We start from the raw sequence: 48,730 nt of genomic DNA on the forward strand, positions 1-48,730 counted from the left end.
GGCTGTGGGGCGGTTGTCCCGGGGGGGGGGTTCGGTCGTTGGGGGGGCGTTCTTCAGCGGCCGTGGTCGGCCGGTCGACCTGCCGACCTACGCGTTCCAGCGCGAGCGGTACTGGCTGCGCGAGCAGCGGTCCGGCGTTGACGCGGCGTCCATGGGCCTCGGGCAGGTCGAGCACCCGTTGCTCTCGGCGGTCGTGCCGTCGCCCGCGTCCGACGGCGTGGTGCTGACCGGCAGGCTGTCGGTCGGCGCGCTGCCGTGGCTGGCGGATCACGACGTGTTCGGCAGCGTGCTGCTGCCCGGGACGGCGTTCGTGGAGCTCGCGGTCGAAGCGGGTGACGAGGTGGGGTGCGGCACGCTCGAAGAGCTGATGCTGACCGCGCCCCTGGTGCTGCCGACGACCGGTGGTGTGGCGGTGCAGGTGGTCGTGGACGCGCCGGACGGCGCCGGGCGACGCGCGGTCTCGGTGTACTCGCGGGCGGGCGGCTCGGACGCCCCGTGGGCGCTGCACGCCGAAGGTGTGCTCTCGGCGCGGACCCCGGCTCCTGCGTTCGACCTGGGGCAGTGGCCGCCGGCGGGTGCGGAGCCGGTGGACGTCGACGGCCTCTACGACGCGTTGGCCGACGCGGGACTGAACTACGGGCCGGTGTTCCAAGGGCTGAAGTCCGCCTGGCGGCACGGCGACGACGTGTTCGCCGACGTGGCCCTGCCGGAGGACGTGGACGGCTCGGCGTTCGGGATCCACCCCGCGCTGCTGGACTCGTGCCTGCACGCGATCGGTCTCGCCGGTCGGGGCGGTGGGCGGACCGTGCTCCCGTTCTCCTGGTCCGGGGTCACGCTGCACGCCGTCGCCGCCGGTCGGGTGCGCGTCCGGATCAGCCCGGCCGGCGAGGGCGCGGTGACGTTGCAGCTCGCGGACGCCGATGGCGCGCCGGTCGCGTCGGTGGCGTCGTTGGCATTGCGCCCGGTGTCGGCGGACCAGCTGGCTTCGTCGGCCGCGGAGTCGTTGTTCCGGGTGGAGTGGTCCCCGGTGTCGGCGTCCCCGGTATCGACGTCCCTGGTGTCGGTGGATGCCGTGGTGCTGGAGGCCGGTGCGCCGGGGGCTGACGCTGCGGGGGTGCGGGCTGAGGTGGCGCGGGTCCTGGCCGAGGTGCAGGACTGGTTGGCGCGGGGCGACGACTCGTCGTTGGTCGTCGTGACCCGAGGTGCGGTGGCGTTCGGTGACGTCACGGATCTGGCCGGTGCCGCGGTGTGGGGTCTGGTGCGGTCCGCGCAGTCGGAGAACCCGGATCGGGTCGTCCTGGTGGACACCGACGCCGATCTCGACGCGGCCGCCGTTCTCGGCACCGGCGAGCCGCAGGTGGTCGTGCGGGACGGCGTCATGCACGGTGCCCGGTTGGCGCGGGTGGCGGAAGCCGGGTCCGAGGCGCGGTTCTCGGGTCGCGTCCTGGTGACGGGTGCGACGGGTTCGCTCGGCAAGCTCGTCGCCCGGCACCTGGTCACCGCGCACGGCGTGACCGACCTGCTGTTGACGAGTCGACGCGGCCTGGCTGCCCCGGGGGCACCCGAGCTGGTGGCCGAGTTGGCCGAGGCCGGCGCCGAGGTCGAGCTGGTGGCCTGCGACGTGGCCGACCGGGAGGCACTGGCCGGGCTGCTGGCCGGGCGTCCCGTCGATGGCGTCGTGCATGTCGCCGGTGTGTTGGACGACGGGGTGATCGCCTCGTTGACGCCCGCACGGGTGGACGGGGTGTTGCGTCCGAAGGTGGACGCGGCCTGGAACCTGCACGAGCTCGTGGGTGACGTGTCGGCGTTCGTGCTGTTCTCCTCGGCCGCGGGCGTGTTCGGCAACCCGGGTCAGGCCAGTTATGCGGCGGGCAACGCGTACCTGGACGCGTTGGCGGCCCACCGCCGGGCGAACGGGCTAGCGGCGCAGTCGCTCGCCTGGGGCCTGTGGGCGGACGAGGCCGGCATGGGCGGTGCGGCGGAGGTCGAGCGGATCCGGCGGACCGGTGTGCTCGCCCTGTCCGCGGCACGTGGTCTGGCGTTGTTCGACGCCGGAACCGCCGTGGACGCGCCCGCGCTGGTGGTGATCGACCTCGACCTGTCCGGCGCCGGTGACGACGTGCCGCCGTTGCTGCGCGGCCTGGTTCGTCGCCGTGCCCGCCGAGTGGCCGGCGGTTCGTCGGTGTGGCGTGAGCGGTTGGCGGGGTTGGCGCAGGAGCAGCGGCTCCCGGTGTTGGTGGAGTTGGTCCGGACGCAGGCCGCGGCGACCTTGGGGCACGCGGGTCCGGAGGCGATCGACCCGGAGCAGGCGTTCAACGACCTGGGCTTCGACTCGTTGTCGGCGGTCGAGTTCCGCAACGGCCTGAGCGCCGCGGTGGACATGGTGCTGCCCGCGACCCTGGTCTTCGACTACCCGACGCCGTTCGCGCTGGCGGAGCACCTGCTCGGCGAGATGTCCGGCACGGGTGAGCGCGCGCGGGCGGTCGTGGCGACGACGTCGGTGACGGACGAGCCGATCGCGATCGTCGGCATGGCCTGCCGCTACCCGGGCGGTGTGTCGTCGCCGGAGGACCTGTGGCGGTTGGTGGCGGACGGTGTGGACGCGGTGGGCGGGTTCCCGACGGATCGTGGTTGGGACGTCGAAGGCGTGTACGACCCGGAGCCCGGTGTCACGGGCAAGACGTACACCCGTGAGGGTGGCTTCCTGTACGGGGCGGCGGAGTTCGACCCGGCGTTCTTCGGGATCAGCCCGAACGAGGCGTTGGTGATGGATCCGCAGCAGCGGTTGTTGCTGGAGGCGTCGTGGGAGGCGGTCGAACGGGCGGGTATCGACCCGGTTTCCTTGCGTGGCAGTGACACCGGTGTGTTCGCGGGGATGATGTACCACGACTACCCGGCCAACAACAGCACGGGCGCGGTCGCCTCCGGCCGCGTCTCCTACACGCTGGGGCTGGAAGGGCCCGCGGTCACGGTGGACACGGCGTGCTCGTCGTCGCTGGTGGCGCTGCACTGGGCCGTCCAGGCGCTGCGGTCCGGTGAGTCTTCGCTCGCCCTCGTCGGCGGTGTGGCCGTGATGGCGACGCCCGAGGTGTTCGTGGAGTTCAGCCGTCAGCGCGGGCTGTCGCCGGACGGTCGGTGCAAGTCGTTCGCCGGTGCGGCGGACGGCACCGCCTGGGCCGAAGGCGTCGGCGTGCTGCTCGTCGAGCGGCTGTCGGACGCCCGCCGCAACGGGCACCGCGTGCTGGCGGTCGTCCGTGGCACGGCGATCAACCAGGACGGCGCGTCGAACGGGTTCACCGCCCCGAACGGCCCGTCCCAGCGCCGGGTGATCCGGCAGGCGTTGGCGAACGCCGGGCTGATGACCGCCGACGTCGACTTGGTGGAGGCGCACGGCACCGGCACGACGCTGGGTGACCCGATCGAGGCGCAGGCGTTGTTGGCCACCTACGGTCAGGACCGCGCCGAGGACGCGCCGTTGTGGTTGGGGTCGATCAAGTCGAACATCGGTCACACGCAGGCCGCGGCCGGTGTCGCCGGGATCATCAAGATGGTCGAGGCCATCCGGAATGGCGTGATGCCGAAGACGCTGCACGTTGACGAGCCTTCGCCGCACGTGGACTGGGCGGCGGGCAACGTGCGGTTGCTGACCGAGGCGCGGGAGTGGCCGTCGAACGGGCACCCGCGTCGGGCCGGAATCTCGTCGTTCGGGATCAGCGGCACGAACGCGCACGTGATCGTCGAGGAACCGGTGGCGGTGGACGCGGGCGACACCGGTGTCGAGCTGCCGGTGGTGCCGTGGGTGCTGTCGGGTCGTTCGGCCGAGGCGGTGCGTGCTCAGGCTGTGCGGTTGGCGTCGTTCGTGGGCGCTGATGTCCGGCCGGTGGACGTCGGCTTGTCGTTGGCTGGTCGTTCGGTGTTCGAGCACCGGGCGGTGGTGGTCGGTCGGGATCGGGACGAGTTGGTGCGCGGCTTGGCGGATGTCGTGCCGGTGGTGGCGCGGGCTGGTGGTGAGACCGCGTTCTTGTTCACGGGGCAGGGTTCGCAGCGGCTCGGCATGGGTCGTGAGTTGTCGGCGGCGTTCCCGGTGTTCGCGGGTGCGTTCTCTGAGGTGCTCGCGGGCTTCGACCCGGTGTTGCGGGAGGTGATGTGGGGTGAGGACGCGGGGCGGTTGGACCGCACGGAGTTCACGCAGCCTGCGTTGTTCGCGTTCGAGGTGGCGCTCTACCGCTTGTTGGAGTCGTGGGGCGTTCGACCGGACATGCTCGCAGGGCACTCGATCGGTGAGATCGCCGCCGCCCACGTGGCCGGGGTGTTGTCCCTGACGGACGCGTGCCGGTTGGTGTCGGCGCGGGCGAGCCTCATGCAGGCGTTGCCCGAGGGCGGCGCGATGGTGGCGATCAAGGCCACCGAAGCGGATGTGGTGCCGTTGTTGACGGAGGGCGTGGGCATCGCGGCGGTGAACGGGCCGGATTCCGTGGTCGTCTCGGGTGTCGAAGCCGAGGTGCTGGCAGTGGCCGCGAAGTTCGAGCGGTCGAAGCGGTTGTCGGTGTCGCACGCGTTCCACTCGGTCCTCATGGACCCGATGTTGGACGAGTTCCGCGCCGTCGTGGGCGAGCTGACCTTCCGCGCACCGGCCATCCCGATCGCCACGACCGGCGACGTGACCGATCCCGAGTACTGGGTCCGGCACGTCCGCGACGCGGTGCGCTTCCACGACGCCGTGACACAACTGCGGGGTCGGGGCGTGAGCAGGATGGTCGAGGTCGGGCCGGACGGCGTGCTCAGCGCGCTGGTCGAGGACGGCATCGCCTTGCAGCGCAGGGGACGTGACGAGGCGGTCACCCTGGTCACCGGCCTGGGCCGGCTGCACACCGCCGGTGGGGCGGTCGACTGGTCGGCGTTCTTCAGGGGCAGCAACGCCCGCAAGGTGGACCTGCCGACCTACGCGTTCCAGCGCGAGCGGTACTGGCTGGACACGGTGGACTACCTGGCCGAGTCCTGGATCGCCGACGAGATCGGCAACGTGAAGTCGGCCGGACTGGTGGTGTCCGAGCACCCGCTGCTGGGTGCGGTGATCGAGTCGCCCGACTCCGAACGGGTGGTGTTGACGGGGCGGCTCGGCGTCGACCGGCAGCCCTGGCTGGCGGATCACGAAGTGCACGGCACGGTGCTGCTGCCCGGCACGGCCTTCGTGGAACTCGCCGTCCGGGCCGGTGACCACGTCGGGTGCGGTGTGTTGGAGGAGATGACGCTGACCGCGCCGTTGGTGCTGCCGGCGAACGGCGGAGTCGCGTTGCAGGTCGTGGTGGACGCGCCGGACGGCGCCGGCCGGCGTGCCGTGTCGGTGTACTCGCGTCCCGAAGAGGCCGACGTGCCGTGGGTGCTGCACGCGGTGGGCGAGCTGGCCGAGGAGGACGTCACGCCGGCGTTCGACCTGGCGCAGTGGCCGCCGGCCGGCGCGCGGCCGGTCGACCTCGACGGCGCGTACGAGCAGCTGGCCGATCAGGGCTACGGCTACGGGCCGGTGTTCCGAGGGCTCAAGGCGGCCTGGAAGGTCGGGGACGACGTGTACGCCGAGGTCGCGTTGCCGGACGGCGCGGACGCCGCGCGGTTCGGCCTGCACCCGGCGCTGCTCGACTCGGCGCTGCACGCGCTCCGGGTGGCGGCCGGTGACGGTGACGACAGCGGGACCGCGCCGCCCGCGATGCTGCCGTTCTCCTGGTCCGGGGTGTCGTTGTTCGCGGCCGGGGCGTCGCGGCTGCGGGTCCGGTTGGCCCCGGTGGGCGAGGGCGCGGTCGCGCTGCTGGTCGCGGACGGCACGGGTGCGCCGGTCGCCCGGGTCGGCACGCTGGCGATGCGTCCCGTGTCGGCCGAACAGCTCGCGGCCGGTGCGGGGACGTACGAGTCGCTGTTCCGGCTGGAGTGGGCTCCGGTCACGGCGTCGGGGCCGGTGGTCGCGGACGCCGTCGTGCTGGAGGCCGGCGCGGCGGGTGCGGACCCGGCGGGGGTGCGGGCCGAGGTGTCCCGCGTCCTGGCCGAGGTGCAGGACTGGCTGGCGCGGGGCGACGGCTCCTCGCTCGTCGTGGTGACGCGGGGTGCGGTGGCGTTCGGCGAGGTCACGGACCTCGCCGGCGCCGCGGTCTGGGGCCTGGTGCGGTCGGCCCAGTCGGAGAACCCGGGTCGGGTCGTCTTGGTGGACACCGACGCCGATCTCGACCTGCCGGCCGTCCTCGGGACCGGTGAGCCGCAGGTGGTCGTTCGTGACGGCGTCATGCACGCGGCCCGGTTGGCGCGGGTCTCCCGTGGGTCGGAGTCGGACGGCCAGGCGTTCTCGGGTCGGGTCCTGGTGACGGGCGCGACGGGTTCGCTCGGCAAGCTCGTCGCCCGGCACCTGGTCACCGCGCACGGCGTCACTGAGCTGCTGTTGACGAGTCGGCGCGGCCTGGACGCGCCGGGCGCGCACGACCTCGTGGCCGAGTTGGCGGAGGCCGGGGCCAAGGCGGAACTGGTGGCCTGCGACGTCGCCGACCGGGAGGCCTTGGCGGAGCTGGTGGCCGCCTACCCGGTGGACGGCGTGGTGCACGTCGCGGGCGTCCTCGACGACGGTGTGATCGCCTCGTTGACGCCCGAACGGGTGGACGGGGTGCTGCGCCCGAAGGTCGACGCCGCGTGGAACCTGCACGAGGTGGTCGGGGACGTGTCGGCGTTCGTGCTGTTCTCCTCGGCCGCGGGTGTCTTCGGCAACCCCGGTCAGGGCAGCTACGCGGCGGGCAACGCCTACCTGGACGCGTTGGCGGCCCACCGCCGGGCCAACGGCCGGGTGGCGCACTCGTTGGCGTGGGGCCTCTGGGCCGACGACTCCGGCATGACCGGTCAAGCCGACGTGCAGCGGATGCGGCGGTCGGGCGTGCACGCCCTGTCGACCGACGACGGCCTGGCGCTGTTCGACACCGCCGTGTCGCTCGACCTCCCGGCGCTGGTGCCGATCGGGTTGGACCTGTCCGGCGCCGGTGGGGACGACGTGCCGCCGCTGCTGCGCGGCCTGGTTCGTCGCCGTGCCCGCCGGGTGACCGGTGACGCGGCGGGGTCCGGGTGGCGGGACCGGCTGACAGGCCTGAACGACGACGGCGAGCGGCTCGCGGTGTTGGTGGAGCTGGTGCGGACGCAGGCCGCGGCGACCCTGGGCCACGCGGGTCCGGAGGCGATCGACCCGGAGCAGGCGTTCAACGACCTGGGCTTCGACTCGCTGTCGGCGGTCGAGTTCCGCAACGGCCTGAGCGCCGCGGCGGACCTGCGGCTCCCGGCGACGCTGGTGTTCGACTACCCCACGCCGCGGGCGCTGGCGGAATTCCTGCGCGCCGAGCTGGCGCCCGAGGCCGCCGACGAGGCGCGGGCGCACGAGGAGCAGGTCCGGCGCATCCTGCAAGCCATCCCGCTCACCCGGCTGCGCGACGCGGGGCTGCTCGACAGCCTGCTCGAACTGGGCGGGGCGGGCGATCGGCAGGTCCAGGCCGGTCCGGGGGCGGCCGCAGACTCGATCGACGAGATGGACACGGAAAGCCTCATCAGCATGGCGTTCGAGGGCATCGACCTCGACGACGCGACTCAGGGAGCGTGAACGGGAATGACCGGCCCGAACGACAAACTCGTCGAAGCGCTCCGCGCGTCGTTGAAGGAGACCAAACTCCTGCGCGAGCAGAACCAGAAGCTCACCGCCACCCAGCGCGAACCGATCGCCATCGTCGGCATGAGCTGCCGCTACCCGGGCGGTGTCTCGTCGCCGGAGGACCTGTGGCGGCTCGTCGCGGACGGTGTGGACGCCGTGGGCGGGTTCCCGACGGATCGTGGTTGGGACGTCGAAGGCGTGTACGACCCGGAGCCCGGCGCGGTCGGCAAGACCTACGCCCGTGAGGGTGCGTTCCTGCACAACGCCGCCGACTTCGACCCCGCGTTCTTCGGGATCAGCCCGAACGAGGCGTTGGTGATGGATCCGCAGCAGCGGTTGTTGCTGGAGGCGTCGTGGGAGGCGGTCGAACGGGCGGGTATCGACCCGGTTTCCTTGCGGGGCAGCGATACCGGTGTGTTCGCGGGGATGATGTACCACGACTACCCGGCCAACAACAGCACGGGCGCGGTCGCCTCCGGCCGCGTCTCCTACACGCTGGGGCTGGAAGGGCCCGCGGTCACGGTGGACACGGCGTGCTCGTCGTCGCTGGTGGCGCTGCACTGGGCCGTCCAGGCGCTGCGTGCGGGGGAGTGCTCGCTGGCGCTCGTCGGCGGTGTCGCGGTCATGGCGACGCCGGAGACCTTCGTGGAGTTCAGCCGCCAGCGCGGACTGGCGAAGGACGGTCGGTGCAAGTCGTTCGCGGGCGCGGCGGACGGCACCGGCTGGGGCGAGGGCGTCGGCGTGGTGCTGGTGGAGCGGTTGTCGGACGCCCGCCGCAACGGCCACCGCGTGCTCGCCGTGGTCCGCGGGTCCGCGATCAACCAGGACGGCGCGTCCAACGGTCTCACCGCGCCCAACGGCCCGTCGCAGCGCCGCGTGATCCGGGCGGCCCTCGCCAACGCCCGCGTATCTGTGGATCAGGTCGACGTGGTGGAGGGTCACGGCACCGGCACGACGTTGGGCGACCCGATCGAGGCCCAGGCGTTGTTGGCCACCTACGGCCAGGACCGGGTCGAGGACGCGCCGTTGTGGTTGGGGTCGATCAAGTCGAACATCGGCCACACCCAGGCCGCCGCCGGCGTGGCCGCCATCATCAAGATGGTCCACGCGATCCAGCACGGTGTGATGCCGAAGACGCTGCACGTGGACGAGCCTTCCCCGCACGTGGACTGGGCGGCGGGCAACGTGAAGCTGCTGACCGAGGCCCGGGAGTGGCCGTCGAACGGGCACCCGCGTCGGGCCGGCATCTCGTCGTTCGGGATCAGCGGCACGAACGCCCACGTGATCATCGAGCAGGCGCCCGAGGAGGAGGCCGAGCAGGCGACGGCGGAGCTGCCGGTCGTGCCGTTGCTGGTGTCCGGGCACGACGCCGAGGGTGTGGCCGCACAGGCGCGCAAGCTGCACGACTGGTTGCTGGACCACCCGTCCGTGCGGCCGACCGACGTGGCCTTCTCGCTGGTGACCACGCGTGCGGCGTTGTCGCACCGGTCGGTGGTGGCCGGTCGGGACCGCGACGAGCTGGTGCGTGCGCTGGCCGGGCTGGTGCCGGCGTTCACCCGGTCCACGGGCTCGACGGCGTTCTTGTTCACGGGGCAGGGTTCGCAGCGGCTCGGCATGGGTCGTGAGCTGTCGGCGGCGTTCCCGGTGTTCGCGGGTGCGTTCACGGAGGTGCTCGCGGGCTTCGACCCCGTGCTGCGGGACGTGATGTGGGGTGAGGACACCGAGCGGTTGGACCGCACGGAGTTCACGCAGCCTGCGCTGTTCGCGTTCGAGGTGGCGCTCTACCGGCTGTTGGAGTCGTGGGGTGTTCGGCCGGATCGGCTGGCGGGGCACTCGATTGGTGAGATCGCCGCCGCCCATGTCGCCGGGGTGTTGTCCCTGACGGACGCCTGCCGGTTGGTGTCGGCGCGGGCGAATCTGATGCAGGCGTTGCCCGAGGGCGGCGCGATGGTGGCGATCAAGGCTGCCGAGGCCGAGGTGGTGCCCTTGTTGACCGGCGGTGTGGGCATCGCGGCGGTGAACGGCGCGGACTCGGTCGTGGTTTCCGGGGTCGAGGCCGAGGTGCTGGCGGTGGCTGCGAAGTTCGAGCGGTCGAAGCGGTTGTCGGTGTCGCACGCGTTCCACTCCGTGCTCATGGACCCGATGCTGGACGACTTCCGCGCGGTGGTGCGGGAGTTGAGCTTCCAGGCGCCGGAGATCCCGATCGTCACGTCGGGTGATGTGACGGATCCGGAGTACTGGGTTCGGCACGTCCGGGACGCGGTGCGGTTCCACGACGCCGTGACGCGGTTGCGGGAGGAAGGCGTCGGCCGGTTCGTGGAGGTCGGCCCCGACGGCGTGCTGAGCGCGCTGGTCGAGGGCGCGATCGCGTTGCAGCGCAGGGGACGTGACGAGGCGGTCACGCTGGTCACCGGCCTCGGGCAGCTGCACGGCACCGGCGGCGCGGTCGACTGGCAGGCGTTCTTCGCCGGCCGCGGCACGCGGGTCGACCTGCCGACCTACGCGTTCCAGCGCGAGCGGTACTGGCTGGACACGATGGACTACCTGGCCGAGTCGTGGATGGCCGACGAGATCGGCAACGTGCGGTCCGCGGGGCTCGCGAAGGTCGAGCACCCGTTGTTGGGCGCGGTGGTCGAGTCGCCCGACTCGGAACGAGTGGTGTTGACCGGGCGGCTCGGCACCGACCGGCAGCCGTGGCTGGCCGACCACGACGTGCTCGGCAGCGTCCTGCTGCCCGGCACGGGCTTCGTCGAACTGGCGGTGCGCGCCGGTGACCAGGTCGGCTGCACCACGTTGGAGGAGCTGACCCTGACCGCACCCCTGGTGCTGCCGCCGGGCAAGGCGGCCGTGGTGGAGGTCGTGGTCGACGCGCCCGACGGGAACGGTCGGCGGCCGGTGTCGGTGTACTCGCGGGAGGAGGGCTCCGCCGCGCCGTGGACGCTGCACGCCCAGGGCGCGTTGTCCGAACGTGCGGTCGTGCCCTCCTTCGACCTGGCGCAGTGGCCGCCGGCCGGCGCGCAGCCGGTCGACCTCGACGGCGCGTACGAGCACCTGGCCGACCAGGGCTACGGCTACGGGCCGGTGTTCCAGGGGCTCAAGGCGGCCTGGCGGCACGGCGAGGACGTGTACGCCGAGGTCGAGCTGCCCGCGCAGAACGCCGACGCCGCGCGGTTCGGGCTGCACCCGGCGCTGCTCGACGCGTCCCTGCACGCGATCCTGGTGCACGACGACGGCAACCGCGACGGCCGGACGGTGCTGCCGTTCGTGTGGAGCGGGGTCACGCTGCACGCCGCCGCCGCGCACGCGGTCCGGGTGCGGATCACCCCGTCCGGACGGGACAGCATCGCGCTGGCCGTCGCGGACCAGACCGGCCTGCCGGTCATGTCGGTCGAGGCGCTGGTGTCCCGACCGGTGTCGGCCGCGCAGCTCGACGTGCGGCCCGACCACCGCGACGCGCTGCTGCACATCGGGTGGCAGCAGGTCCCGGTCGCCTCGGCCGAGGAGTCCGACGACGTGCTGTTCGCCGTGACCACCCCGGACGGCGCCGTCACCGACCGGGTCCGTGCCGTCACGGCCGCCGTGCTCGACCGGCTCAACGCCGAGCACGCGGGCACGCTGGTCGTGGTGACCACCCACGCCGTGGCGGTGGGCCCGGACGACGTGGTCGACCTCGCGCAGGCCCCGGTGTGGGGTCTGGTGCGGGCCGCGCAGGCGGAGAACCCCGGCCGGTTCGTGCTGGTGGACACCGACGGGTTCGACGAGTCGCTGGTCCGGGCGGCGGTGGCGACCGGTGAGCCGGAGATCGCGCTGCGCGCCGGGCAGGCGCACGTGCCCAGGCTGGCCAGGACGTCCGCGACCGGCGACCGGCCGCGGTGGCGCGAGGGCGGCACGGTGCTGGTCACGGGTGGCACCGGTGGACTGGGTGGCCTGGTGGCCCGGCACCTGGTGGTCGAGCACGGCGTGAGGCACTTGGTGTTGACGAGTCGCCGTGGCCTGGCAGCGCCGGGTGCGACCGAGCTGCGCGAAGAGCTGACCGCGCTCGGTGCGGAGGTGACGATCGCGGCGTGCGACATGGGTGATCGTGCCGCGGTGGCGGCGTTGCTGGCCGACATCCCGGCCGAGCACCCGTTGACCGGTGTCGTGCACGCCGCCGGCGTCGCGCGCAACGGCGTGGTCGGCGCGGTCACCCCGGAGCAGGTCGAGGACGTGTTCCGCCCCAAGGTGGACGCCGCCTGGCACCTGCACGAGCTGACCGCGGAGGTGGACCTGGCCGCGTTCGTGCTGTTCTCCTCGGCGGGCGGCCTGGTGCTGGCCGCCGGGCAGGCGACGTACGCGGCGGCGAACGTGTTCCTCGACGCCCTCGCGCACCACCGCCACGCCGAAGGGCTGCCCGCGACGTCCCTGGCCTACGGGCTGTGGGGCGTGGACGCGGGCCTCGGCGCGCTGCTCGGCGAGGTCGACCTGGACCGGGTGCGCCGCCAAGGGCTCCCGCCGCTGACGCTCGACGAAGGCCTCGGCCTGTTCGACGCCGCGCTGGAGACGGGCCGACCGGTGCTCGTGCCGCTGCGGGTCGACGCGGCCACGGCACGCACCCGCATCGGCGACGTGCCCGCGTTGCTGCGCGGACTGGTGCGCGCTCCCGCGCGTCAAGCGGCCCGGAGGGGTTCGAGCGAGCTGGTCAGGCAACTGGACGGCCTCGACGACGCCCGGCGCCTCGACGCGCTGCTCGACCTGGTGCGCGGCCACGTCGCCGCCGTCCTCGGGCACGCCTCCGCCGACGCGATCGAGCCCGACCGGGCGTTCCAGGAGCTGGGCTTCGACTCGCTGTCGGCGGTCGAGCTGCGCAACGCCCTCAACACCGTGACCGGCCTCGACCTCCCGGCGACCCTGGTGTTCGACCAGCCGTCCGCGCGGGCGGTGGCGCTGCACATCGAGGAGACGCTGGCCGGCGCCGCCGCCGCGACCGCCGCGGTCGTCACCAGGGTGGCGGTCGACGAACCGATCGCCATCGTCGCGATGGGCTGCCGCTACCCCGGCGGCGTCACCACGCCGGAAGACCTGTGGCGGGTCGTGCTGGACGGCGTCGACACGGTGACCGGGTTCCCGGACAACCGCGGCTGGGACGAGGTCTACGACCCCGAACCCGGCAAGCGCGGCAAGAGCTACACCCGCGAGGGCTGCTTCCTGCACGACGCGACCATGTTCGACCCCGGGTTCTTCGGGATCAGCCCGAACGAGGCCGTCGCCATGGACCCGCAGCAGCGGCTGCTGCTGGAGATCGCCTGGGAGGCCCTGGAACGCGCCGGGATCGACCCGGTCTCGCTGCGCGGCAGCGCCACCGGCGTGTTCGCGGGCCTGATGTACCACGACTACGGGCAGGGCTCGGACCGCGCGCACTCCAGCGGTGGCAGCCTCGTGTCCGGCCGCGTCTCCTACACCCTCGGGTTGGAGGGACCCGCGGTCACCGTCGACACCGCGTGCTCGTCGTCGCTGGTCGCGCTGCACCTGGCGATCCAGGCGCTGCGCTCCGGCGAGTGCTCGCTGGCGCTCGCCGGTGGCGTGACGGTGATGTCCACGCCGGACATGTTCGTCGACTTCAGCCGCCAGCGCGGGCTCTCCGCCGACGGCCGGTGCAAGTCGTACGCGGGCGCGGCGGACGGCACCGGCTGGGGCGAGGGCGCCGGTCTGCTGCTGGTCGAACGGCTGTCGGACGCGCGCCGCAACGGGCACCCGGTGCTCGCCGTCGTGCGCGGGACCGCGCTCAACCAGGACGGCGCGTCGAACGGCTTCTCCGCGCCGAACGGGCCGTCCCAGCAGCGGCTCATCCGGCAGGCCCTCGGCGTCGCCGGACTGTCCACTTCGGACGTGGACGTGGTCGAGGGCCACGGCACCGGCACGACGTTGGGCGACCCGATCGAGGCGCAGGCGCTGCTGGCCACCTACGGCCAGGACCGGACCGACGACGCCCCGCTGTGGTTGGGGTCGATCAAGTCGAACATCGGCCACACGCAGGCCGCCTCGGGCGTGGCCGGGGTGATCAAGATGGTGGAGGCCGTCCGGCGCGGTGTGATGCCGAAGACCCTGCACGTGGACGAGCCGTCGCCGCACGTGGACTGGGCGGCGGGCGGCGTGCGGCTGCTCACCGAGGCGCGCGAGTGGCCCGCGGTGGACCGGCCGCGGCGGGCGGCGGTCTCGTCGTTCGGCATCAGCGGCACCAACGCGCACGTGATCATCGAGCAGGCCGACCCGGTGCAACCCCGGCCCGAGACGCCGACCGTGACCGGTTCGGTCGTGCCGTGGCTGCTGTCCGCCCGGACGGCGGAAGGTCTCCTCGCGCAGGCCGCGTCGTTGCGGTCGCACCTGGTGGACCGGCCGGACCTGCGCGGTGTCGACGTCGGCTTCTCGCTGGCCACGGGCCGTTCCCGGTTCGAGCACCGGGCCGTGCTGGTCGGCGAGCACCGGGGCGAGCTGATGCGGGAGCTGACCGCGCTGGCCGAGGGCCGGGGCGCGTCCGGCGTGGCGCGGTCGACCGGCTCGACCGCGTTCCTGTTCACCGGTCAGGGCTCGCAGCGGGTCGGCATGGGCCGTGAGCTGTACGGGGAGTTCCCGGTGTTCGCGCGGGCGTTGGAGGAGGCGGCGGCCGGGTTCGCGCCGGAGCTGCTGGACGTGATGTGGGGCTGGGACGAGAAGGCGGTCAACCGCACGGAGTTCACGCAGCCTGCGCTGTTCGTGTTCGAGGTGGCGCTCTACCGCTTGGTGGAGTCGTGGGGCGTGCGGCCGGATCGGGTGGCGGGTCACTCCATCGGTGAGATCGCGGCGGCCCACGTGGCCGGGGTGCTCTCCTTGGACGACGCGTGCCGGTTGGTGTCGGCCCGGGCGAGCCTGATGCAGGCGTTGCCCGAGGGCGGGGCGATGGTGGCGGTCAAGGCCACCGAGGCCGAGGTGCTGCCGCTGTTGACCGAGGGTGTGAGCATCGCGGCGGTCAACGGGCCGGATTCGGTGGTGGTTTCCGGGGTCGAGGCCGAGGTGCTGGCGGTGGCCGCGAAGTTCGAGCGGTCGAAGCGGCTGGCGGTGTCGCACGCGTTCCACTCGGTGTTGATGGACCCGATGCTGGACGACTTCCGCGCGGTGGTGCGGGAGTTGAGCTTCCGTGAGCCGACGATCCCGATCGTCGCGGCCGGCGACGTGACGGATCCGGAGTACTGGGTGCGGCACGTCCGCGACGCCGTCCGGTTCCACGACGTCGTGGTGCGGCTGAGTGAGCAGGGTGTCGTGCGCTTCGTGGAGGTCGGCCCGGACGGGGTGCTCAGCGCCCTGGTCGAGGACGGCATCCCGTTGCAGCGCAAGGGCCGTGACGAGGCCGTCACGCTGGTGACCGGCATCGGTCGGCTGCACACCGCCGGCGGGACCGTGGACTGGCGGGCCTTCTTCGCGGGCCGCGCCGCCCGGCGGGTCGACCTGCCGACCTACCCCTTCCAGCGCCAGGAGTACTGGCCGGACGAGCAGCTGCTGCTCACCCCGGACATCGCGGCCACCGGCCTGGCGACGGTCGAACACCCCCTGCTGGGTGCGGCGGTGCCGCTGGCCGACTCCGGCGAGCTGCTCCTCACCGGACGCCTCGCCGCCCACGCGCAGCGCTGGCTGGCCGACCACCGCGTGTTCGACAACGTCCTGGTCCCCGGCTCCGCGCTGGTCGAGCTGGCGGTCCAGGCCGGTGACCGGGTCGGCTGCGACGTGCTGGCGGAGCTGACCCTCGGCGCACCGCTCGTGCCCGCCGAGAAGGGCTCGCAGGTGCAGGTGCGCGTCGGCGCGGCCGACGACGGCGGGCGACGTCGGATCACCATCCACTCCCGCCCCCAGGACGCGGAGCCGGACGAGCCGTGGACGGCGCACGCCGACGGCGTGCTCGCCGCCGGGACCGGGGCGCCCGGCGCCCGGCTGGACGAGTGGCCACCGCCCGGCGCCGAGCCCGTCGACCTCGACGGCGCGTACGAGTTCCTCCAGGACCGCGGTTACGGGTACGGCCCGGCGTTCCAGGGCCTGCGGGCCGCGTGGCGGCGCGGTGACGACGTCTACGCCGAGGTCTCCCTCCCGGAGCAGAGCCGCGCCGAAGCCGCCCGGTACGGGCTGCACCCCGCGCTGCTCGACGCCGCGATGCACGCGTTGAACTTCGCCGGCGACGATGACGCCGACGGCACGCGCACGATGCTGCCGTTCTCCTGGTCCGGCGTGACCCTGCACGCCACCGGCGGCACCGCGCTGCGGGTCCGGCTGAGCCGGTCGAGCGAGACGGCGTTCGCGCTCACCCTGGCCGACGCCGCCGGCGCGCCCGTCGCCACCGTCGCGGCGCTGAACCTGCGCCCGGTGTCGGTCGAGCAGCTGACGGCGGGCCGGCGCGACGCGTCGGTGCTGCGCGTCGACTGGAACCAACTCGCCACGCCGGAGGACCGGGTGGAGCTGGTGCCGCTCGCCGAGGTCGCCGACGGCCGCCCGGCGCCGGCGCACGTCCGGCTGCGCGTCGAACCGGTCGGTGACGACGTGCCGACGCGCGTGCGGTCCGCCACGACCGCCGTGCTCGCCGCCGTGCGGACCTGCCTGGAGGACGAGCGCTTCACCGGCACGACCCTCGTGGTGGTGACCCGGCACGCGGTCGACACCGGTGACGGCGTGGTGGACGTCGCGCAGGCCCCGGTGTGGGGTCTGGTGCGGGCCGCGCAGGCCGAGAACCCGGGCCGGTTCGTGCTGGTGGACACCGACGACCGGGCCGTGTCCGCGGGCGCGGTCGACGCCGCCGCGGCCGCCGGGGAGCCGGAGATCGCGGTGCGGGGCGGCCGGTTGAGCGTGCCGAGGCTGGTCCGGCACACCGATGTCGGTGACTCGCCGCGGTGGCGCGAGGGCGGCACGGTGCTGGTCACGGGTGGCACCGGCGGTCTGGGTGGTCTGGTGGCCCGGCACCTGGTGGTCGAGCACGGCGTGCGGCACTTGGTGTTGACGAGTCGGCGTGGTGTGGAAGCGCCGGGTGCGACCGGGTTGCGTGACGAGCTGACGGCGTTGGGCGCGGCCGTGACGATCGCGGCGTGCGACGTCGGCGACCGTGCCGCGGTGGCGGCGTTGGTGGCGGGCATCCCGGCCGAGCACCCGTTGACCGGTGTCGTGCACGCCGCCGGCGTCGCGGACAACGGCCTCGTCGGCACCATCACGCCCGAGCGGATCGACCCCGTGCTGCGGGCCAAGGCGGACGCCGCCTGGCACCTGCACGAGCTGACCGCGGAGGTCGACCTGGCCGCGTTCGTGCTGTTCTCCTCCGCGGGCGGGCACGTCCTCGCGTCGGGCCAGGCGCCCTACGCGGCGGCGAACGTGTTCCTCGACGCCCTCGCCGCGCACCGGGCGGCCTCCGGGCTGGCCGCGACGTCGATGGCGTTCGGCCTGTGGGCGGTCGACACCGGTCTGAGCGCCTACCTGACCGAAGCCGACCTGCACCGCCTGCGCCGCCAGGGCCTGCCCGCGCTGACCGAGGCCGAGGCGTTCGCCTCGTTCGACGCGGCGCTGGCGGCGGGCGTGCCGGCGCTCGTGCCGCTGAAGGTGGACGTCCAGGCGCTGCGGTCCCGCACTGACGAGATCCCGGTGCTGCTGCGCGGTTTCGCACCGGCACGCCGGCGTGGCGCGGCGGAGGCGGCGGAAGCGGGCGCGCTGCGGCAGCGGCTCGCCGGGCTGGACGAGGCCGAGCAGGAAGTCGTGCTGCGCGACCTCGTGCTCGGGTACTGCGCGATGCTGCTCGGCCACACCGACCCGGCCGCCGTCGACCCGGAGCGCGACTTCCTGGAGTCCGGGTTCGACTCGCTCACCGCGATGGAGCTGCGCAACCAGCTCAACGCGGCCACCGGGCTGAGCCTGCCGCCCATGGTGGTGTTCGACAACAAGAACCCGGCGGAGCTGGCCAGGTGGGTGCGCTCCGAGCTGTCCGTCGGCACCACGGCGGCGCCGGTCGCCGCCACGGCGGACGACTCGCTCAGCGCCCTGTTCCGCGCCGGGCTGGAGGAGGGGCGGGTCGGCGAGGCCTACGACCTGCTCCGCGCCGTGGTCGCGCTGCGGCCGAAGTTCACCTCGGCGGCCGACCCGGCGGACGTCCCGTCGCCGGTCACCATGCGCGAAGGGCCGGCCGGCGCGCCGCGCCTGATCTGCCTGAGCACGCCGATGGTCACCGGCGGCCTGCACCAGCACTCGCGGGTGGTCGGGAACCTCAGCACGCCGCGGCACGTCGTGGGCATCCCCACGCCGGGCTTCGTCGCGGGGGAGGGCCTGCCCGCCTCCGTGGACGCCGCCGTCGAGGTGCTCGCCGCCGCCGTGCTCAAGGCCGCCGAGGGCGAGCCGTTCGTGCTCTTCGGCTACTCGTCCGGCGGATCGCTGGCCTACTCGGTCGCCGGGCACCTGGAGCGGACCGGGGCGGCGCGGCCCGCGGGCGTGGTCATGCTCGACTCGTTCAAGATCCTCGACGAGGGCTCCGGCGCGGCCATGCCGATCCGCGAGCTGACGCTGGGCCTGTACGAGAAGGAGTCCCTGTTCGGCCGGTTCGACAACGCCCGGCTGTCCGCGATGGCCTGCTGGTTCGACCTCGTGCCCAACCTGCGGATGGACCCGGTCGAGGCGCCCGTGCTGTTCATCCGGTGCACCGAGAGCTTCCTGGACCTGCCCGAGGGCCAGCAGGACTGGCTCGCCGAGCCGCTGGAGCCCACGCACGCCGTGCGGTCCGTGGCGGCCAACCACTTCACCGTCATCGAGGAGCGCTCCGCCGACACCGCGAAGCTCGTCGACGGCTGGCTCGACTCGATGGAGAGGGACGACCGATGAGGATCAAGCCGACGTCGAAGGGCCTGGCGCCGTTCGGGGAGCACCACACCTGGTACCGGGTGACCGGAGACCTGCGCTCCGGTCGCCCGCCGCTGGTGGTCGTCCACGGCGGGCCGGGCAGCACGCACGACTACCTCCAGAACCTGGCCGTCCTCGCCGAGCGCGGCCACCCCGTCGTGCACTACGACCAGCTCGGCAACGGCGGCTCCACGCACCTGCCCGACCGGGGTCCGGACTTCTGGACCGTGGAGCTGTTCCTGGCCGAGCTGGACAACCTCCTGGAGCACCTGGGCATCGCCGACGGGTACGTGCTCTACGGGCACTCCTGGGGCGGGATGCTCGCCACCAAGCACGCCGCCGCGCGGCCCGCCGGGCTGCGCGGCCTGGTGGTGGCCAACTCGCCCGCGTCCTACCCGTTGTGGTTGCGGGAGATGGAGGTGCTGCGCGCCCGGCTGCCGTTCGGCGTCAACGACACCCTGCTGCGGCACGAGGCCGCGGGCACCACCGACAGCGAGGAGTACGCCAAGGCGATCATGCCGTTCTACACCGAGCACGTGTGCCGGCTCGACCCGTGGCCGCGCGACTACCTGGCCTCGTTCTACGAGATCGTCAACGACCCGACCGTCTACCACGCCATGAACGGGCCGAGCGAGTTCCACGTCATCGGCACCCTCAAGGACTGGTCGGTGATCGACTGCTGCCCGCTGGTGGACGTGCCGACGCTCGTCGTCTCAGGCCGGCACGACGAGGCGACGCCCGTGACCGTGCAGCCCTACGCCGACCTCGTGCCCGACGTGCGGTGGGAGCTGTTCGAGGAGTCCAGCCACCTGCCCAACCTGGAGGAGCCGGAGCGCTTCACGCAGGTCCTGCGGGACTACCTGGACGGCCTGGCGGCCCGGTAGGGGGAGCTAGGGGTGTGCCGGGCACGGGACCGCGCCACACACTCGCAGGGAAACCGCGGCGCGTTCTACGTGAATGGACAAAGGTACATGGACACCGCCATCACCTTCCCCGGAATGGGGCCCAACCGATTCCACGACCTCGCCAAGTTCCTGCTCGTCGACCCGTCGACCCGGGCCATGCTCGCGACCGCGGACGACGTGCTCGGCTATTCGCTGTTCGACCGCTGCCTGGCCGATGACGACGACTACTCGGAATACGCTCAGGTCGCGTTCCTGATCGCGTGCCTCGGCATGGCCAAGTGGGCGGAGGAGGAGTTCGGCGCACGCCCCGAGGTGTGCGTCGGGCTCAGCTTCGGCGGCAAGACGGCCGCGGTCTACTCGGGCGCGCTGGACTTCGCCGACGCGGTCGGCCTGACGGTGGCGATGGCCAGGGCCGAGCAGGAGTACTTCGCCCACGAGCACCGCGACGTGGTCACCCACTCGTTCACCAGGGTGCCCGCCGACGTGCTGGCCGGGATCCTCGGCGAGCTGGACCGGCGGGGCGAGTGGTACGAGATCTCCTGCTACGTCGACGAGGACTTCCACATGGTGTCCCTGCGCGACCACGCCCTGGAGGACTTCCAGCGCAGGCTCCGCGCGGTGGGCGGCATGTCGTTCTACACGATGCGCCCGCCGCTGCACTGCGCCGCGTTCGCGCCGCTGCGCGACCGGGTCGAGCGCGACGTGCTCGCCGGGATCGACTTCGCCGACCCGCGCGTGCCGGTGGTGGCCGACCAGGACGGTCGCGTGCTCACCACGGCGGAGGGGGTGCGGACGATGCTGCTGGACGGGATCGTGCGCCCGGTGCGCTGGCCGGCCGCGATCGCGACCCTGCAAGGGCTCGGGGTGCGCACGCTGCACGTCGCCGGGCCGGACGCGGTCTTCGGCCGGGTCCGCGCGGCGCGGTCGGCCTTCGAGGTCGTGCCCGCCAACCTGGACCGCGTGCTGCGGCCACGCACCCGCGGCATGGCCGCCGCGAGCGCGTAGCCGTCGCTGCCCGGTCCGCCGGTCAGGCGGGCTCCAGCATGGACGACAGCGCCGCCCACAGCGTGCCCGGCGTGGCGAACGTGCTCAGGTTCAGCGACTCGTCCAGGAACCGCACGCCGTACTCCTGCTCCACCGCGGACAGCAGGTCCACCGTGGCCATCGAGTCCAGGCCCAGGTCGCGCAGCACCGCGTCCGCCGACAACTCCTCGTCCGGCGGGAGGAAGGGCAGTTGCGCCCGCAGCAGCTCCTCGAACCGTTCGTCCCACATAACCCCTCCGACTGTCGTTGGTCCGCTGGACCGAAACGAAAACCGATCCGCGGTGCCCTCACAACCCCTGGCGCCCCCTAGTCACCGGAGCCACGATGACCGACACGACACCCGCGCTGCACGCCCGTTTCCTGCGCGGGCTCGGGGTTTCGCCGCACCGTGACGCGGTGCGCGTGGGCGCGGACGCGATCACCTACGAGGCCGCGCACGACCGCGCGTCGCGGTGGGCGGGCGCGCTGCTGGCCGGAGTGGACGAACGGCCGCGCGCGATCGGCGTGCTGGCGGGCAAGAGCATCGAGGCCTACGTCGGCGTGCTCGCCGCGCTCTACACCGGCGCCGCGGTCGTGCCGCTGCACCTGGCGTTCCCGCCGGCGCGCACCGCGCGGATGATCGAGCTGGCCGGGGTGTCGGCGCTGATCGTCGACGAGGAGGGCGCGGGCGTGCTCGCCCGGATGCCGGAGGTCGACGTCCCGGTGCTCGCCCCGGCGGGCGGCGACGTCCCCGCCGGCCGGGCCGTGCCGGTCCACGCCGCCACCGCGCTCGGCGAGCCGCGGTCGGTCGACGCGACCGACACCGCCTACCTGTTGTTCACCTCCGGGTCGACGGGCACGCCGAAGGGCGTGTCGATCACCCACGGCAACACCCGGCACTACTTCGACCTCGTCACCCGCCGGTACGAGGCCGGGCCGGACGACGTGTTCTCGCAGACGTTCGACCTGAACTTCGACTGCGCGATGTTCGACCTGTTCTGCGCGTGGGACGCGGGCGCGACGGTGCAGGCCGTGCCCGCCGCCGCCTACCGCAGGCTGCCGGAGTTCCTGGCCGAGCGCGACGTCACGGTGTGGTTCTCCACGCCCAGCGCGATCCCGCTGGTGCGCCGCACCGGCGGCCTCGGGCCCGGCGCGCTGCCGGGGCTGCGGCTGAGCCTGTTCGCGGGCGAGGCGCTCAAGGCCGCCGACGCCGCCGACTGGCAGGCCGCGGCGCCCGGCTCGGCGCTGGAGAACATCTACGGCCCCACCGAGCTGACCGTCACCGTCACCGGGCACCGCTGGCGGCCCGACACGTCGCCTTCGTTGTGCGTCAACGGACTCGTGCCCATCGGCGCCGTCCACGAGGGACACGACCACGTGCTGCTCGGCGCGGACGGCGAGCCGGTCGCCGACGAGGGCGAGCTGTGCGTCACCGGGCCTCAGCTCACCGCGGGCTACCTCGACCCGGCCGACGAGCCGGGCCGCTTCGTCCGCCGCGACGGCCGCACCTGGTACCACACCGGGGACCGCGTGCGCCGGCTCGACAACGGCGAGCTGATCTACCTCGGCCGGCTCGACAGCCAGGTGCAGGTGCAGGGCTGGCGGGTCGAACCCGCCGAGGTCGAGCACGCGCTGCGGTCGTGCCCCGGCGTGCAGGACGCGGTGGTCGTCGCGGTCACCGCGGACGAGCTGACCGAACTGGCGGTCTACTACACCGGCGAGCCGACGCCGCCCGCCGCGCTGGCCGCCGCGCTGCGCTCCGCGCTGCCCTCCGGAATGGTGCCGAAACGCTACCGGCACGTCGAGGAATTCCCGCTCAACTCCAACCGCAAGGTGGACCGTTCCCGACTCGCCGCGGCCGCCGCGGCCGAGTACGCCCCTAGGGGTGAGAAAAGCTCCGTAGGGGTGTGACCGGCGCCGGCCGCCGGTTACGTTCGAGCCCATCGAATTCTGCTCAGGCCCCGCTTTCCGAATGGGAGACGCGGATTTTGGACGCCCGAATTGACCCGATCGAACGCGCCGCGTCGATCCACGGCCTGCTCGACGACGCCGCGGCCGAGACGCCCGACGCGTCCGCCGTCCGCGACCCGGTCGGCACGCTGACCTACCGCCGGCTGCACGCGCTGAGCCACGCCTTCGCCCGGTGGCTGCACGACCAGGGGCTGCGCCGCGGCGACCGCCTCGTCGTGCAGCTGCCGACCCGCCGGGAACAGGTCGCGATGTTCTTCGGCGCGTCCCGCAACGGCGTGGTCTTCGTGCCGCTCAACCCCGCGATGAAGCAGTACCACCTGCGTTCCGTGCTCGCCGACGCCGAGCCCGTCGCGGTGATCGGCGCGGGCGAGCAGACCGGGCGGCTGCGGGAGATCACCGACCTGCCGGTGCACGACCTGGCCGACGTGTGGCCCGAGGTCGAGGCGGCGGCCGACCAGGACGTCCGGGTGGACGTCGAGGTCGCGCCCGACGACATCGCCGTGCTCATCTACACCTCCGGCAGCACGGCCGCGCCCAAGGCCGTGATCGGCCCGCACGCGCAGGTGGTGTTCGCGTCCCGCGCCCTCCAGCAGGTGCTCGGCTACCGCGCCGACGACGTGGTGTTCTGCCGCTTCCCGCTGTCGTGGGACTACGGCCTCTACAAGGTCCTGCTGACGACGCTGGGCCGTAGCGAGATCGTGCTGGCGGGCGAGGAGTCCGACCTGTTGCTGCTGCGGCGGATGCGCGAGGTCGGCGCGACCGTGGTGCCCATCGTGCCGTCGCTCGCGACGATGATCACCACGTTGGCGCAGCGCGACGTCGAGCCGCCACCGCCGGTCCGGCTGATCACCAACACCGGCGCCGCGCTGTCCGCGCCGACGATCGGCGCGCTGCGGTCGGCGTTCCCCGGTGTCCGGGTGGTGCGCCAGTTCGGCCAGACCGAGTGCAAGCGCGTGTCGATCATGCCGCCCGAGGAGGACGACCAGCGGCCCCAGTCGGTCGGCCTGCCGCTGCCCGGCACCACCGTGTCGATCCTCGGCCCCGACGGCGAACCCGTGCCGCAGGGCGAGGTCGGCGAGATCGTGGTGTCCGGCCCGCACGTCATGCCCGGCTACTGGCGCATGCCCGAGCTGACCGACCGGACGTTCCGGCCGGTCGGCGACACCGGGCAGCGGCGGCTGCACACCGGCGACTACGGCCGCGTCGACGAGGACGGCTACCTGTACTTCGAGGGCCGCCGCGACGACATGTTCAAGCGCAAGGGCATCCGCATGAGCACGGTCGAGATCGAGGCCGCCGCGATGGACGTGCCCGGCGTGCGGACGGCCGCCGCGGTACCGCCGTCGGGCGACCGCGACCTCGCGCTGTTCGTCGAGGGCGACGTCGACCCGCACGTGGTGCTGAAGGAACTGGCCCAGCGCCTCGAACCGGCGAAGGTGCCCGCGATCTGCCGGGTCGTGGACGACCTGCCGCTGACCATGCACGGCAAGAACGCGCGCGCCGCGCTCGCCGACCTCCTCGACCGGAGCAGATGATGACCGACGACGTCGGGCTTGCCGCCGAGTTCGGCACGCCGCTGTACGTGTACCGGCTGGACGACGTGGCCGAGGCGAGGAAGCAGCTGTTCGACGCGCTGCCCGACGACGTCGAGCTGTTCTACGCGCTCAAGGCCAACCCGCACCCCGACCTGGTGCGGGCGCTGCGCGAGGGGGAGGGCCGGACCTGCCGGGCGGAGATCAGCTCCACCGGCGAGCTGGCCGCCGCGCTCGCCGCCGGGTTCCGCGGCGAGGACTGCCTCTACACCGGTCCGGGCAAGACCCGCGGCGAGCTGGACGAGGCGATCGCGCAGGGCGTGCGGTTGTTCTCCACCGACTCGGTGACCGACGTGCGGCACGTCGGCGAGGCCGCCCGCGCCCAGGACGTCGAGGTGGACTGCCTGCTGCGCGTCAACAGCGCCGCGGCCAGCGCCACCACCAGCATCCGGATGACCGGCACGCCGTCGCAGTTCGGCTTCGACAGCGAGGTGCTGGCCGACGCGCTGCCGCTGCTGCGGGAGGTGGCGGGCGTGCGGATCGCGGGCTTCCACTTCTTCCCGCTCAGCAACGCCACCGACGAGGACAACCTGATCGGCGAGTTCGAGCACACGATCGCGCTCGCCGCCCGGCTGTCGGCGGAGCTCGACCTGCCGTTGCGCTACCTCGACATCGGCGGCGGCTTCACCGTGCCATACGGCGCGCCGGGGGAGCGGCCCGAGTACCCGAAGCTGCGCGCCGCGCTCGAACGGGCGCTCGACCTGCACCTGCCCCAGTGGCGCGCCGGTGCTCCCCGCGTGGCCTGCGAGTCGGGGCGCTACCTGGTCGGTGGCAGCGGCACGCTGGTCGCGGGCGTCACCAACGTCAAGGTCAGCCGCGGGCGCAAGTTCGTGATCACCGACGCGGGCATCAACACGTTCGGCGGCATGTCCGGCCTCGGCCGGCTGCTGCCGGTCCAGGTGCAGACCGCGGAGGGCGACGGGCCGGTGGAGAAGGCGAGCCTCGTCGGTCCGCTGTGCACGCCGGGGGACGTCCTCGGTCGGCAGATCGACCTGCCGCCGGTGGAGTCCGGTGACGTCGTGTGCGTGCCCAACACCGGGGCGTACGGGCCGACGGCGAGCCTGCTGATGTTCCTCGGCAGGCCCGCGCCGACCGAGGTCGTGGTGCGGGGTGACGAGGTCGTCTCGGTGTCCAGCATCGAGCACCGCCGGGTGTACCGGTGACGACTCCGGACCACCTCCCGACCGCGCCGACGGTCGTGGTGAGCGGTGTCGCGTCCGACTCGCACACGTGGAACCTGGTGTTCCTCCAGCTGCTCGTGGAGGAGCTGGGCTACCCGGTGGTGAACCTCGGGCCGTGCGTGCCGGACGAGGTGCTGGTGGAGCGGTGCCGCCGCATCCGGCCCGGCCTGGTGGTGATCGGCACGGTCAACGGGCACGGCGGCCAGGACGCCCTGCGGGTGATCGAACGGCTGCGCGGCGTTCCCGAACTGGCCGCGACGCCCGTGGTGATCGGCGGCAAGCTGGGCGTGTCCGGCGACGTGAGCGGCCACACGCCCGCCCTGCTGGCGGCGGGTTTCGACGCGGTCTTCGAGGACGGCGGCGAGGCGATCGCCGACTTCCGCCGGTTCATGCGCGCCATCCCGCCCGCGGGCCGCCCCGCCCTGTCGCGCGTGGCGCAGGGTTCGGAGGCGACGGCGTGAGGGCGTCGGTCCGGCGACCGGCGCCCGGCGCCGTGGATCTGGTCGAGCCGCCCGCCCGGCCCGACTTCGAAGGCGCGTCCCGGTCTGCGTTCGGCCGGCCGGTGGGGCGCGAGGATGTCGGCGTGGCTCGGCTGGGCGTTATCTGTGGGCGTGTGGAGTCCCTGGAGCGATCGGCTTCCGGCCATGAGCGCCTCACCGCCGCGCGGTCGGCAGGTGTCGCCCGGCGCGGGGCGCGGGGCGCGCGTTCGGCGAGCGGAGGTCGCGGTGCCGCCGGGCGCGGTGATCGGAAGGTGCGGCGGGCCGCGAGGTGGGCGGCGTGAGGTCCGTCGGGTCGTCGGCCGGTGAGGGCGTCGTCGGGCGGACCCCCGGCGAGCTGGGCACGCGGCCGGTCGGGTTCGGTGAGTTCGTGCGCACCGCCGCCCGCCGTGACGGCCTGGTCGTGCAGCCGCGCATGGGGTTCGACTCGCCCGAGCGGATGCGCGCGGGGCTCATGGCCACCAAGCACGCCCGCGCCACCACCGTCGGCACCATCACGCTCGACAGCTACACCCGCGTCGGCGACCTCGCCGCGGCCGAGGCCGCGCTCGCCGACGGCATGCCGCTCAACGGCTACCCCATCGTGACCCACCTCCCCGAGACCACGGCCGGTGTCCTCGACGGACTCCGCGACGACGACTTCCCCGTCCAGGTGCGGCACGGCTCGGCCGTGCCCGGCGACATCGTGTCCGCCCTCGTCCGCCTGAAGATCGACGCCACCGAGGGCGGCCCGGTCTCGTACTGCCTGCCCTACGGCCGCACGCCGCTCGCCGAGTCCGTGCGCAACTGGGCCGACGCCGCCACCAGGTTCACCGCGCTGCGGGACTTCGGCGTCGAACCGCACGTGGAGACCTTCGGCGGCTGCATGCTCGGCCAGCTGTGCCCGCCGAGCCAGCTCGTGGCGATCAGCGTGCTGGAGGCGTTGTTCTTCGCCGCCAACGGCATCCGCAGCATCTCCGTCAGCTACGCCCAGCAGACCAACCAGGAGCAGGACGTCGAGGCCGTGGCCGCGATGCGCCGCCTGTGCGGCGAACTGCTGCGGGTCGCCGACTGGCACGTGGTGGTCTACGCCTACATGGGCGCCTACCCCACCACGCCCGCGGGCGCGTACCGGCTGCTCGGCAAGGCCGCGGAACTCGCCGTGACCACCGGGTCCGAGCGGCTCATCGTCAAGACCGTCGCGGAGTCCCGGCGCATCCCCACCATCGCGGAGAACGTGGCGGCGCTCGAGCACGCCGCCGCCGCGGCGCGTGCCGGCACCACCCGACCCGCCCCGCGGGACACCCAGACCTACGCCGAGGCACGGGCACTGGTCGAGGCCGTGCTCGACCTCGCGGGCGACGTCGGCACGGCGCTGCTGCGCGCGTTCGAACGGGGCTACCTCGACATCCCCTACTGCCTGCACCCGGACAACGCGGGCCGCACCCGCAGCCACCTCGACGCGCGGGGTCGGCTGTGCTGGTCGGACCTGGGCAACCTGCCCCTGCGCCACCTCGTGGCGCCCACCGGCGGGCGGCACGTCACGTCCTCGGGCCTGCTGGCCGACCTGTCGTACGTGCGCCGCGCCTACGACGGCGAGCCGGGGCGCCCCGGGCTTCCCGACCACCACCCCGTATCCCTGCCCGCGAGCCCGGAGCGCTAGGTCAGGGGTCGGCTAGGGGCGTGCCGGCGCGGTCGTCCCTGTTTTCGTGCAACGAGCGTGCGACGGCGAATGCGTGGAGAGTGCAGATGAACGAGTCCGAGTTGACCGCGTCGCTGGCGGAGCTTTCCGCACCCGAGCAGACCAGGGTCCTGGTCGAGCTCGTCCGCCGGCACGCCCTGGCGGCGTTGCGACAGGTGCGGCCGGGCGAGCCGGTGTCCGTGCAGGACGCGGTGGCGTTCCGCGACCTGGGGCTCGACTCGCTCGCGCTGGTCGACCTGCACACGCGGATCAACGCCGCCACCGGCCTCGCCCTGCCACCCACCGTGGCCTTCGACCACCCCACGCCCGCGCTGCTCGCCGAGCACCTGCGCGCGGAACTGCTCGGCCTCGCGCCCGCGACGACCGCGCCGGTCGCGACCCGCCCGACCGACGACGCGGACGACCCGATCGCGATCGTCGGCATCGGCTGCCGCTTCCCCGGCGGCGTGCACGACCCGGAAGCACTGTGGACGTTGGTGGACGAGGGCCGCGACGTGCTCGGGCCGTTCCCCGCGGACCGCGGCTGGGCGCTCGACGACTACTTCGACGCCGACCCGGACGCGCCCCGCAAGAGCTACGTCGACCGGGGCGGCTTCCTCGACACCGCAGCGCTGTTCGACGCGGACTTCTTCGGCATCAGCCCCCGCGAGGCGGTGGCGATGGACCCGCAGCAGCGCCTGGTGCTGGAGACGGCCTGGGAGGCGTTGGAGCGCACCGGCATCGACCCGACCTCGTTGCGCGGCAGCCGCACCGGCGTGTTCGTCGGCGCGGAGGTGCACGACTACGGCGTCCACGTGCACGAGGCGCCCGAAGGCCTCGACGGCTACCTCATGACGGGCAACGCGCCCAGCGTGGTGTCCGGCCGCGTCGCCTACGTGCTGGGCCTGGAAGGGCCCGCCGTCACCGTCGACACGGCGTGCTCCGGCTCCATCGTGTCCCTGCACCTCGCGGCCAACGCGCTGCGCCGGCACGAGTGCGCGCTCGCGCTCGTCGGCGGCGTCGCGGTGATGGGCAGCCCCGGCATGTTCACCGCGTTCAGCAGGCAGCGCGGCCTGGCCCCGGACGGCCGGGTCAAGGCGTTCGCCGCCGCCGCGGACGGCACCGGCTTCGCCGAGGGCGTCGGCCTGCTCGTCGTGGAACGGCTGTCCGACGCCCGCCGCAACGGCCACCCCGTGCTGGCGCTCCTGCGCGGCTCGTCGGTCAACTCCGACGGCGCGAGCAACGGCCTCACCGCGCCCAGCGGCACGTCCCAGCAGCGGCTGATCCGGCAGGCGCTGGCCGAGGCGGGCCTGACCGCGGCGGACGTGGACGCGGTGGACGCCCACGGCACCGGCACCCGGCTCGGCGACCCGATCGAGGCGCAGGCGATCCTGGCCACCTACGGGCAGGACCGGCCCGAGGGCCGCCCGCTGTGGCTGGGCTCGGTCAAGTCCAACCTCGGGCACACCCAGGCCGCGGGCGGCGTCGCCAGCGTGATCAAGATGGTGCTGGCGATGCGCCACGGCGTGCTGCCGCGCACGCTGCACGTCGACGCGCCGTCGCCCAACGTCACGTGGTCCGCTGGCGACGTGCGGCTGCTGACCGAACCGGTGGCGTGGCCGCGCGGCGAACGCCCGCGCCGCGCCGGCGTGTCCGCGTTCGGCATCAGCGGCACCAACGCGCACGTGATCATCGAGGAGCCGCCGGCGGACGACGCCGGCGCCGTGCCGCGCGACGTCCGGCCGCGCCAGGTGACGCCGGTCGTGGTGTCCGCACGCGGTGAGCAGGCGCTGCGCGCCCAGGCGGAACGGCTGCTCGACGCCCACGCCGAGCCCGCCGACCTCGGCTTCTCGGTGGCCACCACGCGGGCCGCGCTCGCCGACCGCGCCGTGGTCGTGGCCGCGGACCGCGACGAGCTGCGCCGCGGGCTGCGCGCGATCGCGGCCGGTGAGCCCACGTCCGACGTGCTCGTCGGCTCCGCCCGCACCGGCGGCGGCCTCGCGTTCATGTTCACCGGCCAGGGCAGCCAGCGCGCCGACATGGGCGCCCAGCTCTACCGCGACTTCCCCGTCTTCGCCAAGGCGCGCGACGAGGCGATCGGCTACCTCGACCTGCAACTGGACACCTCGCTGTGGGACGTGCTGCACGCCGAGCCGGGCACGCCGACCGCCGAACTAGTCCACCGCACCCAGTACGCGCAACCGGCGCTGTTCGCCGTCGAGGTCGCGCTGTTCCGGCTGCTGGAGTCCTGGGGCCTGCGCCCCGACCACCTCATCGGCCACTCGGTCGGCGAGCTGGCCGCCGCGCACGTCGCGGGCGTGCTGTCGGTGGCCGACGCCGCCCTGCTGGTCGCCGCGCGCGGCCGGCTCATGGGCGAGCTGCCCGGCGCGGGCGCGATGGTGGCGCTGGAGGCCACCGAGGACGAAGTCCTGCCGCTGCTCACCGACGACGTCGACATCGCCGCGCTCAACGGCGCCCGGTCCACCGTCGTGTCGGGCGAGGAGACCGGTGTCGCGCTCATCGCCGCCCACTTCGCCGGCCTCGGCAGGCGCACGAAGCAGCTGCGGGTGTCGCACGCGTTCCACTCGCCGCTCATGGCGCCGATGCTGGCGGAGTTCCGCCGGCTCGCGCAGGTCGTCACCTACTCCCGGCCGCGCGTGCCGATCGTCTCCACGCTGACCGGCGCGCCCGTCACCGCCGCCACCCTGGCCTCGCCGGAGCACTGGACCGAGCACGTGCGCCGGCCCGTGCGGTTCCTCGACGGCGTGCGGCACCTGGTGGCGCAGGGCGTGACCACGTTCGTCGAGCTGGGCCCGGACGCCGTGCTGTCGGCCATGGTCCCCGACTGCGCGGACGCGGCGGACCTCGCCACCGCACCGGTGCTGCGCCGGGGCCACGACGAGGAGCGGACCCTGGTGTCGGCCGTCGCGCTCGCCCACGCCCGCGGCGGCGAGGTGGACTGGCGCGCGTTCTACGCCGACCGCGGCGCCCGGCAGGTCGAGCTGCCCACGTACCCGTTCCAGCGGCAGCGCTTCTGGCTCACCGCGCCGCGCGCCGTCGACGCCGCGCCCGGCCAGTCCGCGGTCCGGCACCCGCTGCTCGGCGCGGCCGTGGGCGTGGCCGGTTCCGATGGCGTGGTGCTGACCGGCGGTGTGTCGCTGCGCAGCCACCCGTGGCTGGCCGACCACGCGATCGGCGGCAGCGCCCTGCTCCCCGGCACCGCCTACCTCGAACTCGCCCTGCGCGCCGGGCAGGAGGTCGGCTGCACGGCCGTCGAGGAGCTGACCATGGCCGCACCGCTGGCCCTGCCCGCGACCGGCGTGGTGGCGTTGCAAGCCGTCGTCGGGGCCGCGGACGCGACCGGCAGGCGTGAGGTCGAGCTGTACTCGCGGCCCGAGGGCGCGGAGGTCGACGAGGCGTGGACCAAGCACGCGAACGGCGTCCTCGTGCCGAGCGCCGAGGACGTGCCCGCCGACCTGACCGAGTGGCCGCCCGCCGGCGCGGAACCCGTGGACGTCTCCGGGATCTACGACGAGCTGGCCGACCAGGGCTACGGCTACGGCCCGGCGTTCCAGGGCCTGCGCGCCGCGTGGCGGGTCGGGTCGGCGGTGTTCGCCGAGGTCGTGCTGCCCGAGGGCGTGGACGGCGCGGCGTTCGGCCTGCACCCCGCGCTGCTCGACGCGGCCCTGCACGCCACCGACCTCGCGTGGCCCGCCTCGGCGACCGGGACGACCCGGCTGCCGTTCGGGTGGGGCGGCGTCGTGCCGCACGGCACCGGCGCGTCCGCGCTGCGCGTGCGGATCACCGCGACGGGTGACGACTCGGCCCGCCTCGACCTCGCCGACGGCGACGGCGTGCCCGTCGCGTCGATCGGTTCGTACCTGGTGCGGCCGGTGTCGGAGGAGCAGCTGCGCGCCGCTCGGACCGGCCGCCCGGCCTCACTGCACCGCGTGGCGTGGACGCCGCTCGCGGTCGTGCCGGACCCCGTGCGCGCGGACTTCGCCGTGGCGCGGGTGGAGCCGGTGGACGGTGACGTGCCGGCCGCCGTGCGGGCCGTCGCCGCGACGGTGCTCGACCGGGTGCGGGAGTGGACGGCCGGTGGTGCGGACTCGCCGCTGGTGATCGTGACGCGTGGTGCGGTGTCGGTCGACGGCGAAGCGCCCGACTTGCGGCTCGCGCCGGTGTGGGGGTTGGTGCGGTCGGCGCAGGCCGAGCACCCGGGCCGGTTCGTGCTCGCGGACCTCGACGGCTCGCCTGCCTCGGACGGCGCGCTGGCGGCGGCCGTGGCGACGGGTGAGCCGGAGTTCGCCTTGCGCGACGGCAAGGTCTCCGTGCCGAGGCTGGCGCCCGCACCCGCGACATCGCCACGAACCCTGGACACCGCCACTCCGCGCACCCAGGACATCGCCGGTTCGGTGGGGGACTCGGCCGGGTCTGCCCGGGATTCGGCTGCCGCCGCGCTGGTCACCGGCGGCACTGTCCTGGTGACCGGTGGCACGGGCGGGGTCGGGGCGCACGTCGCGCGGCACCTCGTGGCCGCACACGGCGTTCGCCACCTGCTCCTCGTCGGCAGGCGTGGTGCGGAAGCGCCTGGTGCGGCAGGTCTGAGCGAAGAGCTGACCGCGCTCGGCGCGCACGTCACCGTCGCCGCGTGCGACCTGGCCGACCGCGAAGCCACCCGAGCCCTCCTCGACGGCATCGACCCCGCCCACCCCCTCACCGCCGTCGTGCACGCGGCCGGGGTGCTGGACGACTGCCTCGTCGGCGAGCTGACCCCCGACCGGCTGGACGCCGTGCTGCGGCCCAAGGTCGACGCGGCCTGGCACCTGCACGAGCTGGCCGGCGACCTCGCCGCGTTCGTGCTGTTCTCCTCCACCGCCACGCTGTTCGACGCGCCCGGCCAGGCCGGCTATGCCGCGGCGAACGTCTTCCTCGACGCGCTCGCCACCCACCGCCGCGCGGCCGGCTCCGCCGCCACCTCCCTGGCCTGGGGCCTGTGGACCGACACCGGCATGGGCGCGGGACTGGACGACGCGGCCCTGCGGCGCATCGCGCGCTCCGGCCTCGAACCCCTCACCGCCGCCGAGAACCTGGAACTGCTCGACCTCGCGCTCGGCAGCACTGAGCCGGCCCTCGTGCCCACCCGCGTCGACACCGGGGGCCTGCGCAAGCGCCCGGACGACGTGCCGCCGATGCTGCGCGGCCTCGTGCCGACCCCGGCCCGCCGCCCCGCCGTCGCCGACACGCCGGGGTCGAAGTACGCCGCGCTGCCCGAGGCGAAGCGCCAGGACGCGCTGCTCGCCCTCGTGCGCGCCACCACCGCGGACGTGTTGGGCCACACCGGTTCCGACGCGATCGGCGCCACCCGCGCGTTCAGCGAGCTCGGGTTCGACTCGCTGTCCGCGGTCGAGCTGCGCAACCGGCTGGGCACGGCGACCGGCCTGCGCCTGACCGCCACCCTCACGTTCGACTTCCCCACCCCGGCCGCGCTCGCCGGACACCTCGCGGAGCTGGTGCGCGGCACGGTGGCGGCCCGCCCCGAGGTCGCCGCGCCCGCGTCCGAGGCGTCGGTGGACGAGCCGATCGCCATCGTCGGCATGGCCTGCCGCTACCCCGGCGGGGTGACCTCGCCGGAGGACCTGTGGCGGCTGGTGTCCGGCGGTGAGGACGCCATCTCGGTGTTCCCCGGTGACCGAGGCTGGCCGGACGACCTCTACGACCCGGAACGCGCCCGCACCGGCACCAGCGCCGCCCGCGAAGGCGGCTTCCTCTACGACGCGGCCGAGTTCGACGCGGACTTCTTCGGCATCAGCCCGCGCGAGGCGCAGGCCATGGACCCCCAGCAACGGCTGCTGCTGGAGACCGCGTGGGAGACCGTCGAACGCGCCGGCATCGACCCGGTGTCGTTGCGGGGCAGCGACACCGGTGTGTTCGCGGGCGTGATGTACCACGACTGGGGCCTGCGCCTCGGGCCGCTGCCGGAGGAGCTCGCCGGCTACCACGGCAACGGCAGCCTCGCCAGCGTCGTGTCGGGTCGCATCTCCTACGCCCTCGGGCTGGAAGGTCCCGCGGTCAGCATCGACACGGCGTGCTCGTCGTCGCTGGTCGCCCTGCACCTGGCCATCCAGGCGCTGCGGCGCGGCGAGTGCTCGTTGGCGCTCGCGGGCGGCGTGACCGTGATGTCCACCCCGGACACGTTCGTCGACATGACCCGCCAGGGCGGCCTCGCGCCGGATGGCCGCTGCAAGTCGTTCGCGGGCGCGGCCGACGGCACCGGTTGGAGCGAGGGCGTCGGCGTCCTGCTGGTCGAACGGCTGTCGGACGCCCGCCGCAACGGGCACCAGGTGCTGGCGGTCGTGCGCGGGTCGGCGGTGAACCAGGACGGCGCGTCCAACGGCCTCACCGCGCCGAACGGCCCCTCCCAGCAGCGGGTGATCCGCCAGGCCTTGGCGGGCGCGCAGCTGTCCACTTCGGACGTCGACGTGGTCGAGGGCCACGGCACCGGCACGACGTTGGGTGACCCGATCGAGGCGCAGGCGTTGTTGGCGACCTATGGTCAGGACCGCGCCGAGGACGCCCCGTTGTGGTTGGGGTCGATCAAGTCGAACATCGGTCACACGCAGGCGGCTGCGGGTGTCGCCGGGATCATCAAGATGGTCTTGGCGATGCGGCACGGTGTCCTGCCGTCCACGCTGCACGTCGACGAGCCGTCGCCGCACGTGGACTGGACCGCCGGTGGCGTCCGCCTGCTGACGGAGGCGCGCGAGTGGGCGGTCGAGGGCCGGCCGCGTCGGGCGGGTGTGTCGTCGTTCGGGATCAGCGGCACGAACGCGCACGTGATCATCGAGCAGGCCGTCGAGGAGCGGGTCGAGCCCGAGCCGGTCGGGGTCGAGCTGCCGGTGGTGCCGTGGGTGCTGTCGGGTCGTTCGGCCGAGGCGGTGCGTGCTCAGGCCGCGCGGTTGGCGTCGTTCGTCGACGATGTCCGGCCGGTGGACGTCGGGTTGTCCTTGGTGACGGCACGTTCGGTGTTCGAGCACCGGGCGGTGGTGGTCGGTCGGGACCGGGACGAGTTGGTGCGTGGTCTGGCCGAGGTCGTGCCGGTGATGGCGCGTTCCGGTGGTGGGACGGCGTTCTTGTTCACGGGTCAGGGTTCGCAGCGGCTCGGGATGGGTCGTGAGTTGTCGTTGGCGTTCCCGGTGTTCGCGGGTGCGTTCAGTGAGGTGTTGGCCGGGTTCGATCCGGTGTTGCGGGAGGTGGTGTGGGGTGAGGATGCGGAGCGTCTGAACCGCACGGAGTTCACGCAGCCTGCGTTGTTCGCGTTTGAGGTTGCGCTTTACCGGTTGTTGGAGTCGTGGGGTGTTCGGCCGGACTTCTTGGCTGGTCATTCGATCGGTGAGATCGCGGCGGCTCACGTTGCCGGTGTGCTATCGCTTCCTGATGCGTGTCGGTTGGTGTCGGCACGGGCCCGGTTGATGCAGGCGTTGCCCGAGGGTGGCGCGATGGTGGCGATCAAGGCCGCCGAAGCCGAGGTGCTGCCGCTGCTGACCGAGGGTGTGAGCCTCGCGGCGGTGAACGGGCCGGACTCCGTTGTCGTCTCGGGTGTTGAGGCCGAGGTGTTGGAGGTGGCCGCGAAGTTCGAGCGGTCGAAGCGGCTGGCGGTGTCGCACGCGTTCCACTCGGTCCTCATGGACCCGATGTTGGACGACTTCCGGGCCGCAATAAGGGGGTTGAGCTTCCGAGAGCCGGAGATCCCCATCGCGACGGCCGGTGACGTCACGGACCCGGAGTACTGGGTGCGGCACGTCCGCGACGCCGTCCGCTTCCACGACGCCGTGACACGGTTGCACGACGCGGGCGTCAGCAGGTTCGTCGAGGTCGGCCCGGACGGTGTGCTCAGCGCGCTGGTGGACGACGGCATCGCCTTGCAGCGCAAGGGACGTGACGAGGCGGTCACGGCGGTCACGGGCCTCGGCCGGTTGCACGCCGCCGGCGGCACGGTCGACTGGGCCGCCTTCTTCACGGGCGCCAACGCCCGCAAGGTGGACCTGCCGACCTACGCGTTCCAGCGCGAGCGGTACTGGCTGGACGTCCAGCCAGGGCACGGCGACGTCGCCACCGCCGGCCTGGACCGGGTGGACCACCCGATGCTGAGCGCCGCCGTCGTCGAGCCGGACTCCGGCGGGGTCGTCCTCACCGGCCGGCTCTCGACCGGTGTGCAGCGGTGGGTCGCCGATCACGACGTGCTCGGCACAATCCTGTTGCCGGGCACCGGTTTCGTGGAGCTGGCGCTGTGCGCCGGGCAGCACGTCGGCAGCGGGCACGTGGACGAGCTGACCCTCGAAGTGCCGCTCGCGCTGCACGTCGGCGTCACCCTGCGCGTGGTCGTGGGTCCGGCCGAGGACGACGGCACGCGTGCGGTGCGGGTGCACTCGCGCGCTGAAGGAGACGACGTGCCGTGGGTGCGGCACGCGACCGGCGTGCTCGGCCCGGTGGCCGACCCGCCGACGGCCGAGCTGGTCGAGTGGCCGCCGCCGGGCGCCGCCGAGGTGCCGGTGGACGACGCCTACCGGTGGCTGGTCGACCGCGGTTACGCCTACGGCCCGGCGTTCCAGGGCCTGCGGCGCGCGTGGCGGCGTGATGACGACGTGTTCGCCGAGGTTTCGCTGCCCGAGGAGGCCAGGCGCGACGCCGGCCGGTTCGGGCTGCACCCGGCGCTGCTCGACGCCGCGATGCACGCCGACCTGCTGGACGCGGAGGGCGGCGCGGCGGGCGCGACCCTGCTGCCGTTCTCGTGGAACGGCGTGTCGCTGCACGCCTCGGGCGCGACCGACCTGCGGGTGCGGCTGCGGCGGCTGCGTGGCGAGGAGGTCACCGGGATCACCGTCGCGGACGGCTCCGGCAACCCCGTCCTGTCGGTGCGCTCGCTGGTCAGCCGCCCCGTCACGGCCGGCGAGCTCGGCCGGGCCGCGGCGTCGTCCGGTTCGCTGTGGCGGGTCGACTGGAGCCGGGTCGGCGTGCGGACGGGCGTTCCGACGCCGGCGCACGACGTCCTCGTGGTCACGCCCAAGGACGGCGAGGTGCCTGAGGCGACCCGGGCGGTCGTCGTCGAGGTCCTCGACGGGCTGCGGACGTGGCTGGCCGACGACCGCAACACCTCCTCGACGCTCGTCGTCCGCACCACGCGGGCCGTCGCGACCTCGGATGACGACGCCGTCGACGTGACGCAGGCCCCGGTCTGGGGTCTGGTGCGCGCCGCCCAGGCCGAACACCCGGGCCGGGTCGTGCTCGTGGACGACGACGGCACGGCGTCGGCCGAGCTGGTGGCTTCCGCGGTGGCGCTGGGCGAGCCGGAGATCGCCTTGCGGGCGGGTGAGGCGCTGGTGCCGAGGCTCGTCGCCGCGGCGCCCGCGACCGCCGACCTCTCCGCCGCCTGGCAGGGCTCGGTGCTCGTCACCGGCGGCCTCACCGGGCTGGGCGCGATCCTCGCCCGGCACCTCGTCACCGAGCACGGCGCGCGGCGGCTCGTGCTCACCGGCCGTCGCGGCGCCGAGACGCCGGGCGTCGACGGGCTGAGGGCCGAGCTGACCGGGCTCGGCGCGGACGTGCGGGTCGAGGCGTGCGACGTCACCGACCGCGCCGCCGTCGCCGCGCTGCTCGACCGGATCACCGCGGATCACCCGCTGACCGCCGTCGTGCACGCGGCGGGCGTGGCCGACAACGCGCTGGTCGGCGACCTGACCGCGGCGCGGACGGACGCCGTGCTGCGGCCCAAGGTGGACGGCGCGTGGCACCTGCACGAGCTGACCCGCGACCTGAAGGCGTTCGTGCTGCTCTCCTCGGCGGGCGGCACCGTGCTGGCCGCCGGGCAGGGCAACTACGCCGCCGCCAACGTGTTCCTGGACGCCCTGGCGGCCCACCGCGCGGCGGCCGGCCTGCCCGCCGCCTCCCTCGGGTTCGGCATGTGGGCGGTCGACACCGGTCTGGGCGGTCCGCTCGCGGACGCCGACCTCGACCGGATGGCCCGGCTCGGCACGCCCGCGATGGCCGTCGAGGACGCCCTCGCGCTGTTCGACAGCGCCCTCGCGACCGGTGACCCGGTGGTGACGCCGATGCCGGTCGACCGGGCGGCGTTGCGCGCGAGGTCCGACGAGCTGCCCGCGTTGCTGCGCGGCCTGGCCGGTCGGCCGGTGCGCGCGGCCAAGGCGTCCGACGACCGGTTCGCCGGGCTGTCCGGCGCGGAGCGGCTGCGGGCCGTGCTCGACGTCGTGCGGTCCTGCGCGGCGGCGGTGCTGGGCCACGCGAGCCCCGACGCGATCGACGCCGACCGGCCGTTCCGGGACCTCGGCGTGGACTCGCTCGCGGCCGTCGAGCTGCGCAACGCGCTCACCGCGGCGACCGGCGTGCGGCTGCCCGCGACGCTGGTGTTCGACCACCCGACGGCCCGTGCCGTCGCGGCGCTGATCGACGGCTCCCTCACGACCACCACCGCCGTCGCGCCGCCGGTCACCACGTCCGCCGTCGCGGACGACCCCGTCGTGATCGTCGGCATCAGCTGCCGCTTCCCCGGCGGCGTGCGCGACGCCGAGGACCTGTGGCGGCTGGTGGCCGAGGGCCGGGACGCGGTCGGCGGCTTCCCCACCGACCGCGGCTGGGACGTGGACGGCATCTTCGACCCGGAACCGGGCCGACCGGGCCGCACGTACGTCCGCGAGGGCGGTTTCCTGCACGACGCGGCGGAGTTCGACCCCGAGTTCTTCGGGATCATGCCGCGCGAGGCGCTGGCCATGGACCCGCAGCAGCGGCTGCTGTTGCTGGGCTCGTGGGAGGCGTTGGAGGACGCCGGGATCGACCCGACCACGCTGCGCGGCAGCCGGACCGGCGTGTACGTCGGCGTCATGTACGGCGACTACGGCAGCCGTCCCGGCGAGGTGCCCGAGGACCTGGCCGGGTACCTCGGCAACGGCAGCGCGGGCAGCATCGCGTCCGGCCGCGTCTCCTACACCCTCGGGCTGGAAGGGCCCGCTGTCACCGTCGACACGGCGTGCTCCTCGTCGTTGGTCGCGCTGCACATGGCGGTCCAGGCGCTGCGCCAGGGCGAGATCGGGATGGCCATCGCGGGCGGCGTCACGGTGATGCCGACCCCGGACATCTTCGTGGACTTCAGCCGCCAGCGCGGGCTGTCGGCCGACGGCCGGTGCAAGGCGTTCGCCGGCGCGGCCGACGGCACCGGCTGGGCCGAGGGCATGGGCCTGCTCGTGGTGGAGCGGCTGTCCGACGCCCGCCGCAACGGCCACCGGGTGCTCGCGGTCGTGCGCGGGTCGGCGATCAACCAGGACGGCGCGTCCAACGGGTTGACCGCGCCCAACGGCCCCTCGCAGCAACGGGTGATCCGGCAGGCGCTGGCGAGCGCCGGTCTGTCCACTTCGGACGTCGACGCGGTCGAGGGCCACGGCACCGGCACCCGGCTCGGCGACCCGATCGAGGCGCAGGCCCTGCTCGCCACCTACGGCCAGGACCGCGCGCCGGACCGGCCGCTGTGGCTCGGCTCGGTCAAGTCGAACATCGGCCACGCGCAGGCGGCGGCCGGTGTCAGCGGCGTGATCAAGATGGTGATGGCGCTGAGGCGGGGCGTGCTGCCCCGGACCCTGCACGTGGACGAGCCGTCGCCGCAGGTCGACTGGACCGAGGGCGACGTGCGGCTGCTGACCGAGCCGGTGGAGTGGGTCGACGCGGGACGTCCGCGCCGCGCCGCCGTGTCGTCCTTCGGGCTCAGCGGCACCAACGCGCACGTGATCCTCGAACAGGCGCCGGACGAGCCGGTGGCCGAGGAGGCCTCCGGCCGGCAGGAACCCGACGCCGGCCTCGTGCCGTTGGTGCTCTCGGCCGCGGCCGAGAACCGGTTGCCCGAGCAGGCGGCCAGGTTGAGGGCGCGCTTGGCGGCCGACCCTGACACCAGCCTGCTCGACCTCGGCTACTCCCTGGCCACCGGGCGGGCGGCGTTGAAGCACCGCGCGGTCGTGCTCGGCGCGAACCGGGACGACGTGCTGCGCGACCTCGCCGACCTGTCCGCCGGCGCGGTCGCCACCGGCGCGGTCGTCACCGGGGCAGCCGCGAGCGACGGCCTCACCGCGTTCCTGTTCTCCGGGCAGGGCGCCCAACGCGCCGGCATGGGCCGCGAGCTGTACGAGGCGCACCCGGTGTTCGCCGACGCGCTGGACGAGGTGTGCGCGCACCTCGACCCGCTGCTCGGCCTCTCGCTGCGCGACCTGATGTTCGACGAGAGCAGCACCGACCTCGACCGCACGCTCTACACCCAGACCGGCCTGTTCGCGTTCGAGGTCGCCCTGTTCCGGCTGGTCGAGTCGCTGGGCGTCACGCCGGACGTGCTGCTCGGCCACTCCATCGGCGAACTGGTCGCCGCGCACGTCTCGGGCGTGCTGTCGTTGGCCGACGCCTGCGCGCTGGTCGCCGCCCGCGGCCGGCTCATGCAGGCGCTACCCGCCGGTGGTGCGATGGCCGCGGTGCGCGCGACCGAGGACCAGGTCGTGCCGCTGCTCACCGAGGGCGTCGGCATCGCCGCCCTGAACGGCCCCGAGTCCGTGGTGATCTCGGGCGTCGCCGACGAGGTCCGGGCCGTCGCCGCCCACTTCCGCGGCACGGAGCTGCGCGTGTCCCACGCCTTCCACTCGCCGCTGATGGAACCGGTGCTGGCGCGGTTCCGGGAGGTCGCCGCCGGTCTCGACTACGGCACGCCGCGGCTGCGCGTGGTGTCCAACCTGACCGGCGGGTTCGCCACCGCCGCCGACCTGGCCTCGCCCGACTACTGGGTGCGGCACATCCGCGAGGCCGTGCGGTTCGCCGACGGGGTGCGCACGCTCGCCGACGCCGGCGTCACCCGGTTCCTGGAGCTGGGTCCGGCCGGCGTGCTCACCGCGCTGGCCGACGCCTGCCTGGACGACGCGCCCGCCGTGCTGGCGCCCGCCGTCCGCAAGGACCGGCCCGAACCCGAGGCCCTGCTCACCGCGCTGGCCGGGCTCCACGTCACGGCGGGAGGCCCCGACTGGTCGGCCTACTTCGCCGGGCGCGGCGCGCGGCGCACCGACCTGCCCACGTACGCGTTCGAGCGACGGAGGTTCTGGCTCGACATGGCACCCGCGAACACCGGCGTCACCGGCGCCGGCCAGGTGGACGCCGACCACCCGCTGCTCACCGCGGTCGTGGTGGCGCCCGAGTCCGGTGGCGTCACGCTCACCGGGCGGCTGGCGCTGGACACCCACGCCTGGCTCGCCGACCACGACGTCCTCGGCACCGTGCTGCTGCCCGGCACCGGGTACGTGGAACTGGCCGTGCGCGCGGGCGAGGAGGTCGGCTGCCCGGTGGTCGAGGAGCTGACCATCGAGGCGCTGATGCCGCTGCCGCCGACCGGCGGCACCGCCGTGCAGGTGGTGGTGGAGCAGGCGGACGCGGGCGGGCGCCGGTCGTTCGCGGTGTACTCGCGGGTCGAGGACGCGCCGCCGCACGTGCGCTGGACCCGTCACGCCTCCGGGGTGCTGGCCGGACTCACGCAGGAGCACCCGACCCCCGAGGAGTTCGACGTCGGCCACCGCGAGTGGCCGCCCACCGGCGCCGAGGTCGTCGACATCTCCGACGTCTACGACTACCTCACCAGCCAGGGCTACCACTACGGGCCGATGTTCCGCGGGCTCAAGCGGGTCTGGCGGCGCGACCGGGAGATCTTCGCCGAGGTCGCGCTCCCCGAGGACGCGCGCACCGAGGCCGCCCGGTTCCGGCTGCACCCCTCGCTGCTCGACGCCGCGCTGAGCGCCACCGACTTCCTGGGCGGGCGCAAGCCGCAGGACGTCGGCGCGTCGCAGCTGCCGTTCGCGTGGACCGGCGTCACCGTGCACACCGGGGGCATCGCGCACCTGCGGGTGCGGATCAACTGGGTCGACTCCGACGCGGGCGTCGGCTCGGACGCCGTGCGCCTGGAACTGGCCGACACCACCGGCAACCCGGTGGCGACCGTGCGGTCCCTGGTGGTCCGCGCGGTGACGCCGGATCGCGTCGCCGCTGCCGCCGCCGCCTCCACCGGCACCCGGCCGCGCGAGTCGATGTTCCGGCTCGGCTGGGTCTCGCTGCCGCTCGGCGCGGCGGGTGACGCGCCGGCCGGTCGGTGGGCGGTGCTCGGTGACGTGGACCTGCCGGGCGTGCCCGCGTTCGACGACCTGGACGCGCTCGCCGCGACCGGGCCCGAGGTCGTGTGGTTCGGGTGCCCGGCCGGTGACGGCGACGTGCCCGGTTCCGCGCGACGCGTGCTGTCCGACGTGGTGGACCTGCTCCAGCGCTGGCTCGCCGACGAGCGGTTCGACCGGTCGCGGCTGGTGGTCGTCACGCGCGGCGGGGTCGACACCGACGACGTGGACCCGGCGCAGGCCGCCGTGCACGGCCTGGTGCGCGCGGCGCAGCAGGAGCACCCCGGCCGGTTCGTGCTGGTCGACGTGCTCGACGGGCGGATCAGCCCGGCGCTGGTCGCGCTGGACGAGCCGGAGCTCTCCGTGCGCGGCAGCGACGTGCGCGTGCCGCGGCTCGCCGAGGTGTCCACGTCCGACCCGGAGCGGTCGGCGCCGTGGGACGCCGACGGCACCGTGCTGGTGACCGGCGGCACGAGCGGCCTCGGCGCGCTGGTGGCCCGCCACCTGGTGTCCGTGCACGGTGTCCGGCACCTGCTGCTCACCAGCCGCCGCGGCGCGACCGCGCCCGCCGCGGCGGCGCTGGTCGCCGAACTGGCGGAGCTGGGCGCCCGGGTCGAGGTGGCCGCGTGCGACGTGGCCGACCGCGCGGGGCTGGCCGACCTGCTGGCCGCCGTGCCCGCCGAGCACCCGTTGCGCGGTGTCGTGCACGCGGCGGGTGTCATGGACAACGCGTTGGTCGGCTCGCTGGACGCGGACCGGCTGGACCGGGTGCTGCGACCCAAGGTCGACGGCGGCTGGCACCTGCACGAGCTGACCCGTGACGCCGACCTGACCGCGTTCGTGCTGTTCTCGTCGGTGTCCGGGCTGGTGCTGGGCACGGGTCAGGCGAACTACGCCGCGGCGAACCGGTTCGTGGACGCGCTCGCGCAGCGCCGGCGCGCCGAAGGGCTGCCGGCCACCGCGCTCGCGTTCGGCCTGTGGACCACGGTGACCGGCCTGGGCGGCGGCGCCGTGGACGCGGGCGCGGAGGAGCAGCGGCTGGCGGCGCTCGGCCTGCCGCCGATGTCGTCGGCCGAGGGGCTCGTGCTGTTCGACGAGGCCGTGGCGCTGGACCAGCCGGTGCTCGTGCCCCTGCGCGTCGACGCGGCGGCGCTGGCCGCGTCGTCCGCCCCGGTCCCGGCGATGCTGCGCGAGGTCGCCAGGCGCACGACCCCGACCCGGGTCGCGGCGGCGGACCGCACGGCCGCACCGGCCGCCAAGCCCGCCCCCGTGTCGCTGGAACAGCGGTTGGCCGGCCTGCCCGACGACGAACGCGAGCGTGTGTTGCTCGACCTCGTCCGCACGCACGTCGCGGCCGTCCGGCACGACGAGCCGGAGGCGATCGACGTCGACCGGGGCTTCACCGAGATGGGCCTGGACTCCCTGGCCGCCATCGAACTGCGCAACCGGCTCCAGACCGCGACCGGCATGCGGTTGCCCGCCACGCTCATGTTCGACTACCCGAACCCGAGCGCGCTGGCCGGTTACCTGTTCGAAGAGGTGTCGGACCTGATCCCGGCCGTGACGCCCGCGCCGACGGCCGTGCCGGTTCTGGTTGCCGCGCCCGTCCCGGCGGCGCCCGTCCCGGCGGCGCCCGCACCGGCGGCGCCCGACGACGACGCGGTCCGCCGTGCCCTCACGTCGGTCCCGGTCGACGCGCTGCGCGCCGCGGGTCTGCTCGACGTGATCCTCGCGCTGGCCGGGACGCCGGACGCGCCACCCGCTGCGGACGGCCTAGCCGCGTCGGACGGGCCGACCGACCAGAGCGATTTGATCAAGAACCTGGACGTGGACGACCTGGTGCGCGCCGCGCTCGCCGCGAGCGACGACGACTGAGAGTGAGGCTGTCCTCAGTGGACACATCGGTTGAGCGGATCGTCGAGGCGTTGCGCAAGTCCATGCTGGACAGCGAGCGCCTGCGACAGCAGAACGCGCGGCTCACGGCCGCGGCCACCGAGCCGATCGCCGTGGTCGGCATGGCGTGCCGCTACCCGGGCGGCGTGACGTCCCCGGACGAGCTGTGGCGCCTGGTCGACGAGGGCCGGGACGGGGTGACCGGGTTCCCCACCGACCGCGGGTGGGACCTGGACGGCCTGTACGACCCGGAGCCGGGCGCACCGGGCCGCAGCATCGCGCGGGAGGGCGGGTTCCTGCACGACGCCGCCGACTTCGACGCGGACTTCTTCGGCATCAGCCCGCGCGAGGCGATCGGCATGGACCCGCAGCAGCGGCTGCTGCTGGAGACGTCGTGGGAGGCGATCGAGAGCGCGGGCATCGACCCGCGCTCCCTGCGGGGCAGCCGCACGGGCGTGTTCGCCGGCGTGATGTACCACGACTACGGGTTCGGCACGAGCGACGGCAGCCTGGTCACCGGGCGGGTCGCGTTCTCGCTCGGGCTCGAGGGCCCCGCCGTCACGGTCGACACCGCCTGCTCCTCGTCCCTGGTGGCGCTGCACTCGGCGGTGCAGGCGCTGCGGTCGGGGGAGTGCGGGCTCGCGCTCGCCGGCGGGGTCACGGTGATGGCGACCCCGGACATGTTCGTCTACTTCAACGTCCAGCGCGGCCTGGCCCGCGACGGTCGGTGCAAGTCGTTCTCCTCCGCCGCCGACGGCACCGGCTGCTCGGAGGGCGTCGGCGTGCTGCTGCTGGAGCGGCTGTCCGACGCGCGGCGCAACGGCCACCAGGTGCTCGCGGTGGTGCGCGGCAGCGCGGTCAACTCCGACGGCGCGTCCAGCGGGCTGACCACGCCGAACGGCCCGGCGCAGCAGCGGGTGATCAAGCAGGCGGTCGCGGCGGCCGGCCTTGCCCTGGCCGACGTGGACGTGGTCGAGGCGCACGGCACCGGGACCGTGCTGGGCGACCCGATCGAGGCGCAGGCGCTGCTGGCCACCTACGGCCGGGACCGGCCCGCCGACCGCGCGCCCCTGTGGCTCGGCTCGATCAAGTCGAACCTGGGGCACACCCAGGCCGCCGCGGGCGTCGGCGGCGTGATCAAGGTGGTCCAGGCGATGCGGCACGGCGTCCTGCCGCGCACGCTGCACGTCGACGAGCCGACGCCGCACGTGGACTGGTCCGCGGGCGCCGTCGAGCTGCTGACCGAGGCGCGGCCGTGGCCCGAGCACGGTGGCACGCGCCGGGCCGGCGTGTCGTCGTTCGGCATGAGCGGCACCAACGCGCACGTGATCCTGGAGCAGGCGCCCGCCGAGGACGTCGCCGACGTCGCCGACGTCGCCGTGGAGCCGCCGCGCGCGGTGTGGCCGCTGGTCGTGTCCGCGAAGACGCCGGAAGCGCTGCGCGGGCAGGCCGCCGCCCTGCTGTCCCGGATCGACGCCCGGCCGTCCGCCCGCGTGGTCGACCTGGCGTTCTCCCAGGCGACGACGCGCACGTCGTTCGACCACCGCGCGGTGGTGCTCGCCGCGGACCTCGACGAGGCCCGCACGGCGCTGGCCGCGGTCGTGGCCGGGCAACCCCACCCGGACGCCGTCGTGGACAGCGGCCGCCACCGCGCCCCGGCGGTGCTGTTCACCGGCCAGGGCGCGCAGCGGCTCGGCATGGGCCGTGACCTGCACGCGGCGTTCCCGGCGTTCGCCGCCGCGTTCGACGCGGTGCTCGCCGCGCTCGACCCGCACCTGGACCGACCCCTGCGCGAGGTGGTGTGGGGCGAGGACGCCGCGCTGCTGGACCGCACGGACTTCGCGCAGCCCGCGCTGTTCGCGTTCGAGGTCGCGCTGTACCGGCTGGTCGAGTCGTGGGGCGTGCGGCCGAGCGCGGTCGCCGGCCACTCGATCGGCGAGCTGGCCGCCGCGCACGTCGCCGGTGTGCTGTCCCTTGAGGACGCGTCCACTCTGGTCGCCGCACGCGGCCGGCTCATGCGGGAACTGCCCGAGGGCGGCGCGATGGTCGCGGTGCGGGCGAGCGAGCACGACGTGCGCCCGCTGCTGACCGACGAGGTGGACATCGCCGCGGTCAACGGTCCCGACGCGGTGGTGCTCTCCGGCGTCGAGGCCGCCGTGCTGGAGCTGGCCTCCCGGTTCCCCCGGGCCAAGCGCCTGCGGGTCTCGCACGCGTTCCACTCGCCGTTGATGGCGCCGGTGCTCGCCCGGTTCCGGGAGGTCGCGGCCGGCCTGACCTACCACCCGCCGACGTTGCCGGTGGTGTCGATGACCACCGGTGAGAAAGCGGGCGCGGACGTGCTGTGCTCGCCGGAGCACTGGGTCCGGCACGTGCGCGACGCCGTGCGCTTCGACGACGCGGTGCGCGCGATGGCCGCCGACGGCGTGCGGACGTTCGTGGAACTCGGCCCGGACACGGTCCTGTCCGCGCTGGGGGAGGAGTCCCTGTCGGACCCCGAGGTGGTGTTCCGGGCCGCCGCGCGCCGGGGCCACGACGGGCCGCGCGGTGTGCTCGCCGCGTTGGCCGCCGCCGTCGCCCGCGGCGCCGCCCCCGACTGGGCCGCGTTCTTCGCCGACAGCGGCGCCCGCCGCGTCCCGCTGCCCACCTACGCCTTCCAGCGCCGCCGCTTCTGGTCGCAGGCCGAGGTCGGGCAGGACTCCGACGCGCGGGCGCACGGGCAGCTCAGCGCCGGGCACCCGTTGCTGTCGGCCGTCGTGCCCTTGGCCGACGACGGCGTCGTGCTGACCGGTCGCCTCGACCCGCGCGGCCACCAGTGGCTCGCCGACCACGCCATCAACGGCCGCGTGCTGCTGCCCGGCACGGCGTTCGTGGAGCTGGCGCTGAGCGCGGGCGGCCACGTCGGGTGCGACGCGCTGGAGGAACTGGTCCTGACCGCGCCGCTCGTGCTCACCGGCACGTTCGCGCTCCAGGTGGTCGTGGACCCGCCGCACGAGGACGGCCACCGCCGCGTCCGCGTGTACTCGCGTCCCGCCGGTGACGCCGACGCGTCGTGGACCTCGCACGCGGACGGCGTGCTCACCGCCGCCGACGCCCGGTCCGCCTGGGAACCGCCCGCCGAGTGGCCGCCCGCCGGCGCCACCCCGGTCGAGGTGGCCGACGCGTACGAGCGGATGGCCGAGCGCGGGTACGACTACGGCCCGGCGTTCCAGGGCCTGCGGGCCGCGTGGCGGCTCGGCGACGAGGTGTTCGTCGACGTGGCGCTGCCGGAGCAGGCCCAGCGCGGCGCCGGGTTCGTGGTGCACCCCGCCCTGCTCGACGCGGCCCTGCACGCCGACGTGCTGCGCGACACCGGCGACACGCTCCTGCCGTTCACGTGGACCGGCGTGACGCCGCACGTCCACGGGGCCACCGAGCTGCGCGTCCGGTTGCGGCGGCAGGCCGACGACCTGGTGGCGGTGGACGCGGCCGACGCGGCGGGCCGGCCGGTGCTGTCGGTGGCCGCCCTGCTGTCCCGGCCGGCGGCGCGGGAGTTCGGCGGCTCGCTGTTCGGCGTCGAGTGGCGGAGCACGCTTCCTGGCGAGGTCGGCGAGCCCTTCGCGGTGCACGAGTGCGTGGTGCCGGACGCGGTGGCCGTGCCCGACGCCGTGCGCGTGGCCGTGGGCGACGTGCTCGCCGCCATCCGGTCCTGGGTCGCGGACGACCGTCCGGGCAGGCTGGTGGTGGTGACCCGCGGTGCGGTCGCGACGGCCGAGGGCGCGTCGGTGGACGTGCGCCAGGCTCCGGTGTGGGGCGTGGTGCGCGCCGCGCAGGCCGAGCACCCCGGCCGGTTCACGGTGGTGGACGTCGACCGTGCCGACGCGCCGCTCGCGGCGGCCGTGGCGACCGGTGAGCCGGAGATCGCCTTGCGGGGCGACGACGTCCTGGTGCCCCGCCTCGTCCAGACGACCGGTTCGGCCGTGCGGTGGCCCGTGGACGGCACCGTGCTGATCACCGGTGGCACCGGTGGCCTGGGCGCGCTCGTCGCCCGGTACTTGGTGGCCGAGCACGGCGTGCGGCGGCTGTTGCTGACCAGCAGGCGGGGTGCGGCGGCGCCGGGTGCGGAGGCGTTGCGGGCCGACCTCGTCCGGCTGGGCGCCGAGGTGTCGATCGAGGCGTGCGACGTGTCGGACCGGGCCGCGTTGGCGGCGTTGCTGACCGACCACCCGCCTGCCGCCGTCGTGCACGCCGCGGGTGTTGCCGAGAACGCTTTGGTGGGTGCGATCACGGACGAGCAGGTGGACCGCACGTTGCGGGCCAAGGCCGACGCGGCGTGGCACCTGCACGAGCTGGCGGGTGACGTGGCGGCGTTCGTGCTGTTCTCGTCCGCCGGTGGTCTCGTGCTGGCGTCCGGACAGGCGGGGTACGCGGCGTCCAACGTGTTCCTGGACGCCCTCGCCGAGCACCGCCGGGCGGCCGGGTTGCCCGCCACGTCCGTCGCTTTCGGACTGTGGGCCGTGGACACCGGGCTGAGCGGTGACCTGGCCGAGGCGGACCTGGAGCGGATGCGACGGCAAGGCCTGCCGCCGTTGCCGGTGGAGGAAGGGCTCGCGCTGCTGGACGCGTCGGTGGGCGCGGACCGGGCGAGGTCCGTGGCGTTGGCGGTGGACGTCTCGGCGTTGCGCCGCCGCACCGACGAGGTGCCCGCGGTGCTGCGCGACCTGGCACGTCGTCCGGCCCGCCGCGAGCCGGTCGCGGTCGGTGGTGCGGCGCTGGTCGCGAAACTGGCCGGGCTGACCGACGTCGAGCGGGAACGGGTGCTGCTCGACCTCGTTCGCACGCACGCGGCCGCCGTGCTGGGGCACGAGCGGACCGCCGCGGTCGCCGCCGCGAGCGGCTTCCTCGACCTCGGTTTCGACTCGCTCACCGCGTTGGAGCTGCGCAACCGGCTGGCCGAGGCCACCGGCCACCGCCTGCCGCCGACCCTGATCTTCGACCAGCCGACGCCGATCGCCTTGGCCAGGCACCTGCGTGACGAACTGGCCCCGCCAGTGGAGGAGGCTCCCGCGAGCCTCGAGGACGCCACGGCCGATGAGCTGTTCGACATCCTGGACCGGGAACTCAGCGGCTGACCGGCGGTTCGGTGGGTTCGGGCGGCTCGGTGGGTTCAGGCGGCTCGGGTCAGGCTCGATTTGACGGAGCGGCCCGGGTTCGGTCCGGCTCGATTTGACATGGGGCCCTTACGGGCACTCCAGGCAGGCCAAAGCCGGCAGGCCCGGCGGGGAAAAGCGTCCCGCCAGGCCTGCCG

General features: G+C 74.3%; 10 protein-coding genes and 2 pseudogenes. 11 read left to right on the forward strand and 1 reads right to left on the reverse strand.

Annotation, left to right across the window (positions count from 1 at the left end; genetic code table 11):
- Window positions 1-13 precede the first annotated feature (13 nt).
- From ABTZ99_RS33530 to ABTZ99_RS33545, 4 genes and pseudogenes are all read left to right on the forward strand, one after another.
- Entirely contained in the window at window positions 14-7,618 is a 7,605-nt protein-coding gene (locus ABTZ99_RS33530; protein ID WP_499617035.1) for an SDR family NAD(P)-dependent oxidoreductase, read from the forward strand.
- A gap of 27 nt (window positions 7,619-7,645) precedes the next feature.
- Window positions 7,646-18,514 (forward strand): annotated as a pseudogene (locus ABTZ99_RS33535) (SDR family NAD(P)-dependent oxidoreductase); the annotation flags it as partial.
- Window positions 18,511-19,416 (forward strand): proline iminopeptidase-family hydrolase, encoded by a 906-nt coding sequence (locus ABTZ99_RS33540; RefSeq protein WP_499617037.1) that lies wholly within the window; start codon window positions 18,511-18,513, stop codon window positions 19,414-19,416. The pseudogene ABTZ99_RS33535 and the gene ABTZ99_RS33540, both read left to right, overlap by 4 nt.
- A gap of 114 nt (window positions 19,417-19,530) precedes the next feature.
- Window positions 19,531-20,442 (forward strand): ACP S-malonyltransferase, encoded by a 912-nt coding sequence (locus ABTZ99_RS33545; RefSeq protein ID WP_499617040.1) that lies wholly within the window; start codon window positions 19,531-19,533, stop codon window positions 20,440-20,442.
- 22 nt (window positions 20,443-20,464) lie between these two features.
- Here the strand turns inward: ABTZ99_RS33545 and ABTZ99_RS33550 are convergent, their stop codons facing one another.
- A complete protein-coding gene (locus ABTZ99_RS33550; protein WP_498776773.1) occupies window positions 20,465-20,710 on the reverse strand; it encodes a phosphopantetheine-binding protein in 246 nt (81 codons plus the stop codon).
- A gap of 95 nt (window positions 20,711-20,805) precedes the next feature.
- On the opposite strand from ABTZ99_RS33550, the gene ABTZ99_RS33555 reads away from it, so the two are divergent.
- The 7 genes and pseudogenes from ABTZ99_RS33555 to ABTZ99_RS33585 form a co-directional block, all read left to right on the forward strand.
- Window positions 20,806-22,371: an AMP-binding protein gene (locus tag ABTZ99_RS33555; protein ID WP_498776775.1), complete on the forward strand. Its 1,566-nt coding sequence runs from the start codon at window positions 20,806-20,808 to the stop codon at window positions 22,369-22,371.
- A gap of 77 nt (window positions 22,372-22,448) precedes the next feature.
- Window positions 22,449-23,966 carry an AMP-binding protein gene (locus ABTZ99_RS33560; protein ID WP_498776777.1) on the forward strand — a complete coding sequence of 506 codons (1,518 nt, stop codon included), beginning with the start codon at window positions 22,449-22,451 and terminating at the stop codon, window positions 23,964-23,966.
- Window positions 23,966-25,186, forward strand: coding sequence for a type III PLP-dependent enzyme domain-containing protein (locus ABTZ99_RS33565; protein WP_498776779.1), 1,221 nt, complete (start codon window positions 23,966-23,968; stop codon window positions 25,184-25,186). Before ABTZ99_RS33560 ends, ABTZ99_RS33565 begins: the two co-directional genes overlap by 1 nt.
- Window positions 25,183-25,665: a cobalamin B12-binding domain-containing protein gene (locus tag ABTZ99_RS33570; RefSeq protein ID WP_498776781.1), complete on the forward strand. Its 483-nt coding sequence runs from the start codon at window positions 25,183-25,185 to the stop codon at window positions 25,663-25,665. Before ABTZ99_RS33565 ends, ABTZ99_RS33570 begins: the two co-directional genes overlap by 4 nt.
- A 373-nt stretch (window positions 25,666-26,038) precedes the next feature.
- A complete protein-coding gene (locus ABTZ99_RS33575) occupies window positions 26,039-27,343 on the forward strand; it encodes a methylaspartate mutase (protein ID WP_499617047.1) in 1,305 nt (434 codons plus the stop codon).
- 80 nt (window positions 27,344-27,423) lie between these two features.
- The gene (locus ABTZ99_RS33580) at window positions 27,424-43,428 is read left to right on the forward strand and encodes an SDR family NAD(P)-dependent oxidoreductase (protein ID WP_499617045.1); all 16,005 of its coding nucleotides are present in this window, start codon (window positions 27,424-27,426) and stop codon (window positions 43,426-43,428) included.
- Window positions 43,429-43,463: 35 nt separating this feature from the next.
- Window positions 43,464-48,554, forward strand: a pseudogene (locus ABTZ99_RS33585) (type I polyketide synthase); the annotation flags it as partial.
- Window positions 48,555-48,730: the final 176 nt, after the last annotated feature.

The organism is Actinosynnema sp. NPDC002837 (assembly GCF_040295345.1).
Classification (GTDB): domain Bacteria; phylum Actinomycetota; class Actinomycetes; order Mycobacteriales; family Pseudonocardiaceae; genus Actinosynnema.

Bases quoted from the DNA above. Each gene is read 5' to 3' on its own strand.
- ABTZ99_RS33540 (WP_499617037.1), top strand. From the start codon at position 18,511: ATGAGGATCAAGCCGACGTCGAAGGGCCTGGCGCCGTTCGGGGAGCAC.
- ABTZ99_RS33545 (WP_499617040.1), top strand. From the start codon at position 19,531: ATGGGGCCCAACCGATTCCACGACCTCGCCAAGTTCCTGCTCGTCGAC.
- ABTZ99_RS33550 (WP_498776773.1), bottom strand. From the start codon at position 20,710: ATGTGGGACGAACGGTTCGAGGAGCTGCTGCGGGCGCAACTGCCCTTC.
- ABTZ99_RS33555 (WP_498776775.1), top strand. From the start codon at position 20,806: ATGACCGACACGACACCCGCGCTGCACGCCCGTTTCCTGCGCGGGCTC.
- ABTZ99_RS33565 (WP_498776779.1), top strand. From the start codon at position 23,966: ATGACCGACGACGTCGGGCTTGCCGCCGAGTTCGGCACGCCGCTGTAC.